The 57,671-nt window shown below is 51.4% G+C and carries 46 protein-coding genes and 3 pseudogenes (1 of these 49 running past the window's edge); 24 read left to right on the top strand and 25 right to left on the bottom strand.

Annotated elements, in window-relative coordinates:
- From adiA to pmrB, 6 genes are all read left to right on the top strand, one after another.
- Window positions 1-2,209, top strand: partial view of an arginine decarboxylase gene (gene adiA, locus A7090_RS04420; protein WP_105273205.1) — the 3' portion only. 59 nt of this gene lie to the left of the window's left edge; 2,209 of the gene's 2,268 nt are visible here — the last part of the coding sequence; its start codon lies off the left edge, out of view; its stop codon occupies window positions 2,207-2,209.
- Window positions 2,210-2,543: 334 nt separating this feature from the next.
- On the top strand, window positions 2,544-3,305 hold the full coding sequence (gene adiY, locus A7090_RS04415) for a DNA-binding transcriptional activator AdiY (protein ID WP_105273187.1): 762 nt from the start codon (window positions 2,544-2,546) through the stop codon (window positions 3,303-3,305).
- A gap of 136 nt (window positions 3,306-3,441) precedes the next feature.
- Window positions 3,442-4,779 carry an arginine/agmatine antiporter gene (gene adiC / locus A7090_RS04410; protein ID WP_000093154.1) on the top strand — a complete coding sequence of 446 codons (1,338 nt, stop codon included), beginning with the start codon at window positions 3,442-3,444 and terminating at the stop codon, window positions 4,777-4,779.
- Between the two features lie 103 nt (window positions 4,780-4,882).
- The gene (gene eptA / locus A7090_RS04405) at window positions 4,883-6,526 is read left to right on the top strand and encodes a phosphoethanolamine transferase EptA (RefSeq protein ID WP_105273186.1); all 1,644 of its coding nucleotides are present in this window, start codon (window positions 4,883-4,885) and stop codon (window positions 6,524-6,526) included.
- Window positions 6,523-7,191 carry a two-component system response regulator BasR gene (basR, locus tag A7090_RS04400; RefSeq protein ID WP_105273185.1) on the top strand — a complete coding sequence of 223 codons (669 nt, stop codon included), beginning with the start codon at window positions 6,523-6,525 and terminating at the stop codon, window positions 7,189-7,191. Before eptA ends, basR begins: the two co-directional genes overlap by 4 nt.
- Window positions 7,192-8,292, top strand: coding sequence for a two-component system sensor histidine kinase PmrB (gene pmrB / locus A7090_RS04395; RefSeq protein WP_198599562.1), 1,101 nt, complete (start codon window positions 7,192-7,194; stop codon window positions 8,290-8,292). It begins immediately after the preceding gene.
- Here pmrB and pmrR read toward each other — a convergent pair.
- The 3 genes and pseudogenes from pmrR to A7090_RS04380 form a co-directional block, all read right to left on the bottom strand.
- Entirely contained in the window at window positions 8,268-8,357 is a 90-nt protein-coding gene (gene pmrR, locus A7090_RS04390) for an LpxT activity modulator PmrR (protein ID WP_105273184.1), read from the bottom strand. The genes pmrB and pmrR overlap by 25 nt on opposite strands.
- A 114-nt stretch (window positions 8,358-8,471) precedes the next feature.
- A complete protein-coding gene (gene proP, locus A7090_RS04385; protein ID WP_105273183.1) occupies window positions 8,472-9,974 on the bottom strand; it encodes a glycine betaine/L-proline transporter ProP in 1,503 nt (500 codons plus the stop codon).
- A 263-nt stretch (window positions 9,975-10,237) separates the two neighbouring features.
- A pseudogene (locus A7090_RS04380) lies at window positions 10,238-10,336 on the bottom strand (diguanylate cyclase regulator RdcB family protein); the annotation flags it as partial.
- A 474-nt stretch (window positions 10,337-10,810) separates the two neighbouring features.
- On the opposite strand from A7090_RS04380, the gene A7090_RS04370 reads away from it, so the two are divergent.
- The 10 genes and pseudogenes from A7090_RS04370 to yjcO all read left to right on the top strand — a co-directional run bounded on the left by A7090_RS04370 (window position 10,811) and on the right by yjcO (window position 23,346).
- Window positions 10,811-11,146, top strand: a complete 336-nt coding sequence (locus tag A7090_RS04370; RefSeq protein ID WP_105273202.1) for a zinc ribbon domain-containing protein YjdM — start codon at window positions 10,811-10,813, stop codon at window positions 11,144-11,146.
- Window positions 11,147-11,332: 186 nt separating this feature from the next.
- Complete coding sequence (gene yjdN, locus A7090_RS04365) at window positions 11,333-11,767, top strand: VOC family metalloprotein YjdN (RefSeq protein WP_105273182.1); 435 nt, start codon at window positions 11,333-11,335, stop codon at window positions 11,765-11,767.
- Window positions 11,748-11,921: pseudogene (locus A7090_RS04360) on the top strand (hypothetical protein); the annotation flags it as partial. The gene yjdN and the pseudogene A7090_RS04360, both read left to right, overlap by 20 nt.
- A 234-nt stretch (window positions 11,922-12,155) precedes the next feature.
- Complete coding sequence (gene yjcS / locus A7090_RS04355) at window positions 12,156-14,141, top strand: alkyl sulfatase YjcS (protein ID WP_105273180.1); 1,986 nt, start codon at window positions 12,156-12,158, stop codon at window positions 14,139-14,141.
- Window positions 14,142-14,346: 205 nt separating this feature from the next.
- On the top strand, window positions 14,347-14,622 hold the full coding sequence (locus A7090_RS04350) for a YtcA family lipoprotein (protein WP_105273179.1): 276 nt from the start codon (window positions 14,347-14,349) through the stop codon (window positions 14,620-14,622).
- An 18-nt stretch (window positions 14,623-14,640) separates the two neighbouring features.
- Window positions 14,641-15,672 carry a multidrug efflux transporter periplasmic adaptor subunit MdtN gene (gene mdtN, locus A7090_RS04345; protein WP_105273178.1) on the top strand — a complete coding sequence of 344 codons (1,032 nt, stop codon included), beginning with the start codon at window positions 14,641-14,643 and terminating at the stop codon, window positions 15,670-15,672.
- Window positions 15,672-17,723 (top strand): multidrug efflux transporter permease subunit MdtO, encoded by a 2,052-nt coding sequence (gene mdtO / locus A7090_RS04340; RefSeq protein WP_105273177.1) that lies wholly within the window; start codon window positions 15,672-15,674, stop codon window positions 17,721-17,723. The genes mdtN and mdtO overlap by 1 nt, the downstream gene beginning before the upstream one ends.
- Complete coding sequence (gene mdtP, locus A7090_RS04335) at window positions 17,720-19,186, top strand: multidrug efflux transporter outer membrane subunit MdtP (protein WP_105273176.1); 1,467 nt, start codon at window positions 17,720-17,722, stop codon at window positions 19,184-19,186. Before mdtO ends, mdtP begins: the two co-directional genes overlap by 4 nt.
- A 192-nt stretch (window positions 19,187-19,378) precedes the next feature.
- Window positions 19,379-21,526 (top strand): formate dehydrogenase subunit alpha, encoded by a 2,148-nt coding sequence (gene fdhF / locus A7090_RS04330; protein ID WP_105273175.1) that lies wholly within the window; start codon window positions 19,379-19,381, stop codon window positions 21,524-21,526.
- A 1,130-nt stretch (window positions 21,527-22,656) separates the two neighbouring features.
- On the top strand, window positions 22,657-23,346 hold the full coding sequence (gene yjcO / locus A7090_RS04325; protein ID WP_105273174.1) for a Sel1 family TPR-like repeat protein YjcO: 690 nt from the start codon (window positions 22,657-22,659) through the stop codon (window positions 23,344-23,346).
- A 77-nt stretch (window positions 23,347-23,423) separates the two neighbouring features.
- Here the strand turns inward: yjcO and gltP are convergent, their stop codons facing one another.
- The 8 genes from gltP to nrfA form a co-directional block, all read right to left on the bottom strand.
- Entirely contained in the window at window positions 23,424-24,737 is a 1,314-nt protein-coding gene (gltP, locus tag A7090_RS04320; RefSeq protein ID WP_105273173.1) for a glutamate/aspartate:proton symporter GltP, read from the bottom strand.
- A gap of 341 nt (window positions 24,738-25,078) precedes the next feature.
- Entirely contained in the window at window positions 25,079-25,675 is a 597-nt protein-coding gene (gene nrfG, locus A7090_RS04315) for a heme lyase NrfEFG subunit NrfG (protein ID WP_105273172.1), read from the bottom strand.
- A complete protein-coding gene (gene nrfF, locus A7090_RS04310) occupies window positions 25,672-26,055 on the bottom strand; it encodes a heme lyase NrfEFG subunit NrfF (RefSeq protein ID WP_105273171.1) in 384 nt (127 codons plus the stop codon). Before nrfF ends, nrfG begins: the two co-directional genes overlap by 4 nt.
- Window positions 26,048-27,766, bottom strand: coding sequence for a heme lyase CcmF/NrfE family subunit (locus tag A7090_RS04305; protein ID WP_105273170.1), 1,719 nt, complete (start codon window positions 27,764-27,766; stop codon window positions 26,048-26,050). The genes nrfF and A7090_RS04305 overlap by 8 nt, the downstream gene beginning before the upstream one ends.
- Before the next feature lie 19 nt (window positions 27,767-27,785).
- The gene (gene nrfD, locus A7090_RS04300; protein ID WP_105273169.1) at window positions 27,786-28,742 is read right to left on the bottom strand and encodes a cytochrome c nitrite reductase subunit NrfD; all 957 of its coding nucleotides are present in this window, start codon (window positions 28,740-28,742) and stop codon (window positions 27,786-27,788) included.
- On the bottom strand, window positions 28,739-29,410 hold the full coding sequence (gene nrfC, locus A7090_RS04295) for a cytochrome c nitrite reductase Fe-S protein (RefSeq protein ID WP_105273168.1): 672 nt from the start codon (window positions 29,408-29,410) through the stop codon (window positions 28,739-28,741). The genes nrfD and nrfC overlap by 4 nt, the downstream gene beginning before the upstream one ends.
- Window positions 29,407-29,973, bottom strand: coding sequence for a cytochrome c nitrite reductase pentaheme subunit (gene nrfB / locus A7090_RS04290; protein ID WP_105273167.1), 567 nt, complete (start codon window positions 29,971-29,973; stop codon window positions 29,407-29,409). Before nrfB ends, nrfC begins: the two co-directional genes overlap by 4 nt.
- A 44-nt stretch (window positions 29,974-30,017) precedes the next feature.
- Window positions 30,018-31,454, bottom strand: coding sequence for an ammonia-forming nitrite reductase cytochrome c552 subunit (gene nrfA / locus A7090_RS04285; RefSeq protein ID WP_105273166.1), 1,437 nt, complete (start codon window positions 31,452-31,454; stop codon window positions 30,018-30,020).
- Window positions 31,455-31,846: 392 nt separating this feature from the next.
- Between nrfA and acs the strand changes: the two genes are divergently transcribed.
- The 3 genes from acs to actP all read left to right on the top strand — a co-directional run bounded on the left by acs (window position 31,847) and on the right by actP (window position 35,963).
- Complete coding sequence (gene acs / locus A7090_RS04275; RefSeq protein WP_105273164.1) at window positions 31,847-33,805, top strand: acetate--CoA ligase; 1,959 nt, start codon at window positions 31,847-31,849, stop codon at window positions 33,803-33,805.
- Window positions 33,806-34,002: 197 nt separating this feature from the next.
- A complete protein-coding gene (locus A7090_RS04270; RefSeq protein WP_001014565.1) occupies window positions 34,003-34,317 on the top strand; it encodes a DUF485 domain-containing protein in 315 nt (104 codons plus the stop codon).
- Window positions 34,314-35,963, top strand: coding sequence for a cation/acetate symporter ActP (gene actP / locus A7090_RS04265; protein ID WP_105273163.1), 1,650 nt, complete (start codon window positions 34,314-34,316; stop codon window positions 35,961-35,963). The genes A7090_RS04270 and actP overlap by 4 nt, the downstream gene beginning before the upstream one ends.
- Window positions 35,964-36,060: 97 nt before the next feature.
- On the opposite strand, the gene A7090_RS04260 is transcribed toward actP, so the two are convergent.
- The 3 genes from A7090_RS04260 to soxR form a co-directional block, all read right to left on the bottom strand.
- Window positions 36,061-37,710, bottom strand: a complete 1,650-nt coding sequence (locus A7090_RS04260; RefSeq protein ID WP_105273162.1) for a Na+/H+ antiporter — start codon at window positions 37,708-37,710, stop codon at window positions 36,061-36,063.
- Between the two features lie 150 nt (window positions 37,711-37,860).
- Complete coding sequence (ghxP, locus tag A7090_RS04255) at window positions 37,861-39,210, bottom strand: guanine/hypoxanthine transporter GhxP (RefSeq protein WP_105273161.1); 1,350 nt, start codon at window positions 39,208-39,210, stop codon at window positions 37,861-37,863.
- 545 nt (window positions 39,211-39,755) lie between these two features.
- Window positions 39,756-40,220: a redox-sensitive transcriptional activator SoxR gene (gene soxR / locus A7090_RS04235; RefSeq protein WP_038354707.1), complete on the bottom strand. Its 465-nt coding sequence runs from the start codon at window positions 40,218-40,220 to the stop codon at window positions 39,756-39,758.
- An 85-nt stretch (window positions 40,221-40,305) separates the two neighbouring features.
- Here soxR and soxS point away from each other — a divergent pair, with 85 nt between their 5' ends.
- Both soxS and A7090_RS04215 read left to right on the top strand, forming a co-directional pair.
- Window positions 40,306-40,629 carry a superoxide response transcriptional regulator SoxS gene (gene soxS / locus A7090_RS04230; RefSeq protein ID WP_000019358.1) on the top strand — a complete coding sequence of 108 codons (324 nt, stop codon included), beginning with the start codon at window positions 40,306-40,308 and terminating at the stop codon, window positions 40,627-40,629.
- Between the two features lie 300 nt (window positions 40,630-40,929).
- Complete coding sequence (locus A7090_RS04215) at window positions 40,930-41,211, top strand: YjcB family protein (RefSeq protein ID WP_105273156.1); 282 nt, start codon at window positions 40,930-40,932, stop codon at window positions 41,209-41,211.
- Between the two features lie 98 nt (window positions 41,212-41,309).
- Here the strand turns inward: A7090_RS04215 and ssb1 are convergent, their stop codons facing one another.
- The gene (ssb1, locus tag A7090_RS04210) at window positions 41,310-41,846 is read right to left on the bottom strand and encodes a single-stranded DNA-binding protein SSB1 (protein WP_105273155.1); all 537 of its coding nucleotides are present in this window, start codon (window positions 41,844-41,846) and stop codon (window positions 41,310-41,312) included.
- A gap of 253 nt (window positions 41,847-42,099) precedes the next feature.
- Between ssb1 and uvrA the strand changes: the two genes are divergently transcribed.
- Window positions 42,100-44,922, top strand: a complete 2,823-nt coding sequence (gene uvrA, locus A7090_RS04200; RefSeq protein ID WP_105273153.1) for an excinuclease ABC subunit UvrA — start codon at window positions 42,100-42,102, stop codon at window positions 44,920-44,922.
- A gap of 1,545 nt (window positions 44,923-46,467) precedes the next feature.
- On the opposite strand, the gene A7090_RS04190 is transcribed toward uvrA, so the two are convergent.
- The 8 genes from A7090_RS04190 to dnaB all read right to left on the bottom strand — a co-directional run bounded on the left by A7090_RS04190 (window position 46,468) and on the right by dnaB (window position 53,809).
- Window positions 46,468-46,824 (bottom strand): MmcQ/YjbR family DNA-binding protein, encoded by a 357-nt coding sequence (locus A7090_RS04190; protein ID WP_000155648.1) that lies wholly within the window; start codon window positions 46,822-46,824, stop codon window positions 46,468-46,470.
- A gap of 3 nt (window positions 46,825-46,827) precedes the next feature.
- Window positions 46,828-47,244, bottom strand: coding sequence for a secondary thiamine-phosphate synthase enzyme YjbQ (locus A7090_RS04185; RefSeq protein ID WP_105273151.1), 417 nt, complete (start codon window positions 47,242-47,244; stop codon window positions 46,828-46,830).
- A gap of 110 nt (window positions 47,245-47,354) precedes the next feature.
- On the bottom strand, window positions 47,355-48,068 hold the full coding sequence (aphA, locus tag A7090_RS04180; protein WP_105273150.1) for an acid phosphatase AphA: 714 nt from the start codon (window positions 48,066-48,068) through the stop codon (window positions 47,355-47,357).
- Window positions 48,069-48,405: 337 nt separating this feature from the next.
- Entirely contained in the window at window positions 48,406-49,599 is a 1,194-nt protein-coding gene (gene tyrB / locus A7090_RS04175) for an aromatic amino acid transaminase (RefSeq protein ID WP_105273149.1), read from the bottom strand.
- Window positions 49,600-49,680: 81 nt separating this feature from the next.
- On the bottom strand, window positions 49,681-50,685 hold the full coding sequence (locus A7090_RS04170; RefSeq protein WP_105273148.1) for an AAA family ATPase: 1,005 nt from the start codon (window positions 50,683-50,685) through the stop codon (window positions 49,681-49,683).
- Complete coding sequence (gene pnuC / locus A7090_RS04165; protein ID WP_105273147.1) at window positions 50,682-51,224, bottom strand: nicotinamide riboside transporter PnuC; 543 nt, start codon at window positions 51,222-51,224, stop codon at window positions 50,682-50,684. The genes A7090_RS04170 and pnuC overlap by 4 nt, the downstream gene beginning before the upstream one ends.
- A 37-nt stretch (window positions 51,225-51,261) precedes the next feature.
- On the bottom strand, window positions 51,262-52,341 hold the full coding sequence (alr, locus tag A7090_RS04160; protein ID WP_105273146.1) for an alanine racemase: 1,080 nt from the start codon (window positions 52,339-52,341) through the stop codon (window positions 51,262-51,264).
- 52 nt (window positions 52,342-52,393) lie between these two features.
- A complete protein-coding gene (gene dnaB, locus A7090_RS04155; protein ID WP_105273145.1) occupies window positions 52,394-53,809 on the bottom strand; it encodes a replicative DNA helicase in 1,416 nt (471 codons plus the stop codon).
- Between the two features lie 82 nt (window positions 53,810-53,891).
- Here dnaB and A7090_RS04150 point away from each other — a divergent pair, with 82 nt between their 5' ends.
- Window positions 53,892-54,875 (top strand): quinone oxidoreductase, encoded by a 984-nt coding sequence (locus tag A7090_RS04150; protein WP_105273144.1) that lies wholly within the window; start codon window positions 53,892-53,894, stop codon window positions 54,873-54,875.
- Window positions 54,876-55,040: 165 nt separating this feature from the next.
- On the opposite strand, the gene pspG is transcribed toward A7090_RS04150, so the two are convergent.
- Entirely contained in the window at window positions 55,041-55,283 is a 243-nt protein-coding gene (gene pspG / locus A7090_RS04145) for an envelope stress response protein PspG (RefSeq protein ID WP_000891404.1), read from the bottom strand.
- Window positions 55,284-55,416: 133 nt separating this feature from the next.
- Window positions 55,417-56,454: a tRNA dihydrouridine(20/20a) synthase DusA gene (dusA, locus tag A7090_RS04140; RefSeq protein WP_105273143.1), complete on the bottom strand. Its 1,038-nt coding sequence runs from the start codon at window positions 56,452-56,454 to the stop codon at window positions 55,417-55,419.
- A gap of 88 nt (window positions 56,455-56,542) precedes the next feature.
- Between dusA and A7090_RS04135 the strand changes: the two are divergent.
- A pseudogene (locus A7090_RS04135) lies at window positions 56,543-57,628 on the top strand (tyrosine-type recombinase/integrase).
- Window positions 57,629-57,671 lie beyond the last annotated feature (43 nt).

Raw genomic sequence — 57,671 nt, 5'->3', positions numbered from 1 at the left:
CGTTGAGCGTCTGGCAGATGCTTTAAGCCAGCAAAATATTACCGTGATTAAATCCACCTCCTTTGATGATGGTTTTGCCATCCTCTCTTCAAACGAAGCCATTGACTGCCTGATGTTCAGCTATCAAATGGAACATCCGGACGAACATCAAAACGTCAGACAATTGATCGGTAAGCTTCATGAGCGCCAACAAAACGTGCCGGTCTTCCTGTTGGGCGATCGGGAAAAAGCCCTCGCCGCAATGGACCGAGATCTGCTGGAGCTTGTCGATGAATTCGCCTGGATTCTGGAAGATACCGCCGACTTTATCGCCGGACGCGCCGTTGCCGCGATGACCCGCTACCGCCAGCAGCTGTTGCCGCCACTGTTCAGCGCACTGATGAAATATAGCGACATCCATGAATATTCCTGGGCCGCGCCAGGCCACCAGGGCGGCGTTGGCTTTACCAAAACACCCGCCGGACGTTTCTACCATGACTACTATGGTGAAAACCTGTTCCGCACTGACATGGGCATCGAACGAACTTCCCTCGGTTCTTTACTTGACCATACTGGCGCATTTGGCGAAAGCGAAAAATATGCCGCACGCGTCTTTGGTGCCGATCGCTCCTGGTCGGTAGTCGTCGGTACTTCCGGCTCTAACCGCACCATCATGCAGGCTTGCATGACCGATAACGATGTAGTGGTCGTTGACCGTAACTGCCATAAATCCATCGAACAAGGCTTGATGCTGACAGGCGCAAAACCGGTCTACATGGTGCCAAGCCGCAACCGCTACGGCATTATCGGGCCAATCTATCCGCAGGAAATGCAACCTGAAACCTTGCAGAAGAAAATCAGTGAAAGCCCGCTGACCAAAGACAAAGCCGGGCAAAAACCGTCTTACTGCGTGGTGACCAACTGCACCTATGACGGCGTGTGTTATAACGCTAAAGAAGCACAGGATCTGCTGGAAAAAACCTCCGATCGTCTGCACTTTGACGAAGCCTGGTACGGCTATGCACGTTTTAACCCGATCTATGCCGATCACTATGCCATGCGCGGCGAACCAGGCGATCACAACGGCCCTACCGTTTTCGCCACCCACTCCACCCACAAACTGCTGAATGCGCTGTCACAGGCCTCTTATATTCATGTACGTGAAGGTCGTGGGGCGATTAACTTCTCCCGCTTCAACCAGGCCTACATGATGCATGCCACCACCTCCCCGCTGTATGCCATCTGCGCATCTAACGACGTGGCGGTGTCGATGATGGACGGCAACAGCGGCCTGTCACTGACGCAGGAAGTGATCGACGAAGCGGTTGATTTCCGTCAGGCGATGGCGCGGCTGTATAAAGAGTTCACCGCTGACGGCAGTTGGTTTTTCAAACCGTGGAACAAAGAGGTCGTCACCGACCCGCAAACCGGCAAAACCTATGACTTTGCTGACGCACCAACCAAACTGCTGACCACCGTTCAGGACTGCTGGGTAATGCATCCGGGCGAAAGCTGGCACGGCTTCAAAGATATTCCGGATAACTGGAGTATGCTCGACCCGATTAAAGTCAGCATCCTTGCTCCGGGAATGGGTGAAGATGGTGAACTGGAAGAAACCGGTGTTCCGGCGGCGCTGGTTACTGCCTGGCTTGGTCGCCACGGCATTGTGCCTACCCGCACCACCGACTTCCAAATTATGTTCCTGTTCTCTATGGGCGTAACCCGTGGGAAATGGGGGACTCTGGTTAACACCCTTTGCTCCTTCAAACGCCACTATGACGCCAACACACCGCTGGCGCAGGTGATGCCGGAACTTGTTGAACAATATCCTGAAACTTACGCGAACATGGGGATTCACGATCTGGGTGACACCATGTTTGCCTGGCTGAAAGAAAACAACCCTGGCGCACGATTGAACGAAGCCTACTCCGGCCTACCGGCGGCAGAAATCACCCCGCGTGAAGCGTACAACGCGATTGTCGACAACAATGTCGAACGGGTATCCATTGAAAATCTGCCAGGACGCATCGCGGCAAACTCTGTTATCCCGTATCCACCAGGAATCCCAATGCTGCTGTCTGGTGAAAACTTCGGCGATAAAAACAGTCCGCAGGTAAGTTATTTACGCTCCCTGCAATCCTGGGACCATCATTTCCCTGGCTTTGAACACGAAACTGAAGGTACTGAAATTATTGACGGTATTTACCACGTCATGTGTGTGAAAGCGTAACCACTATTCCGCTGAAGGCGTAATTGTTTAAATAACATTACGCCACCTGGCCTGAGGCCTTTTGAGTATGGCAACGTTTTCATAAAAATTGCTGCAAACAAAAATGTCATACTTTTTGCGCGGTCCCACCCCGCGCTTTTTTTTGCCTGTTATTTATCCTTTTTTACCCTGTAAAAAAATATGTACATGAGAAATTACTATAAAAATTTGTAATATTAGTAAAACTCGTTATTTTTATGCACGTTTATATTCATCATACAATTATATAGCCATTTCCCGGTATCGCTTTGCTTTAGCGAGAACTGGTCTTTTATTCGCACTCAGGAGTACATGTATGAGGATTTGCAGCGACCAACCTTGTATTGTTTTATTGACTGAAAAAGATATCTGGATAAGGGTGAATGGGAAAGAACCTATTAGCCTTAAAGCTAACCATATAGCGTTATTAAATTGTGAAAATAATATTATCGACGTCTCCTCTCTTAATAACACTTTGGTTGCTCATATTAGTCACGATATCATCAAAGATTACCTCCGGTTTCTGAATAAAGATCTCTCGCAAATACCAGTATGGCAACGTAGCGCTACGCCTATCCTCACCTTGCCATGCCTGACGCCAGACGTCTTTCGCGTTGCCGCGCAACACAGCATGCTGCCCGCTGAAACTGAGTCAGAAAAGGAACGAACACGTGCATTATTATTCACTGTGCTATCCCGTTTTCTCGACAGTAAAAAATTCCTTTCATTAATGATGTATATGTTACGTAATTGTGTTAGCGACAGCGTTTATCAAATTATTGAAAGCGATATCCATAAAGACTGGAATCTTAGTATGGTAGCCAGTTGTTTATGTCTTAGCCCAAGCCTGTTAAAGAAAAAGCTGAAAAGCGAAAACACCAGTTATAGCCGAATAATCACCACCTGCCGCATGCGTTATGCCGTGAATGAATTAATGATGGACGGTAAAAATATCTCTCAGGTATCACAGTCGTGCGGCTATAACAGTACGTCTTACTTTATTTCTGTCTTTAAAGACTTCTACGGTATGACGCCCCTGCATTATGTTAGTCAGCACAGAGAACGCACTGTCGCCTGATTTTTAACCTTAACGAAGAGCTATATTAATAACGACATCAGCGATAACCCGGTCGATAATAATTCAACTCGCGCATGCAGGCGTATGATATGACGTAATTTATTGTCACGAAGCTCGCCTTCGCAGGAGTTTAATTATGTCTTCGGATGCTGATGCTCACAAAGTGGGCTTAATCCCCGTCACCCTGATGGTGTCGGGGAATATTATGGGGTCAGGTGTTTTTCTGTTACCTGCAAACCTGGCCTCCACTGGCGGGATTGCCATTTATGGATGGTTGGTGACGATTATCGGTGCGCTGGGGCTCTCGATGGTATACGCCAAAATGTCGTTCCTCGACCCAAGTCCTGGTGGTTCTTACGCTTACGCCCGCCGCTGCTTTGGCCCGTTTCTCGGTTATCAAACCAACGTCCTCTACTGGCTGGCCTGCTGGATCGGCAATATCGCCATGGTGGTCATTGGCGTAGGATATTTAAGTTACTTCTTCCCGATTCTGAAAGATCCATTGGTATTAACCATCACCTGTGTCGTGGTGCTGTGGATCTTCGTCCTGCTGAACATTGTCGGTCCGAAAATGATCACCCGCGTGCAGGCTGTTGCCACCGTGCTGGCGCTGATCCCCATCGTCGGGATTGCCGTATTTGGCTGGTTCTGGTTTCGTGGTGAAACCTACATGGCGGCATGGAATGTCAGCGGCCTGGGCACCTTCGGTGCGATTCAAAGTACCCTTAACGTTACGCTGTGGTCATTCATCGGTGTGGAAAGTGCCTCCGTTGCCGCAGGTGTGGTGAAAAACCCGAAACGCAACGTCCCTATCGCCACCATTGGTGGGGTATTGATTGCCGCCGTTTGCTATGTGCTCTCCACCACCGCGATTATGGGGATGATCCCTAATGCCGCTCTGCGCGTTTCTGCCTCGCCATTCGGTGATGCCGCACGGATGGCGCTGGGTGACACCGCCGGGGCCATTGTTTCTTTCTGCGCAGCTGCGGGTTGCTTAGGTTCACTGGGCGGCTGGACGTTGCTGGCGGGTCAAACAGCGAAAGCCGCTGCCGATGACGGACTGTTCCCACCGATTTTTGCCCGTGTAAATAAGGCAGGTACGCCAGTGGCGGGGCTGATTATCGTCGGTATTTTGATGACCATCTTCCAGCTCAGTAGCATTTCGCCAAACGCAACCAAAGAGTTCGGTCTGGTTTCTTCCGTATCGGTCATCTTTACCCTGGTGCCATATCTTTACACCTGTGCGGCGTTACTGCTGCTCGGCCACGGTCACTTTGGTAAAGCACGCCCGGCATATCTGGCTGTTACTACCATTGCCTTTCTCTACTGCATCTGGGCCGTAGTAGGGTCCGGCGCGAAAGAAGTTATGTGGTCATTTGTCACCCTGATGGTAATCACCGCCATGTATGCGCTGAATTACAACCGGCTGCATAAAAACCCGTATCCCTTAGATGCACCAATAAGTAAAGATTAATTCCCCTTAATCCAGCAAACATAAGAGCCAACCTTAAGAACTTAAGGTTGGCTTAATTTTGCTTTGCGAGCATATGCGCACTTTGTTCGATGGAAACACCGTAATGTTGAAGCGCCTACTAAAAAGACCCTCTTTGAATTTACTCGCCTGGCTATTGTTGGCCGCTTTTTATATCTCTATCTGCCTGAATATTGCCTTTTTTAAACAGGTGTTGCAGGCGTTACCGCTGGATTCGCTGCATAACGTACTGGTTTTCTTGTCGATGCCGATCGTCGCCTTCAGCGTAATCAATATTGCCCTGACACTAAGCTCTTTCTTATGGCTTAATCGCCCCCTGGCCTGCCTGTTTATTCTGGTCGGTGCGGCTGCACAATATTTCATAATGACTTACGGTATCGTCATCGACCGCTCGATGATTGCCAATATTATTGATACCACTCCGGCAGAAAGTTATGCGCTGATGACAACGCAAATGTTATTAACGCTGGGATTCAGCGGCGCGCTTGCTGCGCTGATGGCCTGCTGGATTAAAATCAAACCTGCCACCTCGCGCCTGCGCAGTGTTCTTTTCCGTGGGGCCAATATTCTGGTCTCTGTGCTGCTGATTTTGCTGGTTGCCGCACTGTTTTATAAAGACTACGCCTCGCTGTTTCGCAACAACAAAGAGCTGGTAAAAACCTTAAGCCCCTCTAACAGCATTATTGCCAGCTGGTCATGGTACTCCCATCAGCGACTGGCAAATCTGCCGCTGGTGCGAATTGGTGAAGACGCGCACCGCAACCCATTAATGCAGAACGGGAAACGTAAAAATTTGACTATCCTGATTGTCGGCGAAACCTCGCGAGCAGAGAACTTCTCCCTCAACGGCTACCCGCGTGAAACTAACCCGCGGCTGGCGAAAGATAACGTGGTCTATTTCCCTAATACCATATCTTGCGGCACGGCAACGGCAGTTTCAGTACCGTGCATGTTCTCGAATATGCCACGTGAGCATTACAAAGAAGAGCTGGCACAGCACCAGGAAGGTGTTCTGGATATCATCCAACGGGCAGGCATTAATGTGCTGTGGAATGATAACGATGGCGGCTGTAAAGGCGTCTGCGACCGCGTACCTCACCAGAACGTCACCGCGCTGAACCTGCCTGGCCAGTGCATCAATGGCGAATGCTATGATGAAGTGCTGTTCCACGGGCTGGAAGAGTACATCAATAACCTGCAGGGTGATGGCTTGATTGTCTTACACACCATCGGCAGCCACGGCCCGACCTATTACAATCGCTATCCACCGCAGTTCAGGAAATTTACCCCTACCTGCGACACCAATGAGATCCAGACCTGTACCAAAGAGCAACTGGTGAACACTTACGACAATACGCTGGTCTACGTCGACTATATTGTTGATAAAGCGATTAATCTGCTGAAAGAACATCAGGATAAATTTACCACCAGCCTGGTTTATCTTTCTGACCACGGTGAATCGTTAGGTGAAAATGGCATTTATCTGCACGGTCTGCCTTATGCCATCGCCCCGGATAGCCAAAAACAGGTGCCGATGCTGCTGTGGCTGTCGGAGGATTATCAAAAACGGTATCAGGTTGACCAAAGCTGCCTGCAGAAACAGGCGCAAACGCAGCGCTATTCACAAGACAATTTATTCTCCACGCTATTGGGATTAACTGGCGTTCAGACGAAGTATTACCAGGCTGCGGATGATATTCTGCAACCTTGCAGGAGAATAAATAAATGAAAATTCTGATTGTTGAAGACGATACGCTGTTATTGCAGGGATTGATTCTGGCGGCACAAACCGAAGGCTACGCATGTGATGGCGTGACGACCGCGCGGATGGCAGAACAAAGCCTTGAGACCGGTCATTACAGCCTGGTGGTACTGGATTTAGGGTTACCCGACGAAGATGGACTGCATTTTCTCGCCCGTATCCGGCAGAAAAAATATACCCTGCCGGTACTGATCCTCACCGCTCGCGATACGCTGACCGACAAAATCGCCGGACTGGATGTCGGTGCCGATGACTATCTGGTGAAGCCTTTTGCACTGGAAGAGTTACACGCCCGCATCCGCGCCCTGCTACGACGCCATAATAATCAGGGCGAAAGTGAGATGATTGTTGGTAATCTGACGCTGAATATGGGTCGCCGTCAGGTATGGATGGGCGGTGAAGAGTTGATTCTGACACCCAAAGAATATGCTCTGCTGTCACGGTTAATGCTTAAAGCAGGCAGTCCGGTGCATCGGGAAATTCTCTACAACGACATCTATAACTGGGACAATGAACCCTCGACCAACACCCTGGAAGTGCATATCCACAATCTGCGCGACAAAGTGGGCAAAGCCCGTATCCGCACCGTGCGCGGATTTGGCTATATGCTGGTCGAGAATGAGGAAAACTAATTGAATCTGATGCGTTTTCTGCGCCGACCAATATCGCTGCGCCAACGGCTGATATTGACCATCGCGGCGATCTTATTGGTGTTTGAGCTGATCAGCGTCTTCTGGCTATGGCATGAAAGTACCGAGCAGATTCAGCTGTTTGAGCAGGCGCTACGCGACAATCGCAACAACGATCACCACATCATGCGTGAGATCCGCGAGGCAATCGCCAGCCTGATTGTCCCCGGCGTCTTTATGGTCAGCCTGACGCTGTTTATCTGCTATCAGGCAGTACACCGCATCACCCGCCCGCTGGCAGAGCTACAAAAAGAGCTGGAAGCGCGCACCGCCGACAACTTAACGCCTATTACTATTCACTGCGCCACCCTCGAAATCGAAGCGGTGGTTTCGGCGTTGAACGATCTGGTCAGTCGCCTGACCAGCACGCTGGATAACGAAAGGTTGTTTACCGCTGACGTCGCGCACGAGCTACGAACGCCACTGGCGGGGGTGCGTTTGCATCTGGAACTGCTGGCGAAAACACATCACATTGATGTAGCACCGTTAGTGGCTCGGCTTGATCAGATGATGGAGAGCGTCTCCCAGCTGTTGCAACTGGCACGCGCCGGACAGTCATTTTCTTCCGGTAATTATCAACATGTAAAACTGCTGGAAGATGTCATTCTTCCCTCGTATGACGAACTCAGCACTATGCTCGACCAACGCCAACAAACCCTACTGTTGCCAGAAAGCGCCGCTGACATCACCGTTCAGGGTGATGCAACCCTGCTGCGGATGTTATTGCGAAACCTGGTAGAAAACGCCCATCGTTACAGCCCGCAAGGCAGCAACATTATGATTAAGCTGCAAGAAGATGGCGGTGCGGTCATGGCCGTTGAAGATGAAGGACCGGGTATTGATGAGAGCAAATGCGGGGAGTTGAGTAAAGCATTTGTACGAATGGACAGCCGGTATGGCGGGATTGGTCTGGGGTTAAGTATTGTCAGCCGAATTACACAGTTGCATCACGGGCAGTTTTTCCTGCAAAACCGGCAAGAGACATCAGGCACGCGGGCCTGGGTACGGCTGAAGAAAGATCAGTACGTGACAAACCAGATATAAAAAAAGCTGCTGACCACCAGCACGCTGAACACGGTAGTTAAACTTTCATAAACACGTTTTTTCATTGCACTCTCCTCCGTTAACCTGGAGGAGAGTATGCGTGGCAGAGATTAAGTAAACCTTAAGGGTTCAATTGTTGGCCTGATAAGACAACGTCGCATCAGGCCATCCGTTTCAGCTTACTCATCAATTCGCGGATGCTGCTGCACAAGGCGGGTACGTTTTTCCTGCAAATCGGCGATCTCGTGGTCAATATCATCGATTTTCTGCTCGATATTATCGTAATGCTCGCCGAGAATTTCCTTCGCTTCCTGTAAATCCGACGCCGCCGGCGTCGCACCTTTCAACGGACGATTCGCCGTTTCTTTCATGGTCACGCCGGTGATTAAACCAACCACCGCCACTATCATCAGGTAATAGGCAGGCATCATTAAATTCTGCGAGCTTTCCACCAGCCAGGCCGCCAGCGTTGGCGTCAGACCGGCAACCAGCACCGAAATATTAAATGCCGCCGCCAGCGCACTATAACGGATATGCGTCGGGAACATCGCTGGCAAGGTAGAAGCCATAACGCCCGTAAAGCAGTTAAGGATCACCGCCAGCATCAGTAACCCGGCAAAAATCAGGCCGATGACGTTACTATTAATCAAAATAAACGCCGGGATCGCCAACACAAACAGTGCAACACTACCGAGTAGCACAAACGGACGACGGCCAAAACGGTCACTTAGCAAGCCCATCACTGGTTGAACAAACAGCATACCGATCATAATCGCAATAATAATCAGCACCCCGTGGTCTTCGGAGTAATGCAGGTTATGTGACAAATAACTCGGCATATAGGTCAGCAACATGTAGTAAGTCACGTTGGTGGCAATTACCAGACCAATACATGTCAACAGGCTGCGCCAGTATTTCGTGGCAATCTCTTTAAACGAGACTTTCGGGCCATCCTGCAAACCTTCGCGGTCGCCCTGTTCCAGTTTATCGACATGCTGCTGGAACGCCGGAGTCTCTTCCAGCGCATGACGCAGGTAAAGCCCGATAATCCCTAACGGCAGAGCGATAAAGAACGGAATACGCCAGCCCCAGTCGAGGAAGTTATCTTCGCCGACAATGGTCGAAATTAACACCACCACGCCCGCGCCCAGTACAAACCCGGCAATAGAACCGAAGTCCAGCCAGCTGCCCATAAAGCCACGTTTACGGTCAGGAGAGTATTCCGCAACAAATATCGACGCTCCGGTATATTCACCGCCAACCGAGAAACCTTGTGCCATCTTACAGATCAACAGCAAAATCGGCGCCCAAATACCAATCGTGTCGTAGGACGGTATTAAGCCAATACAGAACGTACTGATCGACATAATCACAATCGTGATAGCAAGGATCTTCTGGCGACCATATTTATCGCCCAACATACCAAAGAAGAGTCCACCAAGCGGTCGAATCAGAAAGGGAACGGAGAAAGTGGCAAGTGCAGCAACCATCTGCACGCTGGGGTCAGCCCCCGGAAAAAAAACTTTACCTAATGCGTAAGCAACAAAACCATAAACACCAAAATCGAACCATTCCATTGCATTACCCAGTGATGCTGCGGTAATAGCTTTACGCAATTTACCGTCATCAATAATGGTGACATCACGAAGGGTAATCGGTTTTACTTTTTTCCTTTTCAGCATAGCTTTCCTCGCAGAGTTGGCCCATTTCCGCAAACGCCAGAAAAATCAGCGCGATGGCCGTAAAAGGGGAGCGGGAATTGCAGGATGCAATCTCTGTAACAAGCGTAGCGGGTTTGCTTACACGCTCCGGTTAAGGAATGTACAATCAAACCCGTTGACGCCTGAATTGGGCAGTTAATGACCTTTTCACCCTACCAGTGTTTAAATTTGTGATCAACTTCACATATGAATTTCGTTCAGGACTCGCACATGTAACCAATTATTTACACAAAATTTATATAGATAATTTCCTCGACCATTGCCCCCACCAGACGCTGCGCTGAACAGAGTCGTGGCATCTCCAGTGCGACAGTTTGCCAGCGGGGCCGTCCAGTCACTGCAACTGTTGACGAGAAAGCTGTAACAGGCGTTCAGCCTCCTGACTTAACTCATACAGGGTCTGTGTGTACATAGAAAGCTCTTCCTTAAAGCAAATTTTATTTATCCAGATTGTTTTTGAGTTATGCTTTCGTTTTTATAATTACACCGGAAAATTACTTTGCATTCATAGCGCTATTATTTATTGCAATAAACAACATTTTCATAACAATTTAAAATAACAGATAGATAGAATATTTTTAAATTAAAAACAAAACAGAAGATTAGCATTACCTTAAACAACAAATAGTGGCAAAAAGATTATTTTCTTTTTGCGTTTCCTTTCAAATAAAAACGCTCGTCGTCTAAAATCAACAGTACCCCCGACAAACTCAGGGATTTTGTGTATAATTGCGGCCTTTTTCGGCAATCTGCCGTTTTTTGGCGCTTTTGCCCTGCTGACTTTTGAGGAAATCCACATGTCATTACCACACTGCCCAAAATGCAACTCCGAATACACCTACGAAGATAACGGCATGTACATCTGCCCGGAATGCGCCCACGAATGGAACGACGCAGAACCTGCACAGGAAAGCGACGAACTGATCGTTAAAGATGCTAACGGCAATCTTCTGGCTGACGGTGACAGCGTTACCATCATTAAAGATCTGAAAGTGAAAGGTAGCTCTTCGATGCTGAAAATTGGCACCAAAGTGAAAAACATCCGCCTGGTTGAAGGCGACCACAACATCGATTGCAAAATCGACGGTTTCGGCCCGATGAAGCTGAAATCGGAGTTTGTGAAAAAGAACTGATTGTATTGCTCAATGTAATATTGGCACGTAATCGGTAGGCCGGATAAGGCGCTCGCGCCGCATCCGGCAACGGTGCCGACAGCCTGATGCGACGCTTACGCGTCTTATCAGGCCTACCCATCCCACTCTCAACTGTTCAAATTTCAAACTACACTTAACTGACTTCTCTTTACTGAGGTCAACATCATGCCATTAAGTCCCTACCTCTCTTTTGCCGGTAACTGTTCCGATGCGATTGCCTATTATCAGCGTACGTTGGGCGCGGAACTGCTCTATAAAATCAGCTTTGGAGAAATGCCAAAATCATCGCAGGAAAGCGCCGAGAACGGCCCTTCCGGGATGCATTTTCCCGATACCGCTATCGCCCATGCCAACGTGCGCATTGCCGGAAGCGATATCATGATGAGCGATACCATACCGTCAGGAAGAGCCAGCTACTCCGGCTTTACGCTGGTACTCAATTCACAACAGGTCGAAGAAGGAAAACGTTGGTTTGATAACCTTGCTGCTAACGGAAAAATCGAAATGGCCTGGCAGGAAACTTTCTGGGCGCATGGCTTTGGCAAAGTCACCGATAAATTTGGCGTGCCGTGGATGATTAATGTCGTTAAACAACAATAACAGCGACCTGCGTCAGCCAGTCGACGCGGTTTACGCACTAATCTGTGAGTTAAAACAGGCCGAGTTTGACCATCACGCGTTTCGCGTGGGCTTTAACGGCAACCTGCGCGACCCGAACATGCACTACCCTCTGGCGCGACTGGTTGGCGAAGTGAAAGAGAAAAGTAATATATATAATTAAAAATATAAATCACGTCATATTATTGATGGTAATAATGAATATGCCGTAATTTCCCACCTTCAGCACAAATTCCTAATAAAATGGCTCGTTCCGCTCACACTTCCACTTATTAAAGTCGCAAATTCCCAATTATGATAACGCCAGCTTTAGATGACGTATTTTGCAAGGATTACATATTTACGACATAAATGATAAATGGAGATTTATATGAATAACTCTCGGTTATTCCGTTTGAGCAGGATTGTTATTGCATTAACCGCCGTCAGCAGCATGATGGTAAATACCGCTTACGCGACAGATGAAGCGAAAGCCGCCACTCAATATACCCAACAGATTAATCAGAGCTACGCAAAATCATTACCGTTTAGCGATCGGCAGGATTTTGACGACGCTCAGCGTGGATTTATCGCCCCGCTGCTGGATGAAGGTATTCTGCGTGACGCTAACGGTAAAGTTTACTACCGCGCGAATGATTACAAATTTGATATTAATGCCGCTGCACCGGAAACCGTAAACCCCAGCCTGTGGCGTCAGTCGCAAATCAACGGCATTTCGGGCCTGTTCAAAGTCACCGATAAAATGTATCAGGTGCGCGGCCAGGATATCTCTAACATTACATTTGTGGAAGGCGAGAAAGGCATTATTGTCATCGACCCGCTGGTAACACCGCCAGCCGCAAAAGCCGCACTTGACCTTTACTTCCAGCATCGTCCGCAAAAACCGATTGTTGCTGTTATTTACACCCACAGCCACACCGACCACTATGGCGGTGTGAAAGGTATTATCTCTGAAGCCGATGTTAAATCCGGCAAAGTTCAGGTGATTGCTCCAGCTGGCTTTATGGACGAAGCCATCAGCGAAAACGTGCTGGCGGGTAACATCATGAGCCGCCGTGCGCTCTACTCTTACGGTCTGTTACTGCCGCACGACGCGCAAGGCAACGTCGGTAACGGCCTCGGCGTGACGCTGGCAACCGGCTACCCAAGCATTATTGCACCGACCAAAACAATCACCAAAACCGGTGAACAGATGATGATCGACGGTCTGGAGTTTGACTTCCTGATGACTCCAGGCAGCGAAGCCCCAGCCGAAATGCACTTCTATATTCCGGCACTGAAAGCCCTGTGTACCGCCGAAAACGCCACGCATACCCTGCACAACTTCTACACCCTGCGCGGCGCGAAAACCCGCGACACCAGCAAGTGGACCGAGTATCTGAACGAAACGCTGGATATGTGGGGTAACGACGCGGAAGTACTGTTTATGCCGCACACCTGGCCGGTATGGGGCAATAAGCATATCAATGATTATATTGGTAAATATCGCGATACTATCAAGTACATTCACGACCAGACCCTGCACCTGGCGAATCAGGGCTACACCATGAATGAAATCGGCGACATGATTAAGTTGCCACCTGCACTTGCCAATAACTGGGCCAGCCGCGGCTATTACGGTTCAGTCAGCCACAACGCCCGCGCAGTGTATAACTTCTATCTCGGCTATTACGACGGTAACCCGGCTAACCTGCATCCGTATGGTCAGGTGGAGATGGGCAAACGTTACGTGAAAGCGCTGGGCGGCTCCGCACACGTTATTAACCTGGCGAAAGAAGCGAATAAGCAAGGGGATTACCGCTGGTCAGCAGAGTTGCTGAAACAGGTGATTGCCGCCAATCCTGGTGACCAGGTGGCGAAGAATCTGCAGGCGAATAACTTTGAACAGCTGGGTTATCAGGCCGAGTCTGCCACCTGGCGCGGTTTCTATCTGACCGGCGCGAAAGAGCTGCGCGAAGGGGTGCATAAGTTCAGCCACGGCACCACCGGTTCCCCGGACACCATTCGCGGGATGTCGATCGAAATGCTGTTCGACTTTATGGCCGTTCGTCTCGATAGCGAAAAAGCCGCGGGCAAAAACATCAGCCTTAACTTCAACATGAGTAATGGCGATAACCTTAACCTGACGCTGAACGATAGCGTGCTTAACTACCGGAAAACGCTGCAACCTGAAGCCAACGCCTCTATCTATATCAGCCGTGAAGATCTGCACGCCGTACTGACCGGACAGGCAAAAATGGCCGATCTGGTGAAAGCGAAGAAAGCCAAAATTATTGGCAATGGCGCGAAACTGGAAGAAATTATTGCTTGTCTGGATAATTTCGATTTGTGGGTGAATATCGTAACTCCGAATTAATGCCACTCACTTTTGGGGGGCTTACCCCCAAAAGTATTTATCTTAAAAATATATACGACAAACCAATACATAAATTATATAAGTTATGAATGCGGTAGCTGAATAAAGCTATTTTTATTCATCGAGAAAATAGCCATACTGACGCCTTCAATGGATATTGATATTCACTACAGATATTGTTCGCAGCAGACAGGATGTATTTAATATGCCAACAGTTCTCTCTCGCATGGCGATGCAACTCAAAAAAACAGCCTGGATAATTCCCGTCTTCATGATTTCGGGATGCTCATTATCTCCGGCAATCCCGGTGATCGGCGCTTATTATCCCAGCTGGTTTTTCTGCGCTATTGCCAGCCTTATTTTGACGCTCATCACAAGGCGAATTATTCAGCGGACAAATATCAATCTGGCATTTGTCGGAATTATTTATACCGCCCTTTTTGCTCTCTACGCCATGCTGTTCTGGCTGGCATTTTTCTAATCTATTTGAGACGCGCTCATGGAAAGTACGCCGAAAAAAGCTCCTCGCAGTAAAGCCCCTGCTCTGTTAGTGGTTGCGTTGCCGCTGGTTGCCCTTGTTTTCGTTATCTGGCGCGTAGACAGTGCGCCATCAACTAATGACGCTTACGCGTCAGCAGACACCATTGATGTGGTGCCGGAAGTCAGCGGTCGCATTGTAGAATTGGCGGTCACCGACAACCAGGCGGTGAAACAGGGCGATTTGCTGTTCCGCATCGACCCGCGCCCGTACGAAGCCAATCTGGCGAAAGCTGAAGCCTCCCTCGCGGCGCTGGATAAGCAAATTATGCTCACCCAGCGTAGCGTTGACGCGCAACAGTTTGGTGCCGACTCGGTTAATGCCACGGTAGAAAAAGCCCGTGCCGCTGCGAAACAAACCACTGATACCCTGCATCGCACCGAACCTCTGCTGAAGGAAGGTTTTGTCTCTGCGGAGGATGTCGACCGCGCAAGAACCGCACAGCGCGCTGCAGAAGCCGATCTTAATGCCGTATTGTTGCAGGCGCAGTCAGCCGCCAGCGCCGTCAGCGGCGTGGATGCATTAGTTGCCCAGCGTGCGGCAGTGGAAGCGGATATTGCGTTGACGAAACTGCATCTGGAAATGGCGACCGTTCGCGCGCCGTTTGATGGTCGGGTCATATCCCTCAAAACCTCGGTTGGGCAATTTGCCTCCGCGATGCGCCCTATTTTCACCCTAATCGACACTCGTCACTGGTACGTGATCGCCAACTTCCGCGAAACCGATCTGAAAAATATTCGCTCAGGCACACCCGCAACGATTCGCCTGATGAGCGACAGCGGCAAGACCTTCGAGGGTAAAGTGGATTCGATTGGCTACGGCGTGCTACCGGATGACGGCGGCCTGGTGCTGGGCGGCCTGCCGAAAGTGTCTCGTTCTATTAACTGGGTCCGCGTTGCCCAGCGTTTTCCGGTCAAAATCATGGTTGATAAACCTGACCCGGAAATGTTCCGCATCGGCGCTTCGGCAGTCGCTAATCTTGAGCCACAATAATGAACGCACTCAACTCCCTGCCATTACCAGTGGTCAGGCTGCTGGCGTTCTTTCATGAAGAGTTAAGCGAGCGGCGAGCAGGCCGCGTGCCGCAGACCATGCAACTCTGGGTAGGCTGCCTGCTGGTGATCCTGATCTCGATGACGTTTGAGATCCCTTTTGTGGCGTTATCACTGGCTGTGCTGTTTTATGGTATTCAGTCGAACGCGTTTTACACCAAATTTGTGGCGATCTTGTTTGTGGTCGCCACGGTGCTGGAGATCGCCAGCCTGTTTTTGATCTACAAATGGTCATATGGCGAACCGTTGATCCGATTGATCATTGCCGGGCCGATCCTGATGGGCTGTATGTTTCTGATGCGCACCCATCGGCTTGGGCTGGTCTTTTTCGCCGTCGCCATTGTCGCCATTTACGGGCAAACCTTCCCCGCCATGCTCGACTATCCGGAAGTGGTCGTACGCTTAACGCTGTGGTGTATCGTTGTCGGCCTCTACCCAACGTTATTGATGACGTTAATTGGCGTGTTGTGGTTTCCCAGTCGCGCCATTACGCAAATGCATCAGGCACTTAATGATCGGCTTAATGATGCCATTAGCCACCTGACGGACAGCCTCGCACCACTATCCGAAACGCGGATTGAAAGAGAGGCGCTGGCGCTGCAAAAACTCAATGTGTTTTGCCTCGCTGACGATGCTGACTGGCGAACTCAGAGCGCATGGTGGCAAAGCTGCGTGGCAACGGTAACCTACATTTACTCGACGCTGAATCGCTACGATCCCACCTCTTTTGCTGATTCGCAGGCAATTATTGAATTTCGGCAAAAATTAGCCTCAGAAATCAACAAGCTGCAACATGCCATTGCCGAAGGCCAGTGCTGGCAAAGCGACTGGCAGCTTAGCGAGGATGAAGCGATGGCGGCACGGGAATGTAACCTGGAGAATATCTGCCAGACGCTGTTACAACTGGGTCGGATGGACCCGAATACACCACCTACGCCCGCGGCCAAACCGCCATCAATGGTCGCCGATGCCTTTACCAATCCAGACTATATGCGCTACGCGGTAAAAACGCTGCTCGCCTGTTTGATCTGTTACACCTTCTATAGCGGTGTGGACTGGGAAGGTATTCACACCTGTATGCTGACCTGCGTGATCGTCGCTAACCCCAATGTCGGTTCGTCGTACCAGAAGATGGTGCTGCGTTTTGGCGGGGCTTTTTGCGGCGCGATTCTGGCGCTGTTATTCACGCTACTGGTCATGCCCTGGCTGGACAATATTGTCGAATTGCTGTTTGTGCTGGCACCGATTTTCCTGTTGGGCGCATGGATTGCCACCAGCTCTGAACGTTCTTCTTATATCGGCACGCAGATGGTGGTTACCTTCGCGCTCGCCACGCTCGAAAACGTTTTTGGTCCGGTGTACGACCTGGTGGAAATCCGCGATCGCGCCCTGGGGATCATCATTGGGACAGTGGTGTCTGCGGTGATTTACACCTTTGTCTGGCCTGAAAGTGAAGCGCGCACGCTACCGCAAAAACTGGCTGGCGCGCTGGGTATGCTAAGTAAAGTAATGCGGATCCCACGCCAGCAGGAAATCACGACTCTGCGCACTTATCTGCAAATTCGCATAGGTCTGCATGCGGCGTTTAATGCCTGTGAAGAGATGTGCCAACGTGTAGCGCTGGAGCGTCAACTGGACAGCGAAGAACGCGCCTTACTGATTGCGCGTTCGCAAACGGTTATTCGTCAGGGCCGCGAAATTCTTCACGCCTGGGATGCAACCTGGAACTCGGCGCAGGCGCTGGATAACGCACTGCAACCTGACAGAGCGGGGCAGTTTGCCGACGCCCTGGAGAAATACGCTGCCGGTCTGACAACTGCACTCAGCCACTCTCCTCAGATAACACCAGAAGAGACACCCGCCTCGCAGGCCATCCTGCCCACGTTATTAAAACAAGAGCAACACGTCTGCCAGCTTTTCGCCCGCTTGCCAGACTGGACAGCCCCGGCATTAACGCCCGCCACGGAACAGGCACAAGGAGCCATGCAATGATCAATCGTCAACTTTCACGTCTGCTGTTGTGCAGCATTCTCGGCAGCACGACGCTGATTTCCGGTTGTGCCCTGGTACGTAAGGATTCTGCGCCTCATCAGCAGCTCAAACCGGAACAAATCAAACTTGCCGATGATATTCACCTCGCCAGCTCCGGCTGGCCGCAGGCGCAGTGGTGGAAACAACTCAATGACCCGCAGCTGAATGCGCTGATCCAACGGACGCTAAGTGGTTCACACACCCTTGCCGAAGCGAAACTGCGGGAAGAAAAAGCGCAGTCGCAAGCCGATTTGTTAGATGCTGGTTCACAGTTGCAGGTGGCGGCATTAGGGATGCTCAACCGCCAACGCGTCTCGGCGAACGGCTTTTTAAGCCCTTATGCGATGGATGCGCCAGCGCTGGATATGGACGGGCCATACTACACCGAAGCCACAGTAGGTTTGTTTGCCGGGCTGGATCTTGATTTGTGGGGTGTGCATCGCTCAGCGGTTGCTGCCGCCATTGGCGCGCATAATGCCGCGCTGGCAGAAACCGCAGCGGTGGAGTTATCACTCACAACGGGCGTAGCGCAGCTTTATTACAGTATGCAGGCCAGCTACCAGATGCTCGATCTGTTGGAGCAAACCCGCAGCGTGATTGATTACGCGGTGAAAGCGCACCAGAGTAAAGTGGCGCACGGTCTGGAAGCGCAAGTGCCTTTCCACGGCGCGCGGGCACAGATTCTGGCGGTCGATAAACAAATTGCTGCCGTCAAAGGGCAAATCACCGAAACGCGAGAATCTCTGCGCGCATTGATTGGCGCAGGCGCCAGCGATATGCCGGAGATCAGACCGGTGGCATTACCGCAAGTCCAGACTGGCATTCCGGCGACACTCTCTTATGATTTGCTCGCCAGACGGCCTGATCTGCAAGCCATGCGCTGGTATGTTCAGGCGTCATTAGATCAGGTGGATTCCGCGCGGGCGCTGTTCTACCCGAGCTTTGATATCAAAGCGTTTTTCGGTCTGGATTCTATCCACCTGGATACCTTATTCAAAAAAACCAGTCGCCAGTTCAACTTCATACCCGGTCTGAAATTGCCGCTGTTTGACGGTGGACGGTTGAATGCCAATCTTGAAGGCACGCGCGCCGCCAGCAACATGATGATTGAACGTTACAACCAGTCAGTACTGAACGCGGTGCGTGACGTTGCAGTCAACGGCACGCGTCTGCAAACGCTCAACGACGAGCGAGAGATGCAGGCTGAACGCGTAGAAGCAACGCGCTTCACCCAGCGCGCCGCCGAGGCCGCCTATCAACGCGGCTTAACCAGCCGCTTACAGGCCACCGAAGCCCGGTTGCCAGTGCTTACCGAAGAGATGTCGTTACTGATGCTGGATAGCCGCCGCGTGATTCAAAACATTCAGTTGATGAAATCGCTGGGCGGCGGGTATCAGGCGGTCCCCGTCGTCGAGAAAAAATAAAATGTCTGCCGCGTGATGGCTGTCACGCGGTATTTCGTCACGTCAAAACTGACGACAGCCTGTTTTTCGTCAGAGTTTTAAATAAATAGTGCCCGTAACATCAGGGAATGACCCCAAATAAAATGTGGCATAAAAGATGCATACTGTGGTCGAGAGCGCGTATGCGTGATTTGATTAACTGGAGCGAGACCGATGAAAAAAGTCGTCACGGTTTGCCCCTATTGCGCATCAGGTTGCAAAATCAACCTGGTCGTCGATAACGGCAAAATCGTCCGGGCGGAGGCAGCGCAGGGGAAAACCAATCAGGGTACCCTGTGTCTGAAGGGTTATTATGGCTGGGATTTCATTAACGATACCCAGATCCTGACCCCGCGCCTGAAAACCCCCATGATCCGTCGCCAGCGTGGCGGCAAACTCGAACCTGTTTCCTGGGATGAGGCACTGAATTACGTTGCCGAGCGCCTGTGCGCCATCAAAGAGAAGTACGGTCCGGATGCCATCCAGACGACCGGCTCCTCGCGTGGTACGGGTAACGAAACCAACTATGTAATGCAAAAATTTGCGCGCGCCGTTATTGGTACCAATAACGTTGACTGCTGCGCTCGCGTCTGACACGGCCCATCGGTTGCAGGTCTGCACCAATCGGTCGGTAATGGCGCAATGAGCAATGCTATTAACGAAATTGATAATACCGATTTAGTGTTTGTTTTCGGGTACAACCCGGCTGATTCCCACCCAATCGTGGCGAATCACGTAATTAACGCTAAACGTAACGGGGCGAAAATTATCGTCTGCGATCCGCGCAAAATTGAAACCGCGCGCATTGCTGACATGCACATTGCACTGAAAAACGGCTCGAACATCGCGCTGTTGAATGCAATGGGCCATGTCATTATTGAAGAAAATCTGTACGACAAAGCGTTCGTCGCTTCTCGCACAGAAGGCTTTGAAGAGTATCGTAAAATCGTTGAAGGCTACACGCCAGAGTCGGTTGAAGATATCACCGGCGTTAGCGCCAGTGAGATTCGTCAGGCGGCGCGGATGTATGCCCAGGCAGAAAGTGCAGCCATTCTGTGGGGCATGGGTGTAACCCAGTTCTACCAGGGTGTGGAAACCGTGCGTTCTCTGACCAGCCTCGCGATGCTGACCGGTAACCTCGGTAAGCCGCATGCGGGTGTAAACCCGGTTCGTGGTCAAAACAACGTGCAGGGTGCCTGCGATATGGGTGCGCTGCCAGATACTTATCCTGGCTATCAATACGTTAAGTTCCCGGAAAACCGCGAGAAATTCGCCAAAGCCTGGGGCGTGGAAAGCCTGCCTGCGCATAACGGCTATCGCATCAGCGAGCTGCCGCACCGTGCAGCGCATGGCGAAGTGCGTGCCGCGTACATTATGGGCGAAGATCCGCTGCAAACTGACGCGGAGCTGTCGGCAGTACGTAAAGCCTTTGAAGATCTGGAACTGGTCATCGTTCAGGACATCTTTATGACCAAAACCGCGTCGGCGGCAGATGTCATTTTGCCGTCAACATCGTGGGGCGAGCATGAAGGTGTGTTTACTGCGGCTGACCGTGGCTTCCAGCGTTTCTTCAAAGCCGTTGAGCCGAAGTGGGATCTGAAAACGGACTGGCAAATCATCAGTGAAATTGCCACCCGTATGGGTTATCCGATGCACTACAACAATACCCAGGAGATCTGGGATGAGTTACGTCATCTGTGCCCGGATTTCTACGGTGCGACTTACGAGAAAATGGGCGAACTGGGCTTCATTCAGTGGCCTTGCCGCGATACTTCAGATGCCGATCAGGGAACTTCTTATCTGTTTAAAGAGAAGTTTGATACCCCGAATGGTCTGGCGCAGTTCTTCACCTGCGACTGGGTAGCGCCAATCGACAAACTCACCGACGAGTATCCGATGGTACTGTCAACGGTGCGTGAAGTCGGTCACTACTCTTGCCGTTCGATGACCGGTAACTGTGCGGCACTGGCGGCGCTGGCTGATGAACCTGGCTACGCACAAATCAATACCGAAGACGCCAAACGTCTGGGTATTGAAGATGAGGCATTGGTTTGGGTGCACTCGCGTAAAGGCAAAATTATCACCCGTGCGCAGGTTAGCGATCGTCCGAACAAAGGGGCGATTTACATGACCTACCAGTGGTGGATTGGTGCCTGTAACGAGCTGGTTACCGAAAACTTAAGCCCGATTACGAAAACGCCGGAATACAAATACTGCGCCGTACGCGTCGAGCCGATCGCCGATCAGCGCGCCGCTGAGCAGTACGTGATTGACGAGTACAACAAGTTGAAAACTCGCCTACGCGAAGCAGCACTGGCGTAATACTGTTTCTCTTACAACCAACAGCCTCCTTTTGGAGGCTCAGATTATTGACAACGTGCGCATTGTTCATGCCGGATGCGGCGTGAACGCCTTATCCGGCCTACAGAAACATGCAATTTCAATATATTGCAGAGATTACGTAGGCCTGATAAGCGCAGCGCATCAGGCAATTTTGCGTTTGTCATCATTCTCAGGCCGCTTCCTGAACGGCCTCAGACTGTTGACAACGTGCGCGTTGTTCATGCCGGATGCGGCATGAACGCCTTATCCGGCCTACAAAACCATGTAATTTCAATAGATTGCAGAGATTACGTAGGCCTGATAAGCGTAGCGCATCAGGCAATTTTGCGTTTGTCATCATTCTCAGGCCGCTTCCTGAACGGCCTCAGACTGTTGACAACGTGCGCGTTGTTCATGCCGGATGCGGCGTGAGCGCCTTATCCGGCCTACAAAAACATGCAATTTCAATATATTGCAGTGATTACGTAGGCCTGATAAGCGCAGCGCATCAGGCAATTTTGCGTTTGTCATCATTCTCAGCCTCCTTTTGGAGGCTCAGATTGTTGACAACGTGCGCGTTGTTCATGCCGGATGCGGCGTGAGCGCCTTATCCGGCCTACAAAATCATGCAGTTTCAATAGATTGCAGCGATTACGTAGGCCTGATAAGCGTAGCGCATCAGGCAATTTTGCGTTTGTCATCATTCTCAACGCCACAGATCGTGGCGTTCTGATTGTTGACAACGTGCGCGTTGTTCATGCCGGATGCGGCGTGAACGCCTTATCCGGCCTACAAAATCATGCAATTTCAATAGATTGCAGAGATTACGTAGGCCTGATAAGCGTAGCGCATCAGGCAATTTTGCATTTGTCATCATTCTCAGCCTCCTTTTGGAGGCTCAGATTATTGGCAACGTGCGCGTTGTTCATGCCGGATGCGGCCGTGAACGCCTTATCCGGCCTACAAAACATACAATTTCAATAAATTGCAGTGATTACGTAGGCCTGATAAGCGTAGCGCATCAGGCAATTTTGCATTTGTCATCATTCTCAGCCTCCTTTTTGGAGGCTGTTTTTTTATCCATTCGAACTCTTTATACTGGTTACTCCCTACCCAATCGTATTATCAAAATGAAAAAAATTATCGCATTGATGTTGTTTTTGACATTCTTTGCCCATGCGAACGGCTCCGAGCCTGGCAGCCAATATCTCAAGGCCGCAGAGGCTGGAGACCGACGCGCACAATATTTTCTTGCCGACAGCTGGTTTAGCTCCGGCGATTTGAGCAAAGCCGAATATTGGGCACAGAAAGCCGCCGACAGCGGTGATGCCGATGCCTGCGCGCTGTTGGCGCAGCTCAAAATCACCAACCCGGTCAGTCTGGACTATCCACAAGCAAAAATTCTTGCAGAGAAAGCGGCGCAAGCGGGCAGTAAAGAAGGTGAAGTGACGCTGGCGCATATTCTGGTGAATACTCAAGCGGGTAAACCAGATTATCCAAAGGCGATTTCGCTGTTAGAAAACGCCTCGGAAGATCAGGAGAACGACTCTGCCATCGATGCCCAAATGCTGCTTGGTTTGATTTACGCCAACGGCGTGGGCATTAAGGCAGACGATGACAAGGCAACCTGGTATTTCAAACGTAGCTCTGCGATTTCCCGAACCGGTTATTCCGAGTACTGGGCGGGAATGATGTTCTTAAACGGTGAAGAAGGTTTTATCGAGAAGAACAAACAAAAGGCGCTGCACTGGTTGAACCTGAGCTGTATGGAAGGGTTTGATACCGGGTGTGAAGAGTTTGAAAAATTAACTAACGGTTAAAGTAGGCCTGATAAGACGCGGCAAGCGTCGCATCAGGCATCCACACATTGCCGGTGGATGTCCCCGGCAATCTTCAATTATTGATCCGCAGTTTTATCAAATTTGCCCAGCACTTCACGCTCATAAGCCAGCGCCTTTTTGCGGTCAAATTTGTGTTCCCACTTGGCGATAACCAGCACCGCCAGCGCATTCCCTACCACGTTCAGCGCGGTACGCGCCATGTCGAGGATACGGTCAACACCGGCAATAAACGCCAGACCTTCCAGCGGAATACCTACGCTACCCAGCGTTGCCAGCAGCACCACAAACGACACGCCCGGCACACCAGCAATCCCTTTCGAGGTCACCATCAGCGTCAGCACCAGAATGATTTCCTGCCAGATGGACAAATCAATGCCATACAACTGCGCGATGAAGATAGCGGCAATACTTTGATACAGCGTCGAACCATCAAGATTAAAAGAGTAACCGGTCGGCACCACGAAACTGGTGATCGACGCCGGTGCACCGTAGGCTTCCATCTTCTCAATAATTCGCGGCAATACACTTTCGGAGCTGGCAGTAGAGTACGCCAGAATCAGTTCATCTTTCAGAATGCGAATCAGGATCCAGACACTTAACCCGCACAGACGTGCCACAATTCCCAGCACCACCAGCGCGAAGAACAGAATGGCGAAATGCACCAGCAGCACCAGCTTCGCCAGCGGCCACAAAGAAGAGAAACCAAAGTTAGCCACTGTCACCGCAATCAGCGCAAACACCCCCACCGGCGCGTAACGCATCACCATGTGAGTCACTTTAAACATGGTTTCAGAGATGGAGCGGAACACGGTCACCAGCGGTTCACGATGCGTCGCGGGCAGAGAAGAAAGCCCCAGACCAAACAGCACCGAGAAGAAGATAATCGGCAGCATTTCGCCTTTCGCCATCGACGCCACAATGTTCGTCGGCACCAGCGACAAAATCGTCCCCATAATGCCGTGGGAGCTGCTTTGTACCGCTTCCGTGGTGCTCTGATATTTCGAGATATCGACGGTCGCCAGCTGCGACATATCCACCCCTGCACCGGGCTGGAAAACGTTCGCCAGGGTGATCCCCAGGACGATGGCGACAGTGGTGATCACCTCGAAATAGATAATGGTTTTCGCGCCAATACGCCCGAGCTGTTTGGCATCACCAACACCCGCGATACCCACCACCAGCGTGGAAATAACAATCGGCACAACAATCATTTTGATCAGGTGGATAAAGATATCACCCGCCGGAGAGAGCAAATTGACGACCAGCCACTCGCGGGTGTCGCTATGGTAGTGCAGGTAGCTTCCCAGGAGAATGCCCAGCACCATAGCAAACAGAATCTGCCAGGCCAGGCTGAATTTTATATTTTTCATCAGAATAACTTCCTCAATGGAGCGCCGTTCCCCGTTCAGAAACGCGAGAACGTGACATACTGCCAGGGCATGAATTGTGTTGCGTTGATTTGTAAATTTTTTTAACGCTTATGATCAGTATCATTTGCGCGGTATGTTGCGCAACCCTTTAACAACACAGCTTTTCGCTGCATTAATGCATAATAACGCGAGTTTATGGCAGTATTAATGAATAACCATTTGTTATGGAAAGATTTTTATTTGTTTAATCTGCAATAATACTGATTGGTGATTATTTTTGGTACATGTTCATTCGATGGTTTTTTATACAACTCAATAACACAATCTTCATCACCGGGTAATTAATCCGATCGCCGCTGCAACAGTCTCGCCATATTAATCGACTCGACCAGCTGTGTCCGGTTGACCCGGGGTGAGTTGAGGTCCATCACTTTTTGCCATAATTCGATGGCTTGCATGTAATTCGCCTGCATAAACGCATCGGAAGCCAGCAGCATCAGAGCGGTAATTTCGTTAGAGTCCAGCGCGAGGGCTTTGTCGATCATTGCGCGAGTCTGGGCGGTCATATGCTGGCTGGCCTGGTAATAAAGCACCGTTGCCAGCGCCGCATACAGTTCAGCGTTCTCACCACGGAGTTGCAACGCCTGACGGTACGCCAGCAGCGAATTGCTGTAATCGTTTTGCCACAGATAGTACTCGCCCAGTAACGCCCACTGTTCACTGTTTTGTGGATTAGCGCGGATTTTATCCTGCAATGTCTGAAGCTGCGCTTCCAAAGTTTGCTGGCTGGCAAACTGATGTAGCGGATCGCGCTGACGCTGATACTCCGCACGCACCGCCTGCCATTTCGGACTTAACAGATAACTGCCGATACAGAGAAATATCATCAATATCGTGAGTGTTGTCAGCATTTTCACCGGTATTTGCGGCTGTTTCATCGCTTCGCCCTTACCCGACAAAGGAGCAGTGCCATCAGCAGTAACAACACCACTGGCAGCGCCCACAACACCAGCGTCTGACCGGTTAACGGTGGGTTATAGCGAACAAAATCTCCGTAACGTTCGGTCATCCAGCCAATGATTTCGGTTTCACTTTTCCCTTCGGCCACCATGCTGTAAACCTGATGGCGCATACTGACTGCCACCGGCGCATTGGATTCCAGTAAGTTCTGATTCTGGCACTGCGGACAACGTAACTGGCTGGCAATATTTAACGCCTGTTCCTGTTGTTGCGGATTGGCGAATTGCCAGGTGTCTACAACCTGAGCGCGCGCAAAACAGGCAAATAACAGCAGTAGCGTGAGAAGCCCTTTATTCATCGCGTTTCCTCCCTCGCCATCCGCTGAACAATGCGCCCGCAATCATCAACAATCCTCCCCCCCAGATCCAGCGAACACCGCTTTGTACATACAAACGAAATGCATAGCGACCCGGCCCGTTTTTTTCTCCCATAACCGCATACCAGTCATGGATACCGTTCCAGTAAATTGACGGTTCCATCATTTGCTGACGACGTGCTTCGTAAAAACGCCGCTCCGGCGTCAGTTCACCAAGGCGTTGCTGATGGTCAAACAGCGCCACTGTCGCTTTTTCGCTGGTGTAATTGCCTTTAGCTTGTAGATCAAGGCGCTCAAAACGGAAGGTGTATCCTGCCAGCGTCACCTGCTGACCTGGCTGTAAATTCAGGCTGACCTCCTGACGGCTGACGCTGGAAACCACGATCCCTGCGGCAAATAACAGTACGCCCGCATGTGCCAACAGAGCAGGAAGCTGCGCGCGTTTGCCAGAGACAAACGTCGCCAGCACAATCACCACCAGCATCAACAAACCAAACGGTAACGTCGCGCGGTTAAAATACGGCGCGCCAACGGAGAGGCGTCCCCAGCCCAGTAGGCCGTAAATCATCGGATAAAGCGTTCCCACCAGCACGATCAGTAGCACTGCGCAAAACAGCAACAGCGTAGCGAGGATTAACATTTCCCGCGATAACCCCGAAAAACGTACCGCCGGGCCACCTTCCCGCGCTCGCCAGCCATACAGAGCCAGAGACGCAAGGCTAATCAGTGCAAACAGGCTGAACAACGGCACGGCGCGGACGTTATCCAGCGCGAACGCATGAACCGAAACCAGAATGCCAGAACGGACAATCAACGTGCCCAGCAGCGACAACATCAGAGTAACTATCGCCAGCAACAGCGACCAGTGGTGGAAAATCCCCCGCTGGCGTGTCAGGGACAAACTGTGCAGCAGCGCAGTGGCAGAAAGCCAGGGTAATAGAGAGGCGTTTTCCACCGGATCCCAGAACCACCAGCCGCCCCAGCCCAGTTCGCAATAGGCCCACCAGGAACCGAGGATGATCCCCGCCGTTAATGCGCTCCAGCCGGGTAGCGCCCAACGCCAGCAAATTCGGGCGCTGGCCGCATCAAACTCGCCGCGCAGTAAACTCGCCAGCGCCACGCTCGCCGCCACCATCAAACCGCCATAGCCGAGATAAAGCAGCGGTGGATGAAAGATAAGACCTGGATGTTGCAGCATCGGATTGAGATCGCGACCTTCTATTGCTGGTGGAAATATCCGCACAAAGGGATCGGACCACAGCACCACAAACAGTAGCAGCGCGGCGAGTATGAGAGATAAAACGGTTAGCGTCAGTGGAAATAGCGGATCGGTTTGCTGCCGATAATGCCAGGCAAACAGCGCGCTCCAGGTGGAAAGCAGCAGTACCCAAAGTAGCAACGAACCTTCATGACCGCCCCACACCGCCGCCAGTTTGAGCTCCCACGACAGCAGGCTGTAGCTATGTTGGGCGACATAAATGACCGAGAAATCGTTACTGAGAAAACAATACGCCAGTATGCCAAAGGCGAGTAGCAGGAGCGCGAACTGCGCCAGAATGCCGATGCAAGTGAGTCGCATCATGGCAGGCCAGCGCAACCGCACTCCCGCGAAGGTCGTTAACGGGGTCAACACATTGACCCCGAGACTTAACAACAACGCCAGAAAACCGACTTCAGGAAGGAATACGTCCAGAAACCACCTCTTTTCTGGCTTACGCCACCGTTAACTGTCCGGCGTAGAGAATGAAAAAGCGCAGCATCAATACACCGACCAGACTGGCTCCACACGTTGCCAGCACAGCAGGAATACCGGAACTGCGATTCACCCACGGTTTGAGCAACATTGGCACAATCAGCCCCAGCCCGACGACACCAAGCCAGAACCACCACGTCCAGAAACCGCCGCCCAATGCCGCTGCCAGCGCACGCACTTTACCGTCATCCCCCAGCGCCAGGCCGACGAAAAATGCCACCAGCAGGAAGATTTCACCCCATATCACAGGAATTTCCATACGGTGAACAAAGTGCGCTTCCGTGGAGTGCGGATTTCTGCGTTGCCGTATCGCCATGGCGATCAGCGCCACCGCCGCACCGGACGAAATGCCGGAGAAGAGGAACAGCACCGGCAGGATCGGGTTATTGAGAAACGGATACGATTTCAGCGCCGACAGCAGAAAGCCGGTATAAGCCCCCAGCAACACTGCCAGCACCAGCATCAATGTTTCCAGCCCGCGATGAACGGGCGTCAGCAGGCTCATAACCTTCTGCACTAGCCCAAACTTCGGCAACCAGCGCTGTTGCAGGGCAAGCAAATCATGTTCAAAGATTTTTGCCAGCCACAGCACCAGCACCACCATGTAGAGCTGAAACAGCATCACCCCCATCGACATCACCGAGGTAAAACTGTAGTGGAACATCAGCTTCCAGAAGGTCCACGGTCTTGTCAGGTGGAAGACGAGGATCAACAGACCGAGGATCACCGCGCCAGGCCCAACAATCAGCGTGGTTCGCAGCAACGTACTGTCTGCGCCGCCCGCCTGCGGGTAAAAGCGACGTAACAGCACGGCCAGCGTCACCAGACCGGCAGAAATACCAATCAAAAACAGGTAGATGGCAATCGGCCAGTCCCACACCAGCGACTCAAAATGAAATGCGGAAGTCTGCGTCATTGGCTTACCTCCCCGTATTTAAACGGTACGCGGTATAGCTTCGGTTTGGTTCCCAGCGCCAGCTTGTAACGGTAAGTGGGCTTCTGGCGCAGCAGTTGCGAAATCTCACTGTTGGGATCGTCCAGATTGCCAAACGTCAGCGCCTTCGTCGGGCAAGCTTCAACGCACGCGGGCAGCTTACCGACCTGCAAATTGGTCTTACGGCAGAAATCGCATTTGTCTGCCGTCTTCGTAACCGGATGGATAAAGCGCACGCGGTACGGACAGGCGGCGATGCAGTACTGACAACCGACGCAGAGATCCGGATTAACATCAACAATCCCACTGGCAGCATCGCGAAAAGAGGCACCTGTTGGGCAAACGTCAACGCACGGCGCATGATCGCAGTGCTGGCAAGACTTACGGAAGAAGCGATATTTCACATCAGGAAATTCGCCCTGCGGCTCGCTACGAATAATCGTCAGGCGCGAGACACCTTCCGGCACCTTGTTCACTTCCCGACAAGCATCCATACAGGCGGTACAGCCGATGCATAACGACTCGTCATGCACCATGCCGTAACGCACCCCATTGATATTTAACGTTTTCGCCACCACGCGCCCTGCGGTGCCGCTGACGGCGGCCAGCACGCCGACGCCGGTGAGAAACTGGCGACGAGACCAGGTCATGGCTGCTCCTTAAGCAACGGAACAGACGCCGGGTTAAAGTTCGGATTGGTGCGCTGATCGCTGTGGCAATCGACGCAAATCTTAATCCGTCCTTTGTCACTTAACGTCTGCATCGTATCTTGCTGTGGATGCAGGGAATGGCAGCTGGCGCACGCCACTTTGGTTACGTGGACATCGTGCGGCCAGAACGCTTTTTGCAACTGTTCCGGCAGATGGCAGGACATACAGACGCTATTCTGCTCTCCAACCTTGTACATCGGCTCGTTAAAGCGCATCACATCTTTCACCCCTTCGCGGTGTTGCGGTGACGGCTGGCCGTGACAGTTAGTGCAGGTGACCGGCAGTTTGCTATTCGGATTGATAACAGAAGCATGTTTGCCATGCATACCTTCGGTATCTGGTTTATGACAGTCCAGACAGGCGGCATCCGGGTTACGCTGCTGGGTCACTTCGTAGCGATCACCAGATGCCTGCGCCGCAGGGGTAGCGGTAATTCCGTTCAGGCTCCATAACAGGCCCGACGCCAGCACCCCGGCAGTTAATAACGAACGTAATACGCTCATATTCACTCCATTGTGTTTTCCACCCCTTGCGAGGTGGAACGGGGTTATTGGCTTAGCAGACCGTTTTTACGTGCCTGCTCTTCCCACTGCGGGATCACCGTTTTGATAAAGTCCTGCTTCTCGGCCTTGATTTGTTCCATGTTCAGGCCAATGGCCTGCTGGGCTTTCTCTTTGGTCGAGATATCCGGGATCTGGATTTCATGGGTGATACCTTTGGTCGCCAGCAAACGCGCCAGTTTAGTGCGCGCATCTGCCGCTTTATCCATCGCCGTGCCGAGCATCCGCAGACCTTCTTCCGGCGCGTGCATATGAATGCCGTGGGAAGCGATCGCCAGATCCCAACGCCACTGGGCATGACGAATATCGTCCTGAATTAGCTTCATTTCGGCTTCCGTCGCGCCTGCATCCAGCGCTGCTTTCGCTTCGAAGTGAGCGTGAACCAATTGATCTTCAACCTTTATTTTCAGATCGTTAATTGACTGCTTACGTTCCGCGACCACTTTTTGCAAGGCGGCTTTGTCCTGGGTATGGCAGTTCGCGCAAGTCTGGGCGAAGTTATCAAACGGATTACCAATTTTATGGTCGGTATAGAGTTTGCCTTCGGCGTTCTGCACTTTTGGCATATGGCAGTCGATACAGGTCACGTTGTTTTTGCCGTGAATGCCCGCGGTCCAGGTTTCATATTCCGGATGCTGCGCTTTCAGCATTGGCGTTTTCGACAGGGAGTTAGTCCAGTCAGAGAAGGCAATTTTGTCGTAATACTGCTCCATATTTTCGACTTTCATACCGTCATCCCACGGGAATTTAACGGCTTTGTTTTTGCCGTCGAAGTAATACTCCACATGGCACTGGCCGCAAACCATCGATTGCTGGTCGAAGCGTCCGGCTTTCTCAAAAGGTTTACCAATGGCTTCCATCGCGCGAACCGCATACGGACGGGAAAGGGTTAACTCCGGTTTGCCTTTGGCGAACTCTGGTGAGGCGGTGTTATGGCAGTCGGCACAACCTAAGTTGTTGACGATTTCCGGGCCGCCACGCGCCCATTTACCATGGAAGTAGCCATCTTCGCCGTCTTTCTGGATCAGACGCGCCACATCCGGGCTTTTACAACTCCAGCATGCCATCGGTAGTGGACCCTCTTCAGCGTTTTTCGGCGCACCGGTACGCAGGGTTTCACGAACATCAGTCACCGCAAAAGCATGTCCGCGCGGCTTGTTGTAATCGCGCGAGAAGGGATACCCCGCCCACAGGATCACCAGTCGTGGATCTTCTGCCAGGGCGTCAACGCGCTCCGACTGTTCCGAAGTGGCTTTCCAGGAGAGATATTGATCGGGATGCTGCGGGGCGAAGGTTTCATTCTTCGCTTCCACGGTTACTGTTTTCGCAGAAGTGGCCGTTTGTTCAGCGTGAACAGAAGTGAAAAAGAAAAGAGGAATCAACAAGCTGAAGATACGGCGTGCGTTTATTTTTATCCTTATCATAGGGGCTTCATCCGAATTGCGCCATTGTTGCAATGGCAGTTTTTATTGTTTTTCACGACAGTAACCGCACCTACACTGTCATGACATTGCTCGCCCCTATGTGTAACAAATAACCACACTATGAATGTTGTCTTTAATCAATTGTAAGTGCATGTGAAATACCACTTTAGAGTTAGTCTGTATCTTCCTCGTTTTCAATAGCATGCATAACTGCATGTTCCTCAAAGAATTAATCAACTTTTGTTGGTGGCGTTCAAAAATTACCCTGCCGTTTATTTGCACAATTCTACTTTTGCGTGATCTGTCGCCCAAATACTAAACAAAACTGCCAACACCCCTACATTTAACGCTTATGCCACATATTATTAACATTCTACAAGGAGAACAAAAGCATGAGTCAAATTCACAAACACACCATTCCTGCCAACATCGCAGACCGTTGCCTGATAAATCCTCAGCAGTACGAGGTGATGTATCAACAATCTATTAACGCACCAGATACCTTCTGGGGCGAACAGGGAAAAATTCTCGACTGGATCAAACCTTACCAGAAGGTGAAAAACACCTCCTTTGCTCCGGGTAATGTGTCCATTAAATGGTACGAGGACGGCACGCTGAATCTGGCGGCGAACTGCCTTGACCGCCATCTGCAAGAAAACGGCGATCGCACCGCCATCATCTGGGAAGGCGACGACGCCAGCCAGAGCAAACATATCAGCTATAAAGAGCTGCATCGCGACGTTTGCCGCTTCGCCAATACTCTGCTCGAGCTGGGCATTAAAAAAGGTGATGTGGTGGCGATTTATATGCCAATGGTGCCGGAAGCTGCGGTCGCAATGCTGGCCTGTGCGCGTATTGGCGCGGTGCATTCGGTGATTTTCGGCGGCTTCTCGCCGGAGGCCGTTGCCGGACGCATTATCGATTCTAACTCAAGGCTAGTGATCACTTCCGACGAAGGTGTGCGCGCCGGGCGCAGTATTCCGCTGAAGAAAAACGTCGATGACGCGCTGAAAAATTCGAATGTCACCAGCGTTGAGCATGTGGTGGTACTGAAGCGTACTGGTGGAAAAATTGACTGGCAGGACGAGCGTGACCTGTGGTGGCATGACCTGATTGAGCAAGCCAGCGATCAACACCAGGCAGAAGAGATGAACGCCGAAGATCCGCTGTTTATTCTCTACACCTCCGGTTCTACCGGTAAGCCGAAAGGCGTGCTGCACACTACCGGCGGTTATCTGGTATACGCAGCGCTGACCTTTAAATATGTCTTTGATTATCATCCGGGCGATATCTACTGGTGCACCGCCGATGTGGGCTGGGTTACCGGACACAGTTATTTGCTGTACGGTCCGCTGGCCTGCGGTGCAACCACGCTAATGTTTGAAGGCGTACCGAACTGGCCGACGCCTGCCCGTATGGCACAAGTGGTGGACAAGCATCAGGTCAATATTCTCTATACCGCACCTACGGCGATTCGCGCGTTGATGGCAGAAGGCGATAAAGCGATCGAAGGCACCGACCGTTCGTCGCTGCGCATTCTCGGTTCTGTGGGCGAGCCAATCAACCCAGAAGCGTGGGAGTGGTACTGGAAGAAGATCGGCAACGAGAGATGTCCGGTGGTTGATACCTGGTGGCAGACCGAAACCGGTGGTTTCATGATCACCCCGCTACCGGGCGCTACCGAGCTGAAAGCCGGTTCGGCAACGCGTCCGTTCTTCGGCGTGCAACCGGCGCTGGTCGATAACGAAGGTAATCCGCTGGAAGGGGCCACCGAAGGCAGCCTGGTGATCACCGACTCCTGGCCTGGTCAGGCGCGCACGCTGTTTGGCGATCACAAGCGTTTTGAGCAGACCTACTTCTCCACCTTCAAAAATATGTATTTCAGCGGTGATGGCGCGCGCCGTGATGAAGATGGCTATTACTGGATCACCGGGCGCGTGGACGACGTGTTGAACGTCTCCGGTCACCGTCTGGGGACGGCAGAGATTGAATCGGCGCTGGTGGCACATCCGAAGATTGCCGAAGCCGCTGTCGTCGGTATTCCGCACAATATTAAAGGTCAGGCGATTTACGCTTACGTCACGCTTAATCACGGGGAGGAACCGTCACCAGAACTGTACGCCGAAGTCCGCAACTGGGTGCGTAAAGAGATTGGCCCGCTGGCGACGCCAGACGTGCTGCACTGGACCGACTCCCTGCCAAAAACCCGCTCCGGCAAAATTATGCGCCGTATTCTGCGCAAAATTGCGGCGGGCGATACCAGCAACCTGGGCGATACCTCGACGCTTGCCGATCCTGGCGTAGTCGAGAAGCTGCTTGAAGAGAAACAGGCTATCGCGATGCCATCGTAACCCACAATTGCCGACAACAAGTCGGTAACGGTTTGTAGGCCTGATAAGACGCGACAGCGGCGCATCAGGCATTGATTGCCGGATGCGGATAACGCCTTATCCGGCCTACACTCGGCAAGGGTTAGCGGGGCATTAACCTTCTCCCATAAGGGAGCGGGAATTAAAACAATCCCTACATTACCTCTGGAGAATCTGTGATGAATGGTACGATTTATCAGCGGATAGAAGACAATGCGCATTTCAGGGAGTTAGTCGAAAAACGGCAACGGTTTGCCACCATCCTGTCAATTATTATGCTGGCAGTTTATATCGGCTTTATTTTACTGATCGCCTTCGCGCCCGGCTGGCTGGGCACCCCGCTAAATCCGAACACCAGCGTCACACGCGGTATTCCGATTGGTGTTGGAGTGATTGTGATCTCCTTTGTTCTCACCGGTATCTACATCTGGCGGGCGAACGGCGAATTCGACCGTCTTAATAATGAAGTCCTGCATGAGGTACAAGCATCATGAAAAGAGTTCTGACGGCGCTTGCCGCCACACTCCCTTTCGCAGCTAACGCCGCGGATGCTATTAGCGGGGCCGTAGAGCGCCAGCCAACGAACTGGCAGGCAATTATTATGTTCCTGATTTTCGTTGTGTTTACGCTCGGCATTACCTGGTGGGCGTCAAAACGCGTACGTTCGCGTAATGACTACTACACCGCAGGCGGCAATATCACCGGTTTCCAGAACGGGCTGGCGATTGCCGGGGACTATATGTCTGCCGCCTCATTTTTGGGGATCTCCGCGCTGGTATTTACCTCTGGCTATGACGGCTTAATTTACTCGCTGGGCTTCCTGGTGGGCTGGCCGATCATTCTGTTCCTGATTGCCGAACGTCTGCGTAACCTGGGCCGCTACACCTTTGCCGATGTAGCCTCTTACCGCCTGAAACAAGGGCCGATTCGTATTCTTTCGGCCTGTGGCTCTCTGGTGGTGGTGGCGCTTTACCTTATCGCCCAGATGGTGGGCGCAGGTAAACTGATCGAGCTGCTGTTTGGCCTTAACTATCACATTGCGGTGGTGCTGGTCGGCGTGCTGATGATGATGTACGTCCTGTTTGGCGGCATGCTGGCGACAACCTGGGTACAGATTATCAAAGCCGTTCTGCTGCTGTTCGGTGCCAGCTTTATGGCCTTTATGGTGATGAAACACGTCGGCTTTAGCTTCAACAATCTGTTCAGCGAAGCGATGGCGGTTCACCCGAAAGGTGTCGATATTATGAAGCCAGGTGGACTGGTGAAAGATCCCATCTCCGCGCTCTCTCTGGGGCTGGGTCTGATGTTTGGTACGGCTGGCTTGCCGCATATTCTGATGCGCTTCTTTACGGTCAGCGATGCCCGCGAAGCGCGGAAGAGCGTGTTCTACGCCACCGGATTTATGGGCTACTTCTATATCCTGACCTTTATTATCGGCTTTGGTGCGATCATGCTGGTCGGTGCGAATCCGGAATATAAAGACGCGGCGGGCCATCTGATTGGCGGTAACAACATGGCGGCGGTTCATCTGGCCAATGCGGTGGGCGGCAACCTGTTCCTCGGCTTTATTTCAGCAGTTGCTTTCGCCACCATTCTTGCGGTGGTTGCGGGTCTGACGCTGGCGGGCGCATCGGCGGTTTCTCACGACCTGTACGCGAACGTCTTCAAAAAAGGGGCGACCGAACGTGAAGAGCTGCGGGTATCGAAAATCACCGTGCTGATTTTGGGTGTGATTGCCATTATCCTCGGCGTGCTGTTTGAGAATCAGAACATCGCCTTCATGGTGGGGCTGGCGTTTGCCATCGCGGCAAGCTGTAACTTCCCAATAATTCTGCTTTCCATGTACTGGTCGAAGTTGACCACCCGTGGTGCGATGCTGGGTGGCTGGTTAGGACTGATTACTGCAGTGGTGTTGATGATCCTCGGCCCGACTATTTGGGTACAGATCCTCGGTCACGAAAAAGCCATCTTCCCGTACGAATACCCGGCGCTGTTCTCGATCAGCGTGGCATTCCTTGGCATCTGGTTCTTCTCGGCAACCGATAATTCAGTGGAAGGGGCGCGTGAGCGTGAACTGTTCCGCGCGCAATTTATTCGTTCCCAGACTGGCCTTGGCGTTGAGCAGGGCCGTGCGCATTAATCTCCACTCGCCCCTGGTCACCTGACCAATCTGTAAAAGGTGCGATTTACCGCACCTTTTTACAGGTTAAGTCAGGCAATATTATGCCGCCAAAGCGTTACTGGTTCTCCTCAATCAGTAACGCTTCAAGCAAATCGAGATCGTGCAATAATTTTTGCAGCGTTTCGTTGCTAATCTCCCGCGTGGCGCGCAGGTGGTACAGTTCAGCACGTTCAGAACGCAATGCTGCCAGACGGAAGCGACGCTCCAGATTCTCTTCCTGCACGGAACTTTCAACGTCATTACGTCCATCAGCGCGACGACGCAGGTTACCAATGACGCGAGAACTGACCTCCGTGAGCAGCTGGTTGTCGATATTCTCTTCGGTATCTGCCGCCAGACGCTCCTCCATTTTCTGGATCGCCACAATCGCCACTTCTGCCGTTGCCGCTCGCGCAATACGTTCCTCTTTCAATTGTTGCGCATGATCCGCGACTTCAATGTGTTGCAGCAGAATAGGCAACATCACCACGCCGACAAACAGCGAGAAGAGAATGACACCAGCCGCCAGGAACACCAGCTCATAGCGCGCCGGGAATACGTTACCATCCGGCAAGAGCAGCGGAATAGAGAGCACACCGGCCAGAGTGATTGCCCCACGCACCCCAGCGAAAGACGCGATCAGGATTTCTCGTGTGGTCCACGAACCAAACTCCATCGGATTCTTCTTCAGGAAGCGGTTGCTGAACTTTTTCATCGTCCACAGCCAGCCGAAACGGACCAGCATCAGCGCCGCATAAATCAGAATGATATCGGTAAACAGCATCCAGATTTCGACGTTAGGGTCGATTTCTGCCGCCATCAATGACGTCTCCAGAATACCCGGCAGCTGCAGGCCTAAAAGCAGGAACACCATGCCGTTAAAGACAAATTCCAGCATCGCCCAGGTGCTGTTTGCGCGCAGGCGCATTGCCAGCGGCGCACGGCGCATCACACCGGAGCGGGTGATGGTCATCCCGGCGGCAACCGCAGCAAGAATACCGGAAACGCCAATATGTTCGGCAATCAGATAAGAAGCGAACGGCAGCAGGAACAGCAGGACGATCTGCGTCGCGGGTTCATCACCGCCCCAGCGGCTGAGGAATCGCAGCGAACGACCATACAGCCAGCTCACCACAAAACCGGCGAGAATACCGCCTATTGCCACTTTCATAAATTCGACCGTTGCACCGCCAACGGTGAAGATCATCGTCCCCATCGCCACTGCCACGGCAAACTTCAACGACACCAGCCCGGAGGCGTCATTCATCAACGCTTCGCCCTGCAAAATGCCCATGATTTTTTTCGGGATGCGCCCTTCGCCAACAATCCCGGAGAGCGCCACAGCATCGGTTGGAGAAAGCACCGCCGCCAGCGCAAAGGCTGGGATCAGCGGAATGCCCGGTACTACCCAGTAAATAAGGAAGCCAATGCCGACCACGGTGACCACCACCAGCGCCAGCGCGAGGCCGAAAATCTCTCGACCATGTTCGAGAAATTCACGGGTCGGCGTTTTCCAGCCATCAGCGAACAACAACGGCGGGATAAACAAGACTAAAAAGAGCTCAGGATCAAACTCCACATGCAAACCAAACGTCGGCCACGCCAGTAGCGCACCGATGGCGATTTGCATAAGCGGAAGCGGGATCTGAAAGGGCATGACACGAGTGATTACCCCGGACAGCGAGACCACGAGGGTCATTATCAGTATGGTGAAGAAGATTTCCATGCGTTCCCTGTTTGCGATGTTTTTTTATGATCTGAGAAAGGCGTTATACCTGAATTCTCATTTTTCAGAATATCGCAAAAGCTCACACAATGTGCGGAGAAAATAAAAACGGGCAGCCATTGCCACCCGTTTTCAGAATCTTATTAAAGCTTAGATAGCCCAACCACCCGCATAGAAGGTCACCAGCGCCACGGCAATGACCACCGTACCGATGTTCAACTTGCGCCATTCGCCGGAAACCAGACGACCAATCACCAGAGTTGCGAAGCCGATCATGATGCCAGTTACGATGTTACAGGTCAGTACGATGAATACTGCTGTTACCAGCCCCGCCATCGCATCAACAAAATCAGCAAAGTCGATTTTCGCCACGTTGCTTAGCATCAGCAAACCAACGTACATCAGCGCCGGAGCCGTTGCGTAACCCGGAACGAGGAAAGAGAGCGGAGAGAGGAACAGAATCAGCAGGAACAGCACGCCAACGGTGATAGCCGTCAGACCGGTTTTACCGCCTGCCGCTGTACCCGCCGCAGACTCGATGTATACCGCTGCCGGAGCTGCACCCACCAGGCCAGAGAAAACGCTGCTCATGGAGTCTGTGGTCAGTGCTTTCCCGCCGTCAATGATCTGCCCGTCTTTATCCAGCAGATTCGCCTGGCCGGCGACGGCACGGATAGTTCCGGTAGCATCAAATACTGCTGTCATCACCAGCGCCAGAACGCTCGGCAGGACCACGGGGTTCAGCGCACCCATAATGTCCAGGCTGCCAATCAGTGAATCGCCGTTTTCATCGCGCAATGAAGGCATGGCGAAAACGCCGGAGAAGTGGACGTTAGGATCGAAGATCAAACCAACAATTGAGATACCGATAATGGTCAACAGAATGCCACCGGGGACTTTCAGTTTTTCCAGGCCGATGATCACTGCCAGCCCCACCAGAGACATCATCACCGGGAAGGTCGTGAAATCCCCCAGTGCAACGGGCAGTCCATCAAGCGGATTTTTAATCACCAAACCGACACCATTAGCAGCAATCAGCAGCAGGAACAGACCGATACCGATCCCCGTGCCGTGCGCCACACCGTGCGGCAAGTTGCGCAAAATCCAGCTACGGATACCCGTGGCAGAAATTACCGTAAACAGTACACCCATCAGGAACACGGCACCCAGCGCGACAGGTACGCTAATATGTTGCCCCAGCACCAGGCTGAATGCGGTAAACGCCGTCAGGGAAATGGCGCAACCAATCGCCAACGGCAGATTAGCCCACAGCCCCATCACGATAGAACCGAGTCCGGCAACCAGACAGGTTGCAACGAAAACTGCCGCAGGCGGGAAACCCGCTTTACCCAACATGCCTGGAACGACGATAACCGAGTAGACCATCGCCAGAAACGTTGTTAACCCGGCAACCACTTCCTGACGGACAGTACTTCCACGTTGTGAAATTTTAAACCAGGCGTCGAGTGAACCGCCGGTACGCGCTGATGGCGTAGACATAAGAGAACATCCCCTGAGAGTTTATTTTTCGTCAAGATGCGTGGCGTACAATCCCCCGCCAGCGAAACGTTATCTTCCTGCTTCTGGTTTACGACAATTTGGTGCGTCGCAAAAAAGCAAACGTTTAGCTCCGCGCATACAAAACGGGTGGTAAAAAAAGCAAACGATTATCCGGCGATCATAGCGGCCTTTTCAACCAAAGTTTGCTGCTTTTTGCTCTTTTATTATCTTGACGATGAAAAACCAGGCAATTGATGCGCAAACGTTATCGTCGATGCGCAAGATTGCAGAATTATTGAGCCAAATGCCGTTCAGAATTGCGATAAAAAATCGTCTGAGATGACAAAAACATTGCGGCTAAAAAGTGTACTTTTACACTGGCGAAGCAACGGCGGTGGCATACAATTAAAGCATCAACACCAACCGGAACCTCCACCACGTGCTCGAATGAGGTGTGTTGACGTCGGGGGAAACCCTCCTGTGTACCAGCGGGATAGAGAGAAAGACAAAGACCGGAAAACAAACTAAAGCGCCCTTGTGGCGCTTTAGTTTTGTTCATCTTCCAGCAAACGTGCGCCGCTACCTTCTTCCCCTAAGCGGTCGCCTGGGTTACGCAACGGGCAATCACTGCGCGAAAGGCAGCCGCAACCAATACATCCGTCCAGTTCGTCACGCAACGCAACTAAGGTATGAATGCGCCGATCCAACTCTTCTCGCCACTGTGACGAAAGCTGTTTCCACTCTTTCGCACTGAGCGTATGCCCTTCGGGCAACACGCCAAACGCTTCACCAATGGTCGCCAGCGGAATGCCAATACGCTGAGCAATTTTGATGATTGCGACATATCGCAACACATCACGCTTATATCGCCTCTGATTGCCGCTGTTACGGATACTGGTAATCAACCCTTTGCTTTCATAGAAATGTAGCGCCGATACCGCCACACCGCTGCGTTTCGCCACTTCGCCGGGGGTTAGCAGCGCTTTAATGCGGGGTAATTTCTTTTCCATAAATCGCTTTACCTCAAGTTAACTTGAGGAATTATACTCCCCAACAGATGAATTAACGAACTGAACACTGAAAAGAGGCAGATTTATGTCCCATCAGAAAATTATTCAGGATCTTATCGCATGGATTGACGAGCATATTGACCAGCCGCTTAACATTGATGTCGTCGCCAAAAAATCAGGCTATTCAAAGTGGTACTTACAGCGGATGTTCCGCACGGTGACGCATCAGACGCTTGGCGATTACATCCGTCAACGCCGCCTGTTACTGGCCGCCGTTGAGTTGCGCACCACCGAGCGTCCGATTTTTGATATCGCAATGGACCTGGGTTATGTCTCGCAGCAGACTTTTTCCCGCGTTTTCCGTCGGCAGTTTGATCGCACTCCCAGCGATTATCGCCACCGCCTGTAGTTTTATTGCCCGCGCGTTAACTCCCGCGCGGGTAATTGCTCCATTCATTGCATAAGCACCTGCGGCGGGAAGAAATGCCTTTGATGCCAGTGAATAAACACATAATCAGTACAGCAATAAAAGTCACGGTATAATCTGGCTAACAAACAATCAATTGTGATATAGTTCACAAAAATCATGAAACAAACAGAATGTTTCATTTTTGTGTTTTGAAAGCCCGCGATAGCCAGAGTGTACCACGCCTCCCGCGAACAACGCCGCGCTGTCCAGGGCATCGGCTCTTTTCAGAGGAATTGTTTGATGGCTACCCTCACCACTGGCGTAGTTCTTCTTCGCTGGCAGCTGCTTAGTGCCGTGATGATGTTTCTGGCTAGTACTCTTAACATTCGTTTTCGAAAATCTGATTATATTGGGCTTGCGGTGATCAGCAGTGGCCTGGGCGTGGTTTCTGCCTGCTGGTTCGCTATGGGATTGCTTGGCATCACAATGGCAGATATCACCGCCATCTGGCACAACATCGAATCGGTGATGATAGAAGAGATGAATCAGACACCGCCACAGTGGCCAATGATTTTGACCTGATATATAGAAGCCTCCATCACGGAGGCTTCTTTTTTATGGCTGCTGGATGCTTTAATCATCCACCTTAAAACAATATAGCCTGTTGTTTTAATGACAAATCAGAACGGAATATCGTCATCGAAGTCCATCGGCGGCTCATTAGACGGCGCTGCCGGAGCGGACTGCTGCGGGCGAGATTGTGCGCCACCGCAGAACTGATTGCCACCCTGCGGCTGCTGAGGCTGGCCCCAACCGCCCTGCGGCTGACCACCACCGATATTGCCACCTGCAGGAGCACCACCGCCCTGACGACCACCCAGCATTTGCATGGTGCCACCAACGTTTACGACAACTTCAGTGGTGTAGCGATCCTGACCGGATTGGTCGGTCCATTTACGGGTACGCAGCTGACCTTCGATATAAACCTGAGAACCTTTACGCAGATATTCGCTGGCTACTTCTGCCAGTTTACCGAACAGCACAACGCGGTGCCATTCAGTCTGCTCTTTCATCTCGCCGGTCGCTTTATCACGCCAGGATTCGGAAGTAGCCAGCGTAATGTTGGCAACTGCACCACCATTTGGCATGTAGCGTACTTCCGGGTCCTGACCCAGATTACCAACGAGAATAACCTTGTTTACGCCTCTGCTGGCCATGTTCGTGTCTCCTGAAAAAAATCGTTCTGAATAAGTGTAAACGCGCGATTGTACCATTACCAATAGCGCTTTTACTATGTTGTGACCTCGGTTCCGGGAAACAAACCTGGCCAGGCATTCTTACACAACACTCTGGGAATTGCATTCCAATACTGTATATTCATTCAGGTCAATTTGTGTCATAATTAACCGTTTGTGATCGCCGGTAGCACCATGCCACCGGGCAAAAAAGCGTTTAATCCGGGAAAGGTGAATGGATAAGATCGAAGTTCGGGGCGCCCGCACCCATAATCTCAAAAACATCAACCTCGTTATCCCCCGCGACAAGCTCATTGTCGTGACTGGGCTTTCGGGTTCTGGCAAATCCTCGCTCGCTTTCGACACCTTATATGCCGAAGGGCAGCGCCGTTACGTTGAATCCCTTTCTGCTTACGCGCGGCAGTTTCTGTCACTGATGGAAAAACCGGACGTCGACCATATTGAGGGGCTTTCTCCTGCCATCTCAATTGAGCAGAAATCGACGTCTCATAACCCGCGTTCTACGGTGGGGACAATCACCGAAATCCACGACTATCTGCGTTTGCTGTACGCTCGCGTTGGTGAGCCGCGCTGCCCGGATCACGATGTGCCGCTGGCGGCGCAAACCGTCAGCCAGATGGTGGATAACGTGTTGTCGCAACCGGAAGGTAAGCGTCTGATGCTACTCGCGCCAATCATTAAAGAGCGCAAAGGTGAACACACCAAAACGCTGGAGAATCTGGCGAGCCAGGGCTACATCCGTGCGCGCATTGATGGCGAAGTCTGCGATCTTTCCGATCCACCGAAACTGGAACTGCAAAAGAAACACACTATTGAAGTGGTGGTTGATCGCTTCAAAGTGCGTGACGATCTCACCCAACGTCTGGCGGAGTCGTTTGAAACGGCGCTTGAGCTTTCCGGTGGTACTGCGGTCGTTGCCGATATGGACGATCAGAAAGCGGAAGAGCTGCTGTTTTCTGCCAATTTCGCCTGTCCGATTTGCGGCTACAGTATGCGTGAACTGGAACCACGCCTGTTTTCATTTAACAACCCAGCGGGTGCCTGCCCGACCTGTGACGGCCTTGGCGTACAGCAATATTTCGATCCTGATCGCGTGATCCAAAATCCGGAGCTGTCTCTGGCTGGTGGAGCGATCCGCGGCTGGGATCGCCGCAACTTCTATTACTTCCAGATGCTAAAATCGCTGGCAGACCACTATAAGTTCGACGTCGAAGCACCATGGGGCAGCCTGAGCGCGAACGTGCATAAAGTGGTGCTGTACGGTTCTGGCAAAGAAAACATTGAATTCAAATACATGAACGATCGCGGCGATACATCCATTCGTCGTCATCCGTTCGAAGGCGTGCTGCATAATATGGAGCGCCGTTATAAAGAGACGGAATCCAGCGCAGTACGTGAAGAATTAGCCAAGTTCATCAGCAATCGCCCGTGTGCCAGCTGCGACGGAACACGTTTGCGTCGGGAAGCACGCCACGTGTATGTCGAGAATACGCCGCTGCCCGCTATTTCCGACATGAGCATCGGTCATGCGATGGAATTCTTCAACAATCTGAAACTCGCTGGTCAGCGGGCGAAGATTGCAGAAAAAATCCTCAAAGAGATTGGCGATCGCCTGAAATTCCTCGTTAACGTCGGCCTGAATTACCTGACACTTTCCCGCTCGGCAGAAACGCTTTCTGGCGGTGAAGCCCAGCGTATCCGTCTGGCGAGCCAGATTGGCGCGGGCCTGGTTGGCGTTATGTACGTGCTTGATGAGCCGTCTATCGGCCTGCACCAGCGCGATAACGAACGCCTGTTGGGTACGCTTATTCATCTGCGCGATCTCGGTAATACCGTGATTGTGGTAGAGCACGACGAAGACGCGATTCGCGCCGCTGACCATGTGATCGATATCGGTCCTGGTGCGGGTGTACACGGCGGTGAAGTGGTCGCAGAAGGTCCGCTGGAAGCGATTATGGCCGTGCCGGAGTCGTTGACCGGGCAGTACATGAGCGGCAAACGCAAGATTGAAGTGCCGAAGAAACGCGTTCCGGCGAATCCGGAAAAAGTGCTGAAGCTGACAGGCGCACGTGGCAATAACCTAAAAGACGTGACGCTGACGCTGCCAGTCGGTCTGTTTACCTGTATCACCGGGGTTTCAGGTTCCGGTAAATCGACATTGATTAACGACACGCTGTTTCCGATTGCCCAACGCCAGTTGAATGGTGCGACTATTGCCGAACCGGCACCGTATCGCGATATTCAGGGGCTGGAGCATTTCGATAAAGTGATCGATATCGACCAAAGCCCGATTGGTCGAACTCCACGTTCTAACCCGGCGACCTATACCGGTGTGTTTACACCTGTACGTGAACTGTTTGCGGGCGTACCGGAATCCCGTGCGCGTGGTTATACACCAGGACGTTTCAGCTTTAACGTTCGCGGTGGACGCTGCGAAGCCTGTCAGGGCGATGGCGTGATCAAAGTGGAGATGCACTTCCTGCCGGATATTTACGTGCCGTGCGACCAGTGCAAAGGTAAGCGCTATAACCGCGAAACGCTGGAGATTAAGTACAAAGGCAAAACCATCCACGAAGTGCTGGATATGACCATCGAAGAGGCACGTGAGTTCTTTGATGCCGTACCGGCACTGGCGCGTAAGCTGCAAACGCTGATGGATGTTGGCCTGACGTACATTCGCCTTGGGCAGTCCGCAACCACCCTTTCCGGCGGTGAAGCCCAGCGCGTGAAACTGGCGCGTGAGCTGTCAAAACGCGGCACCGGGCAGACACTGTATATTCTTGATGAGCCGACCACCGGTCTGCACTTTGCCGATATTCAACAACTGCTCGACGTACTGCATAAACTACGCGATCAGGGCAACACCATTGTGGTGATTGAACACAATCTCGATGTGATTAAAACCGCCGACTGGATTGTCGATCTGGGACCGGAAGGCGGCAGTGGCGGCGGCGAAATCCTCGTCGCCGGTACGCCAGAAACCGTCGCGGAGTGCGAAGCATCGCATACGGCGCGCTTCCTCAAGCCGATGCTGTAATTGTTAAGACCGCTTCCTGAGCGGCCTCAGACTGCTGACAACGTGCGCTTTGTTCATGCCGGATGCGGCGTGAACGCCTTATCCGGCCTACAAAACATGCAGTTTCAATAGATTGCAGAGATTACGTAGGCCTGATAAGCGCAGCGCATCAGGCAATTTTGCGTTTGTCATCATTCTCAGGCCGAACCCGGCCTCAGACTGCTGACAACGTGCGCGTTGTTCATGCCGGATGCGGCGTGAACGCCTTATCCGGCCTACAAAATCATACAATTTCAATAGATTGCAGTGATTACGTAGGCCTGATAAGCGTAGCGCATCAGGCAATTTTGCATTTGCCATCATTCTCAAGCCGCTTCCTGAACGGCCTCAGACTGCTGACAACGTGCGCGTTGTTCATGCCGGATGCGGCGTGAACGCCTTATCCGGCCTACAAAACAGGCAATTTCAATAAATTGCAGAGATTACGTAGGCCTGATAAGCGTAGCGCATCAGGCAATTTTGCATTTGTCATCATTCTCAGGCGGCTCATATTGTTGACAACGTGCGCGTTGTTCATGCCGGATGCGGCGTGAACGCCTTATCCGGCCTACAAAACATGCAATTTCAATAGATTGCAGAGATTATGTAGGCCTGATAAGCGCAGCGCATCAGGCAATTTTGCATTTGTCATCATTCTCAGGCCGCTTCCTGAACGGCCTCAGACTGCTGACAACGTGCGCATTGTTCATGCCGGATGCGGCGTGAACGCCTTATCCGGCCTACAAAACATGCAATTTCAATAGATTGCAGTGACTACGTAGGCCTGATAAGCGTAGCGCATCAGGCAATTTTGCGTTTGTCATCATTCTCAGACCGCTTCCTGAACGGCCTCAGATTGCTGACAACGTGCGCGTTGTTCATGCCGGATGCAGCGTGAACGCCTTATCCGGCCTACAAAAACATGCAATTTCAATAGATTGCAGAGATTACGTAGGCCTGATAAGCGTAGCGCATCAGGCAATTTTGCGTTTGTCATCATTCTCAGCCTCCTTTTGGAGGCTCAGATTGTTGACAACGTGCGCTTTGTTCATGCCGGATGCGGCGTGAACGCCTTATCCGGCCTACAAAACATGCAGTTTCAATAGATTGCAGAGATTGCGTAGGCCTGATAAGCGCAGCGCATCAGGCAATTTTGCATTTGCCATCATTCTCAGGCGGCTCATATTGTTGACAACGTGCGCGTTGTTCATGCCGGATGCGGCGTGGACGCCTTATCCGGCCTACAAAACATGCAGTTTCAATAGATTGCAGTGATTACGTAGGCCTGATAAGCGCAGCGCATCAGGCAATTTGGCGTTTGTCATCATTCTCAGGCCGAACCCTGCCTCAGACTGCTGACAACGTGCGCGTTGTTCATGCCGGATGCGGCGTGAACGCCTTATCCGGCCTACAAAACATGCAGTTTCAATAGATTGCAGAGATTACGTAGGCCTGATAAGCGTAGCGCATCAGGCAATTTTGCGTTTGTCATCATTCTCAGACCGCTTCCTGAACGGCCTTTTTCTTTCAGAGTTGCACCAGCAATTTACGTTTTTCTTCCGGCAGCAAATTCACCGCCTGCTGATACGACGCATCCACCAGATAATAGATTTGCGAATCTGGCAACGAGCCGTCGAGGTACACGGTGCTCCAGTGCGCTTTGTTCAGATGGCGGCTCGGACGCACATCACTGTGCTGCTGACGTAACAACTCTGCCAGCTCCGGGCTGGTTTTCAGCGAAACGGCCGGGCGATTTTCGACCTCTTTCACCATCGCAAAAAGCACATCTTCAACTTTGATCTGCGTCGCTTTCCAGTCGCTGTGAACGCTCTGTTCCGCGCCAGCTTTAGCCATGCAATATTGTAGCAACTCCGAAATGGTCATTTTTTACTCCCCTTGTAGTGTCGCGATGATGCGACGCGATCCACCGTGAATACGATGTTCCCCCAGCCAGATGCCTTGCCAGGTACCGGTCTGAATACGCCCTTTATGCACCGGCAATACAAGCGATACCCCCAGCATTGAGGATTTGATATGAGAAGGCATATCGTCTGCCCCTTCATAGTCATGCTCATAGTTTCCGTTATCGGGAACGGTACGGAGGAAAAAGCGCTCCATGTCATGGCGTACAGTGGGGTCACAATTCTCATTAAGTGTCAGAGAGGCGGAGGTATGTTGCAGCAACAGATGCAGTAAGCCGATGTTAACACGCGGCATATCAGCCAGCTGATTCAGAATTTCATCCGTTACCAGATGAAACCCACGAGATTTGGCGCTAAGCGTAAGCGTCTTTTGAAACCACATGTGCTGCTCCTTGATAAAACTCTCTTAATCAGTTTGCAGCAAGACAGCGAAAGGATAAAGGTGTGAATAAAAAAACAGCATTCAGGAGAGCATCACGCTCTCCCGCTCTGTCAGTATTCTGAATTAACGATAACCTCTTCACCAAATGCACCCGCTTGTGGCAAGGGTTTGTAGGTAGAGTTGGAGGCGCGCAGAATGCGGATACCACGGGCGCCGACATCGCGTGCGGCAGTAATATCGTTATCGGAATCGCCATAAAAAATTCGGATATTTTTATCCTGCAGCCATTGCGATTTTGTATTTTGCCCTGGTTTATCGCCCGCAAAAATTACCGGATTCATGTTGGTGGCAGGAATATGAAAATTATCTGCCAGCGTTTTTGAAACCGTTTCTGTTTTCGTCGGGCTACGACCAGTCACAAAGAAGATCGCGTCACCGCGGCGTACATGCATATCAATCAGCTGACGAGCGACCTCTTTTGGAATGCTGAATTCATCCCAGCCATTGTTCATTTTTTCCCAGAACACAGGATTTTTCAGATAATCTTCACTTTCTGGCGAGAAAGTTTTTTTGCCGCGCCAGAAGCCCGGACTAGAAAAAAGCACCGTATCATCGATATCAAACCCCACCGCCATTGGTGGACGCCCTGCGAGGCTATTTTCAATTTGTGCGACCGAAACCCAATGAATTGGCGCCTGTTCAGCAAGTCTGGCTACGTTAGTACCTGGGTTAAGCGGTGAAGGAGATGAGGCCAGAGCAACAGCGGAACTGTTTAGAGCGAGCAATAAGCAAACGGCACTGATTGCCTGTGTGATCTTGCGCATATTTTTCCCTAAATAGTCAGTATGTTGAAACTTTTTATTGTGAAATTTGTAGAAAAAACCATCTGACCATAACGCCAGCTGCAGGGGAAAGGAAGGATTATCTGCGGCTTTTGTTAAGAAAGGGAGCAGGATCACATGCGATCAGACTATGTTTATTGTATTTAACAATTTAATGGCTCTCTATGGTGTAAAAATATTCGGATATAAAAACTTCTATTTTCTCAGTAGAAAATATCGATTATCAGAACCCATTCCTTTGTACGATTAGCTGAAAAAATACATATACCCACTTATTGATAATTGAGCAGGCGGCTGTTTATCTGCCTGCTTTCCTGCATTACATCACTGCGGCAAACGCCTTTGCCACACGTTGTACATTTGCCGTATTTAACCCGGCAACACACATACGCCCGCTGGCGATCAGGTAAACGCCAAATTCCTCGCGCAGACGGTCAACCTGAGCGGCACTTAAACCGGTATAGCTGAACATGCCGCGCTGATTAAGCAGATAATCGAAATTGCGTTCTGGCATCTCTGTGCTCAATACCTTCACCAGCTCCTGACGCATCGCCAGAATACGGGCACGCATCTCTTCTACTTCTGCCAACCAACTGGCTTTCAATGCCTCATCATTCAGTACCGCAGCCACCACCTGCGCACCAAAATTTGGCGGGCTGGAGTAGTTGCGACGAACTGTTGCTTTCAACTGCCCCAGCACGCGGCCTGCGGCGTCGGCATCTTCACACACCACAGAAAGACCGCCAACACGCTCACCGTAAAGGGAAAAAATTTTCGAGAATGAATTGCTCACCAGAGCCGGTAATCCGGCACTGGCAATGGCGCGAATGGCGTAGGCATCCTCTTCCATACCGGCACCAAATCCTTGATAGGCAATATCGAGGAATGGGATAAGCTCGCGGGCTTTGAGAATTTCTATCACCGCATCCCATTGGTCATTGGTGAGATCGGCGCCCGTTGGGTTGTGGCAACATGGATGCAACAACACAATACTGCGGGCAGGTAATGTTTTCAGTGTCTCCAACAGATCATTAAAGCGCACGCCATTAGTCGCTTCGTCATACCAGGGGTAAGTACTCACTTCGAATCCAGCCCCGACGAATATCGCTACGTGGTTTTCCCAGGTGGGATCGCTGACCCAGACGCCTGATTCCGGAAAGTAGCGTTTCAGGAAGTCAGCGCCCACTTTCAATGCCCCTGAGCCGCCAAGGGTTTGAATGGTTGCTACGCGCTGTTGTTGCAGTACCGGATGGTCCGCACCAAACAGCAGCGGAGCAATGGCATGGCGATAGCTGTTAAGCCCTTCCATCGGTAAATAAAGCGAAGCGCCATGAGGCTGCGCATTCAGGCGCGCTTCCGCGTCTGCCACGGCTTTCAGTTGTGGAATAATTCCGTCTTCGTTGTAGTACAGACCGATACTTAAATTCACTTTGTCGCTGCGGGGATCTTCTTTAAAACGCTCCATAAGCGTAAGAATCGGGTCGCCAGCGTAGGCGTCAACTTTTTGAAACACGCGATGGTTCTCCAGGTTTACGGGCAGGTGGTTAAAACACAATAAACCGGAAGAAGGCGAAGATCGAGAGGATGTTCAAAGTCAGTCGGGAAGTTGGCGAAGAATTTGCTCCACTCGCTCTTGCAGTGGCCCCGAAACCGAAAGATAAGGAATGTTCCTGCGCGACAATTCCTGTTCATACCACACCTGTTGCCGTGCGCGAAATACCTCTCCTTGCCGGGTGCCATCCTGCACGAAGGGAAATTCTGCGCCGCAAAGCACCACCAGAGAGTATTCCCGCTCCGCCAGCTGGTGAAGTTCCTTCGGGGCATGACCATATTGATCAAGGGTATAGAACAAGGTCGTGAGTGGCGATGTGTCACATATAAGATAGCGATTAGCTTCTGCTTGTTGTTCCCGACGTACCTGTTCGCGGGCGATATGCAACAAATCGTCTGCGGTTAAAACACCATTTTTCTCTTCCCAATAGTCGCGACCAAATTCAGCGACATACACCGTATCAAGCCCATCAGCCAGCGCTTTTGAAAGCGTGCTTTTACCGGTAGATTCTCCACCAAGCAGACAGATACGGCGAACGAAACTGTAATAAACATCATTCGCCAACATGTAGCGATAGCGGTGAACATCGGAACGAATAAGCGTTCCCGAAGGCGCTTCATCGCCAACTGGGCGCGCCATTCGAACATGTTCAACAGGTTGGGCAAAACGCCGCGCCAGCACGTTAGCAAAGCCATCGCCATAGTCTTCTGCAGTAAATACAGCATGTGGACGACAGCGTAATATCTGCAAGCATAGCGTCGCCACATAATGACGGTGGATGTCGGCATCGGCATCGTTATGCGGGATAGCAGGTAAGTTATAACGCGCAACAAGCTCTGGCGTCAGTACCAAAATCGTCGCTTGCGGGAAGCGCACTTGCAGCCACGTCAGGCGCTTTTCAGGTTCACAGTCAGGCATTTCTGGTACGGAATAACTGATGATGAACAGTTCTTCACATTGCGCCAGTGCGGTATTGATCAACTTTTCATGACCACAATGCAAAGGCGCGAATTTACCAACCACCAAGCCCGTTGCAAAAGGCTTCATGATGTTTGCAACTCTTTGCGCCATTGATACAAACCATGCCAGGCGTTAATCCAGAACAGGAAATATAAGCCAGCGGTCAGGTTTAAACCGCGCGTCATATACAGTGGCACTGCCAGGGTATTCACCGCTAACCAGACGAACCAGTTTTCGATACGTCTTCCCATCAACATGAATTGTGCCAGAACGCTAAAGGTCAAAATCAACGAATCCAGCCAAGGTGCCCAGGCATTGGTAAAGGTGTGGAGTAAAAAGCCGTAACCGCCTGCCACGACGACAGCACAGAGCAACAAAAGGAAAAAGTGACTGGCTTGCGTTCGGCGCACCGGCAAGATGTCGCCACCCTGACCTTTCAGCCAGTGGATCCAGCCAGTGATGCTGGTCGCGATGAAGAATAACTGGAGCGTAACATCGGCATAGAGTTGCACGGACCAAAAAACCCAGCCGTACAATATGCTGCCAATTATGCCGATCCACCATGTATGCACATTGTTTCTGGCAGCCAGCCAGACGGAAACCGCGTATGCCAGACACGCGGCGATTTCTCAATAAGACATTGTCCCTCCCTGGAGACGAATATTAATCCACGTATTTCATCGCAACCCTTGAAGTCAGGCGCGTGATAAGTTCGTAAGCGCTCACTTTTGTCATTTCAGCGATACGTTCTACGGGCAAACCTTCGCCCCATAAAATGACCGGATCCCCGGCTTTGTCCTGCGCCTGTGGACCTAAGTCTACGCAGATCATATCCATCGCGACTCGCCCGACAATCGGCACTTCGCGACCGTTCACCAGCACTGGCGTACCGGACGGCGCGGCGCGCGGATAACCATCGCCATAGCCCATCGCGACTACGCCAAGACGAGTATCACGTTGGCTTACCCAGGTTCCACCATAACCGACAGGCTCTCCGGCTTTATGCTCACGCACGGCAATCAGGCTGGAGGTCAATGACATTACCGGCTGACAGCCAAAATCGGCACCGGTGGAGCGATCTTCCAGCGGAGATACACCATAAAGAATGATGCCCGGGCGCACCCAGTCAAAATGTGACTGTGGCCACAGCAGAATGCCACCCGACGCGGCAATGGAACGTTGACCTGATTTGCCTTCGCAAAAGGTATTAAAGATATCGAGTTGTTTCTCGGTTGCACCGCATTTTGGCTCATCCGCGCGCGCAAAATGGCTGACGATATTCACCGGCTGACGAACGTTTTTGCACTGCGTCAGACGCTGATAAAACGCCTCAGCCTGTTCCGGCCTTACGCCCAGACGGTGCATACCGGTATCGAGTTTCATCCAGACGGTAACCGGCTCGTCCAGGCTAACCTCTTCCAGCGCAGCAAGCTGTTCTTCGTTATGCACGGCGGTATGAAAATGCTGCGCAGAAATCGTCGGTAAATCTCTGGCATCAAAAAAGCCTTCGAGTAACAGTACAGGTTTGGTGATTCCCCCCGCACGCAGTCGCAGAGCTTCTTCGAGACGGGCTACGCCAAAGGCGTCAGCATCGGGGAGCGTTCGCGCGGTCTCAAGAAGACCGTGACCATAAGCGTTCGCTTTCACCACCGCAACCATTTTACTGGCTGGGGCCAGTTCACGAAGACGTTGCAGGTTGTGTCGCAGAGCGCGGCGGTTAATCACAACAGTTGCCGCTTGCATTTGTGTTCCTTGATAAGTGTTTGCTTTAATTACCTAATTCATAAAATAATTATTATTCGTCGTCGTACTGCGGCCCCGCATAGTTGTCGAAGCGCGACCATTGACCGTTAAAGGTCAGGCGTACCGTCCCGATTGGGCCGTTACGTTGTTTACCGATAATAATTTCCGCGATGCCTTTTAAGTCACTGTTTTCGTGATACACCTCATCACGATAGATAAACATGATCAAGTCCGCATCCTGCTCGATAGAACCAGATTCACGCAGGTCGGAGTTGACTGGGCGTTTGTCGGCACGTTGTTCCAGAGAACGGTTCAACTGGGACAGCGCCACCACCGGCACGTTCAGTTCTTTCGCCAGCGCTTTCAGCGAGCGGGAGATTTCTGCAATTTCCAGCGTACGGTTATCGGAAAGCGCTGGTACGCGCATCAGTTGCAGGTAGTCGATCATGATAAGCCCGATGCCACCGTGTTCACGGGCAATACGCCGCGCGCGGGAACGCACTTCCGTTGGTGTCAGGCCGGAGGAATCATCGATATAGATATTGCGTTTTTCGAGCAAAATACCCATGGTGCCGGAAATGCGCGCCCAATCTTCATCATCCAGCTGCCCGGTACGAATTTTGGTTTGATCGACGCGCGACAGCGACGCCAGAGAACGCATCATAATCTGTTCTGATGGCATCTCCAGTGAGAAGATTAACACTGGCTTATCCTGCAACATCGCCGCGTTTTCGACGAGGTTCATCGCAAATGTCGTTTTACCCATCGACGGACGCGCGGCGACGATGATCAAATCCGACGGCTGCAAGCCAGCGGTTTTTTTGTTGAGATCGTCATAACCGGTGTTTACCCCGGTAACGCCATCGTGTGGCTGCTGAAACAACTGTTCAATACGCGCCACGGTTGCGTCGAGCACATCGGCGATGTTCTTCGGCCCTTCATCTTTGTTTGCACGACTTTCGGCAATTTTAAAGACGCGGGATTCAGCCAGATCCAGCAGGTCTTCGCTGGTGCGCCCCTGCGGATCAAAACCAGCTTCGGCAATTTCATTCGCGACCGAGATCATCTCACGGACAACAGCACGTTCACGCACAATGTCCGCATAAGCACAGATGTTCGCCGCACTTGGCGTATTTTTTGACAACTCTGCCAGGTAAGCAAAACCACCAACGCTGTCGAGTTGCCCCTGGCGCTCCAGCGATTCTGCCAGGGTAATCAGATCTATAGGACTACCACTTTCCTGCAAACGCGCCATTTCGGTAAAGATATGACGGTGGGGACGGGTGTAAAAATCGTCTGCCACCACACGCTCGGCTACATCGTCCCAGCGTTCGTTATCCAGCATTAAACCGCCCAACACCGACTGCTCCGCTTCGATCGAGTGCGGAGGCACTTTCAGCCCGGCAACTTGTGGATCGCGTTCGCGGGGTTCAGCCTGCTGTTTGTTGAAGGGTTTATTTCCTGCCATAGTGAATGGAGTTACCGAGATAAAGAATGGGTCGAAACTTTACCATATGAAGCAGACCCTGACGATACGTTCTGGAGGACACATGGCAACACGAATTGAATTTCACAAGCACGGTGGCCCGGAAGTACTGCAAGCCGTAGAGTTCACTCCTGCCGATCCGGCAGAGAATGAAATCCAGGTCGAAAATAAAGCCATTGGCATCAATTTTATCGACACGTATATCCGCAGCGGCCTTTACCCGCCACCATCGCTGCCCAGCGGATTAGGGACCGAAGCGGCAGGCATCGTGAGTAAAGTCGGCAGTGGTGTAAAGCATATTAAGGCAGGCGATCGCGTAGTCTATGCACAGTCGGCATTAGGCGCTTACAGCTCTGTGCATAATATCAATGCGGATAAAGCGGCGATTCTGCCTACGGCAATTTCTTTTGAGCAAGCTGCGGCATCATTCCTGAAAGGCTTAACGGTTTATTATCTGCTGCGCAAAACCTATGAAATTAAACCCGACGAACAGTTCCTGTTCCACGCAGCTGCTGGCGGCGTTGGCTTGATTGCCTGCCAGTGGGCAAAAGCCCTGGGGGCAAAACTCATCGGCACCGTGGGAACAGCGCAGAAAGCGCAAAGCGCCTTAAAAGCCGGGGCGTGGCAGGTTATTAACTATCGCGAAGAAAACCTGGTCGAGCGGTTAAAAGAGATCACCGGCGGTAAGAAAGTGCGCGTGGTGTACGATTCCGTGGGCAGAGACACCTGGGAACGTTCGCTGGATTGCCTGCAACGCCGCGGCTTAATGGTGAGTTTTGGCAACTCATCAGGTGCAGTTACCGGTGTGAACTTAGGCATTCTCAATCAGAAAGGTTCGCTGTATGTGACACGCCCTTCCCTGCAAGGCTATATCACCACGCGGGAGGAGTTAACCGAGGCCAGTAATGAACTGTTTTCTTTGATTGCCAGCGGCGTGATTAAGGTCGATGTTGCCGGGCAGCAGAAATATCCGCTGAAGGATGCGCAGCGTGCGCATGAGATTCTGGAAAGCCGGGCGACGCAAGGTTCCAGCTTGTTGATTCCATAAAAGAAATAGGGCTTCCACCTGGGAAGCCCTTTCTTTTTATAGTTCGGCTGTATGTAGGGTACAGCACGATGAATCTGTTAGAGGCGCAATAGTGACAGATTTGATTATCAATTCCTATTTTGTTCTAAGGATAAAACTTTAGGTTGTGATCATCCGCACAATCCCTTAGTAACGCCAGCGGTCATAACGCTGATATTTCGGCACTTTTGGTGCTTTAATCGCCTTAATAACCCACACCACCGCAATCGCTAGGAGTAACCACGGCAGCAACTTAATCATCAATGCCAGCATACCGCCGAGGAACATAATGGCCGTCGCCACAACCAGCGCGGCGATAATGCCCAGCAACGAAACGCCGGTGACCATCAACATGACAAAAAAGCCAATCACAAAAAGTAGTTCCAGCATGATGCTCTCCCAAATATGAAATCTCTTGCTGGCATTACAAGAATCATGCCAAAACTAATTTATTGATTTAACAGCAAAACGCCCCGCGACGGTGCGCAGGGCGTGGTGAATTTGACTACTTTTTGGTGAAAAATTAACGTTTATCTGCCACCAGCTTGAGCGCATGTTCCAGCACGTTAATGTCAGCGCCCGCTTTATGGGCATTTTCACTTAAATAACGCCGCCACTGTCGCGCGCCAGGAATACCCTGGAACAGGCCCAGCATATGCCGGGTAATATGGCCGAGATACGTTCCCTGGCTGAGTTCACGCTCAATGTACGGATACATGGCGCGCACCACCGCCACCGGATCGGCATCGGTATCCGAGGATCCAAAGATCTCTCGATCTACCGCCGCCAGAATACCTGGATTCTGATACGCCTCACGCCCGACCATCACGCCATCCATATGTTGCAAATGCGCTTTAGCCTCTTCCAGCGACTTGATACCGCCGTTTATCGACATCGTCAGATGCGGAAAGTCACGCTTCAACTGATACACGCGCGGGTAATCGAGCGGTGGGATTTCACGGTTTTCTTTCGGACTTAACCCCGAAAGCCAGGCTTTACGCGCGTGGATGATGAACATCTCGCACTCGCCTTTACCGGAAACGATATTGATGAAATCGCAGAGAAATTCATAGCTGTCCTGGTCGTCGATGCCAATACGCGTTTTCACCGTCACCGGAATAGACACCACATCGCGCATCGCTTTCACGCAGTCAGCAACCAGCTGCGCATTGCCCATCAGGCACGCGCCAAACATGCCGTTCTGTACCCGGTCAGACGGACAGCCGACATTCAGGTTGATCTCATCATATCCGCGCGCTTCTGCCAGCTTCGCACACTGCGCCAGCGCCGCAGGATCGCTACCGCCCAGTTGCAGCGCTACCGGATGTTCTTCTTCACTGTACGCCAGGTAATCACCTTTACCGTGAATAATCGCCCCTGTGGTCACCATTTCGGTATACAGCAACGTATTGCGGGAAAGCAGACGCAAGAAATAGCGGCAATGTCTGTCCGTCCAGTCGAGCATAGGAGCAATGCTAAACCGAGAATTCCAGTAAACACCAGTTTTTTCAGGCATCACGCTGGTTTGATTAATTTTTTGTGTTTCATGATTATCGTGCATTTTTGAACATTTCAGGCTATTTTTCTCGCGTTAGGTTCCCGCACAGGTCCCCACGTTTTATGGGGACCCGAAATAACGAGGTCGTGTAATGGCGTACTATAACATAGAGAAACGACTAAAATCCGATGGCACACCACGCTATCGCTGTAATGTGATTATCAAAGAAAAAGGTGTTATCACTTACAGGGAAAGCAAAACATTCCCTAAACATGCCCATGCCAAAACATGGGGTACACAGAAAGTGATGGAATTAGATCTATATGGCATTCCATCATCAAATGCAGTTGACGGACTTACAGTCCGTGACTTACTACACAAATATTTAAATGACCCAAATGCCGGAGGTAAAGCAGGCCGTACTAAAAGATATGTGCTGGAACTGCTTATGGATAGTGACATCTCCGCGATCAAACTATCCGAACTGACAGAAAATGACGTAATTGAACATTGCAGGCTAAGAAACAACGCTGGTGCAGGCCCAGCAACAGTCAGCCACGATGTTAGTTATCTTGGCAGTGTTCTGGATGCGGCAAAACCTGTATACGGAATCAATTACACATCAAACCCGGCGAAAAGCGCTCGTCCATATCTACTTAAACTCGGTTTGATTGGTAAATCAAACCGTCGTAATCGTAGACCAGCATCTGATGAACTGGACATGCTCATTGAAGGCCTTCAACAACGATCTACTCATAAATGCTCAAAAATTCCGTTCGTTGATATCCTCAAATTTTCTGTGTGGTCCTGTATGCGAATCGGAGAAGTATGCCGGTTACGATGGGAAGATCTCGACCAAGAACAAAAATCTATACTAGTAAGAGATAGGAAAGATCCACGTTAAAAGGAAGGTAACCATATGAAAGTTGCCTTGCTTGGGGAAGCCTGGGATATCGTCCAGCGCCAACCCAAAAAATCAGAATTCATTTTTCCATATAACAGCACTTCTGTTACCGCAGGATTTCAGAGGGTAAGAAGCAAATTAGGTATTAAAGATCTGCGATACCATGATTTGCGTAGAGAAGGGGCAAGTCGCTTATTTGAGGCTGGTTTTAGTATTGAGGAAGTCGCTCAAGTTACAGGGCATCGTTCATTAAACGTGCTATGGCAGGTATATACCGAACTGTATCCGAAATCTTTACATAATCGTTTTGAAGAACGTAACCGGCTCATTTAAACCGTCTGGTCTGTTTCCTCCGGCTCTACAAAAATAATGTCCA

Origin of the sequence: Escherichia sp. MOD1-EC7003 (assembly GCF_002965065.1) — a bacterium.
In the GTDB taxonomy this organism is placed as follows: Bacteria; Pseudomonadota; Gammaproteobacteria; order Enterobacterales; family Enterobacteriaceae; genus Escherichia.
The sequence above is the reverse complement of the archived record's forward strand: the minus strand, read 5'-3'. Positions and strand labels throughout refer to the sequence as shown.

Coding starts and splice junctions, on each gene's coding strand:
- nrfG (WP_105273172.1), bottom strand. CDS start 25,675: ATGAAACAGCCGCAAATACCGGTGAAAATGCTGACAACACTCACGATA.
- A7090_RS04190 (WP_000155648.1), bottom strand. CDS start 46,824: ATGACCATTTCGGAGTTGCTACAATATTGCATGGCTAAAGCTGGCGCG.
- proP (WP_105273183.1), bottom strand. CDS start 9,974: ATGCTGAAAAGGAAAAAAGTAAAACCGATTACCCTTCGTGATGTCACC.
- A7090_RS04185 (WP_105273151.1), bottom strand. CDS start 47,244: ATGTGGTTTCAAAAGACGCTTACGCTTAGCGCCAAATCTCGTGGGTTT.
- mdtO (WP_105273177.1), top strand. CDS start 15,672: ATGAACGCACTCAACTCCCTGCCATTACCAGTGGTCAGGCTGCTGGCG.
- yjcS (WP_105273180.1), top strand. CDS start 12,156: ATGAATAACTCTCGGTTATTCCGTTTGAGCAGGATTGTTATTGCATTA.
- soxR (WP_038354707.1), bottom strand. CDS start 40,220: ATGGAAAAGAAATTACCCCGCATTAAAGCGCTGCTAACCCCCGGCGAA.
- aphA (WP_105273150.1), bottom strand. CDS start 48,068: ATGCGCAAGATCACACAGGCAATCAGTGCCGTTTGCTTATTGCTCGCT.
- soxS (WP_000019358.1), top strand. CDS start 40,306: ATGTCCCATCAGAAAATTATTCAGGATCTTATCGCATGGATTGACGAG.
- A7090_RS04350 (WP_105273179.1), top strand. CDS start 14,347: ATGCCAACAGTTCTCTCTCGCATGGCGATGCAACTCAAAAAAACAGCC.
- A7090_RS04150 (WP_105273144.1), top strand. CDS start 53,892: ATGGCAACACGAATTGAATTTCACAAGCACGGTGGCCCGGAAGTACTG.
- gltP (WP_105273173.1), bottom strand. CDS start 24,737: ATGAAAAATATAAAATTCAGCCTGGCCTGGCAGATTCTGTTTGCTATG.
- eptA (WP_105273186.1), top strand. CDS start 4,883: ATGTTGAAGCGCCTACTAAAAAGACCCTCTTTGAATTTACTCGCCTGG.
- nrfB (WP_105273167.1), bottom strand. CDS start 29,973: ATGAGCGTATTACGTTCGTTATTAACTGCCGGGGTGCTGGCGTCGGGC.
- ssb1 (WP_105273155.1), bottom strand. CDS start 41,846: ATGGCCAGCAGAGGCGTAAACAAGGTTATTCTCGTTGGTAATCTGGGT.
- pmrR (WP_105273184.1), bottom strand. CDS start 8,357: ATGAAAAAACGTGTTTATGAAAGTTTAACTACCGTGTTCAGCGTGCTG.
- mdtN (WP_105273178.1), top strand. CDS start 14,641: ATGGAAAGTACGCCGAAAAAAGCTCCTCGCAGTAAAGCCCCTGCTCTG.
- mdtP (WP_105273176.1), top strand. CDS start 17,720: ATGATCAATCGTCAACTTTCACGTCTGCTGTTGTGCAGCATTCTCGGC.
- alr (WP_105273146.1), bottom strand. CDS start 52,341: ATGCAAGCGGCAACTGTTGTGATTAACCGCCGCGCTCTGCGACACAAC.
- A7090_RS04260 (WP_105273162.1), bottom strand. CDS start 37,710: ATGGAAATCTTCTTCACCATACTGATAATGACCCTCGTGGTCTCGCTG.
- dusA (WP_105273143.1), bottom strand. CDS start 56,454: ATGCACGATAATCATGAAACACAAAAAATTAATCAAACCAGCGTGATG.
- acs (WP_105273164.1), top strand. CDS start 31,847: ATGAGTCAAATTCACAAACACACCATTCCTGCCAACATCGCAGACCGT.
- uvrA (WP_105273153.1), top strand. CDS start 42,100: ATGGATAAGATCGAAGTTCGGGGCGCCCGCACCCATAATCTCAAAAAC.
- A7090_RS04270 (WP_001014565.1), top strand. CDS start 34,003: ATGAATGGTACGATTTATCAGCGGATAGAAGACAATGCGCATTTCAGG.
- basR (WP_105273185.1), top strand. CDS start 6,523: ATGAAAATTCTGATTGTTGAAGACGATACGCTGTTATTGCAGGGATTG.
- yjdN (WP_105273182.1), top strand. CDS start 11,333: ATGCCATTAAGTCCCTACCTCTCTTTTGCCGGTAACTGTTCCGATGCG.
- A7090_RS04370 (WP_105273202.1), top strand. CDS start 10,811: ATGTCATTACCACACTGCCCAAAATGCAACTCCGAATACACCTACGAA.
- pspG (WP_000891404.1), bottom strand. CDS start 55,283: ATGCTGGAACTACTTTTTGTGATTGGCTTTTTTGTCATGTTGATGGTC.
- nrfA (WP_105273166.1), bottom strand. CDS start 31,454: ATGATAAGGATAAAAATAAACGCACGCCGTATCTTCAGCTTGTTGATT.
- nrfC (WP_105273168.1), bottom strand. CDS start 29,410: ATGACCTGGTCTCGTCGCCAGTTTCTCACCGGCGTCGGCGTGCTGGCC.
- nrfF (WP_105273171.1), bottom strand. CDS start 26,055: ATGAATAAAGGGCTTCTCACGCTACTGCTGTTATTTGCCTGTTTTGCG.
- A7090_RS04215 (WP_105273156.1), top strand. CDS start 40,930: ATGGCTACCCTCACCACTGGCGTAGTTCTTCTTCGCTGGCAGCTGCTT.
- adiC (WP_000093154.1), top strand. CDS start 3,442: ATGTCTTCGGATGCTGATGCTCACAAAGTGGGCTTAATCCCCGTCACC.
- ghxP (WP_105273161.1), bottom strand. CDS start 39,210: ATGTCTACGCCATCAGCGCGTACCGGCGGTTCACTCGACGCCTGGTTT.
- nrfD (WP_105273169.1), bottom strand. CDS start 28,742: ATGACGCAGACTTCCGCATTTCATTTTGAGTCGCTGGTGTGGGACTGG.
- actP (WP_105273163.1), top strand. CDS start 34,314: ATGAAAAGAGTTCTGACGGCGCTTGCCGCCACACTCCCTTTCGCAGCT.
- dnaB (WP_105273145.1), bottom strand. CDS start 53,809: ATGGCAGGAAATAAACCCTTCAACAAACAGCAGGCTGAACCCCGCGAA.
- adiY (WP_105273187.1), top strand. CDS start 2,544: ATGAGGATTTGCAGCGACCAACCTTGTATTGTTTTATTGACTGAAAAA.
- yjcO (WP_105273174.1), top strand. CDS start 22,657: ATGAAAAAAATTATCGCATTGATGTTGTTTTTGACATTCTTTGCCCAT.
- A7090_RS04170 (WP_105273148.1), bottom strand. CDS start 50,685: ATGAAGCCTTTTGCAACGGGCTTGGTGGTTGGTAAATTCGCGCCTTTG.